Below are 50,691 nucleotides of genomic sequence, written 5' to 3' on the forward strand. Positions count from 1 at the left end.
AGTTATGCCCCCAATATTGCCAATCCTGAATAATGCCATCCAAGGGAATACCCAATTCACGATATTTACGAACAACGTCTACCACTTCCTCCTGGCTCTTATATCTTTCTTTACTTTGCCAGTAACCATAAGTCCATAAAGGAAACATCGGTGCTTGCCCGGTCAAGCTGCGTACTTGTGCTATTACACCATCGGCATCCTTCCCATACATGAAATAATAGTCTACACAATCACCTACTTCAGAACGAAAAGATGTTTCAACTTCGTTGTCCGTAAAAAGAGTCGGCGAATAGTTATCCCAAAACACACCATATCCTTTAGTGGACTGGAAGAAAGGTGACACATCTTCAACATTTCCCTGTATCAGATTTTTAGTCATGTTCCGCTGAATCATCTTTCCATTTTGCAATTGTCCCAAACCATAAATGGCTTCCTCCTTATCTAATATAAAAGGTTGATAAACCTGATAAGTTTTTGTCCCGGCATCATCGAAATCGATAAACTGCATACCGGATTTCTCTGCCAATAATGATTTGCCATCCTTTGAGAAATAAGAAACAATTCCCGTCCCGGTGTCCACACTGACACTTAGTTCACTGGTATTCAATACAATCTTATTATCTTGTATATCAGCTTTGAAACTCACCTTTTCAGGTTTGGCAATTACAGAAAGACTCTGTTTTTCATAGGCAACACCTTCCGGTGACTTTATTACTCTCGCCACAGCAGGCGCAAAGAATTGTACTTCTATATCCACTGCATTTACAGTGGTTTTGATACCGGACGATGTTTTCTGATAGTTCTGTGCGAATAAGATATTTGTGCTGAAGCATAAACATATACCCCAAAATAGATGATGTATTTTCATAATTATAGAATGATAAGGTTTCTAATTAATAACCAACAGATGTTGCATACAGCCCAATCATTGCTCCTGTAAAGCCACCAGCCTCATTAGTAGAAAGAATATCACCGGAAACGGTTCCTCCTAAATTTAGGAAACTCTTGCCATCAATCGAATAATTAAAACGATAATCATCTCCATTGGCTGTTACTTGCAGTGTCACAGGTTTCTCTGTTTCTATCTTCACCTCACCCAGGACACTCGCTTGTCCTTTTTCGGTTCTTTGCAGTATCAGGTAATAGTCTTTTCCCTTTTTAGTGATACCGAAAACATAGTGATATCTTTCATTCTGATAACATGTTATACCGGCAAAATCTTTCTCATTTTTCGGTTTGTACTCCATGGTTGCTGCCGCTGTAAATTGATTATGCTGCTGACGGTAGAACAAGGTAGAAGTAGGTTTCACTTCATTGATATTTGAGGTAAAAGGGATGATCCGCAACCCTTTATCGGTCATCTCAACGAATTCTTCACGAGGACCTCTAAGACCGATCCATCTAAAATCTAATGTCTTATCGGAGAAATCATCCTTAAAGACAAAGTTGCCACTAGGCAAATAACCGTTTTTCCCTGTTTGGTTCTCTACTCCCGAAGGCATCTTCAATGTAGGTTTCATAGGGATAAGCCCATTCTCGAAAACGGGAAATGTTCCGCTCCAGTCCACCGGAAGAATAAAAGTTTCGCGTCCGGTATTCACTCTGTTCTTCTCATTGGGGCGTATTCCTAAAAATACACCATAATATTTTCCGTCGGGTCCCTCCACTAAGTCTGCATGACCAGCCCAGTCTACTTTATCCGCCCGGTTTGCAGGAAAATAACGTTGAGTTAAAATAGGATTATTATTTGCCGGAAGATAAGGTCCTTTCGGATGATCACTTACAAAAATAACTTCGCTATGCCAGCCTCCGGTTCCTCCTTCCGCACACATTAAGTAATAACGTCCATCTTTCTTATAGATATGAGGAGCCTCAATCCATATCGGTTTTTCTTCTATATTGACGCCACCGTTTACAATGATCCGGTCCGTTCCCGGAACCACTTTATCATTTTCCACATCATAATCCCATATTTTTATGACACGGTGTCCCGAGTAACGCTCGTTTGCTTTAGCAGGAGCATCATTATGTACCACGTATGCCTTGCCATTATCATCAAAGAAAAGAGAAGGATCAATGCCTTCAAATTGAAGTTTGACCGGATCACTCCAGCCATTCTCCGGATTCTTTGTCTTTACCACCATATTTCCAAAGCCACCGGAAAATTGAGTCGTTATCATATAAAACGTATCATTATTGGGATTATATCTTATAGCAGGAGCATATACACCAGCACTAATACCGCAATCTTCAACCTTTAATTGTGACGTTCTGTCCAGCACATGACCGATTTGTTTCCAGTTGACCAGATCATTAGAATGGAAAATAGGCACCCCGGGAAACATAGCAAAAGATGAGCACACTAAATAATAATCATTCCCTTTCCGCGTTATACTCGGATCGGGATAGCAACCCTGCAAAATAGGATTATAGAACTCACCCGGCTTTAAAGGATTGTTTTGATAAATAGCATCCTCCCCCTGATAAATAAATTGCGTAAAGACAGGAGCATTTTTTGTTATTTTACCCTTGCCACTCACCTCCATATTAAAAAACAGCATAATAAATACGACAAGCCCCAAGGATTGCCAGCCCGACAAAATCAATTTTAATGTTCTCATATTATCACTTTTTATTTTCTATAATTTTCTGTTCCATAGTAGTGTTTGCAAATGTATCGATTCGGTTTTATCATATATGTACAATCATGATACAGGCATCTATATACAGGTTACATTTATCACAGACATGTAACATGATTCTTTTCTGATGTAACAAAAAGCCCCAAAACAGAAAAATGGTAAGATAAATAACTACATTACCTATTATTTCAGCACTTTTATCTTCCATCATATAAAATGCTGAATATCAAGAATTAGCAAATGCTCATTTTCCTTTAAAGGAAAGCCCCCGTTGGTTTAAAAGAAACGGGGGCTTGGTTTAAAAGAAACGACCCGTTCCTTTTAAAGGAACAAGGTCGTTCTTTCTTTATTCATTCAATAAATAAATCCGGATTGTCTATCTGTAAAAATAAACAAAATTCCAAAGCGGTATTACTGTACGTTCATTACAATCGTTTTCAACTTATTTCTATCAGAAGTTCCTCCATACAGTAATTCATAAGTACCTTCCAACGGACGCATCGTATTCGACTCTGCATCAAACCATTCAAAGTTCACACCGGTAAGAGGAATAGCTACTGATTCAGTTTTCCCTGCCGGAATATGAACGCGTTTGAAAGCACGCAAGGTATAACGGGGACCTTCCTTATCACCCGGACGTCTCAAATAAACCTGAACCACCTCTTCTCCATCACGTTGTCCGACATTACTTACCGGAATAGTCAATACTACATTTTCACCTTTGGCGATTGTATTCTTGCTCAATTTAGCTTCTCCATAAGTAAACGTAGTATAACTCAACCCATGACCGAATGGGAAAAGTGGTTGCTGTTGCATATATCGATAGGTACGCCCCTTCATGGAATAGTCTTCAAAGTCCGGCAATTGATTCACATTCTTATAGAAAGTGACCGGCAGGCGTCCACCGGGATTATACTCTCCCCAAAGAGCATCAACGATAGCTGTACCACCCGCCTGTCCCGGATACCATGCCTGCAGAATCGCTTCACAAGTAGTCGTTTCGGGCACTAGTCCGATAGCTGAACCGGAATAATTGATAAAGACAACCTTTTTACCAGCCTTCTTCAAAGCTTTCAACAGATTACGCTGAACGTCCGGAAGTTCAATATCCGTACGGTCACCACCCTTAAATCCGGGAACTTCTACCGGCATTTCCTCACCTTCCAGACTTGGAGAAATTCCACCAGCAAAAAGAATCACATCAGCATCCATTACTCTCTTCACTGCGAGGTTCAAGTCGATCCCGACCTCTTTGCCCAAATCAAAATCAAGTGTAGCCCTTTCATTCCGTTGTTTGAATAAAATCTCGATATGATACTCTTTTCCAGCCTTCGCCTGTAACGTATAGAGGTTCGTCGGATTCTTAACATATATTTTCCGAGCCACTTGCTCACCATTTATAATAAGAGTCACTTCACCATCCAGTTGGAAACGGAAAGCAACATCACCCGACTGCGAAGGACGAAAGACAGATTCATAACGAGCCGAGAAATTAGTTATTTCCACACCGGGCGCAAATGTAGTAGCCCCTGTTGTCGCAAAATGGAACGGAGTGGAAATCTGATCGGTAGCAACCACTTCCCCTTCACGATCACGATTATTCCAATATTCTGCCAAGAAACCGGGTTTACCATTTATGCTACATTCATCAAACAGGCTTTGGAGTGTCTTTCCATCCACACGGTCACAACCCGGTTCGTATATGATTTGTCCTTCCGGTAGTTTGGCACGGACAGCTTCCAATAAGGTAACCGTATGTGCCGGAATACCGTTATAATTTCCCCACTGCATCACGGAGTCATTGGCATTAGGTCCCATAACAGCTACTTTCAGATGGGTATTCAGAGGCAGGATGTTGTTTTTATTCTGCAAGAGCACCAATGATTCACGGGCCATACGCAAAGCCAATGCCTGATGTTCCTTACTATTCAACACAGAGGTTGGAATTTCCGACCAAGCCGGTTGTTCGTCCATTTCTCCCAGTTCAAAACGTGCCGTCAACAAACGTTTCAATGAAATATCTATTTCTTTTTCGTCAATCAAACCGGCTTTTACAGCATCCGCCAGTGATGCATATTCACTTCCACATTCAAGGTCTGTGCCTGCCCGCACAGCATCGGCCGAAGCGTGTTCCTTGTCCGGGTGAGTCCCATGCGTTCCCGGTCTATAGAAATCGGAGATCGCTCCACAGTCAGAGACTACAATGCCTTTGTATCCCCATTCATCCCGCAATATTTGCATCAACAGGCGATTACTGCCACAACAAGGCTCTCCCTCAAAACGATTATAGGCACACATCACTTCCTTTACATGCGCTTTCTGTACCAAATCTTTAAAAGCAGGCAGATAGGTTTCCCATAAATCCCGGGGATCTATATTCTCCGCATCAAAACTATGCCGGTTCCACTCCGGTCCTGAATGAACGGCAAAGTGCTTGGCACATGCGTGCAGCTTATCATACCTGGCATCTTCCGGTCCTTGCAAACCACGGACTACAGCCATTCCCATTTGTCCTGTCAGATAAGGGTCTTCACCATAAGTTTCCTGACCGCGTCCCCAACGAGGGTCACGGAATATATTGACATTCGGTGTCCAGAATGTTAATCCCTGATAGCGTTTCAGCACGCCGCTTTCACCGAAAATACGCGATTTTACGCGAGCCTCATCGGAAGTGGCATTGAACACTTCATATAATAATGAATCATTAAAAGAAGCTCCCATACCGATAGACTGGGGAAAAACAGTAGCCAATCCGGCACGTCCCACACCGTGCAACGCCTCATTCCACCACTCATATTCTTTAATTCCCAGTCGAGGGATAGCAGGTGACGCATTTTGCATTAATGATACTTTTTCTTCCAAAGTCAACCGGGGCAACAAATCCTCCGCCCGTTGTTCCGCCGTTAAAGAAGTGTCCTGGTAAGGCAGCAATTGCTTACATGCCGAAAACGATAACACCAAACAAACACCCATAATCGGTATCCAACCTCTTTTCATAATATTATACTTATTAGTTATGATTAATTTGGAAACAAAAATAGCCTATTTTCCAATAAAACAATGTTTCATTGGTTACAAATACATATTTGTGTGTTACATTGACGCATCACAGAACGAATAATCAAAAGAGTCCACATCTACATAACCGCCTACAGAACGTGTAGCATAGTTAAATATGGCAAACTTACTGCCCATAAACATACGGGTGTAGTCAAATTTCATCTTGACAGGCAGACCAACAGGTATCCATGCTTTCCCATCAAGACTATAAGAAAAACGAGCCTCATCCCGTCCATTGGTAAAGTCACCTTCCACACGCAAATAGATAAGCTCTTTGTTAAGAGGTATACGGGCTTGTTCGGTCATATCCACACGGCTAATGGCACGCTTCGTTTTCTCAAACACACTTTTCTGTTCACTCATCACAAGAGACAGTTTATTTCCGTTCTTTTCAATCGTAAGCACACCGCTGTCACCATTAAAAGCCGATAATCCTGCACGGTCACCATCTTTCATCCCTCCCAGAGAGAGACTGACAGTGCCCATACATTTCGGTCCTACCATACGTTGAGTCAACGTATTGGGAGCAACAAACAGGTTATCTACCACACGGGAGGTTTTCAAACGCAGAAATCCGGGACGGTCGGTAAGGCTCCATGCACGGTCGACCGGGTTATGATTCCACTGCCAATAGAGGGAAAGCCCGGAAGCGGAAAAATCATCCGAACCGCAGATACCATCCATTGACATATACGATAAAGTGGTATCATTCGGAATGTGCCCATCCTTGTCTCCCAGCATAGGCCAACCATCTTCCGTCCATGTACAAGGCATAAGACACGGCACACGCCCTACGCCACCACGATCCTGAAAAATCAGTCCGTACCATTCACCGTTTTTCCCGTCTACGATGCATCCCTGACCAACACCGCCATGCCCGTCGAACTCCGTTTCAAGAATGACACGCTTTTCGTAAGGTCCGGTAATCTTATCGGCACGATAGCATACTTCACGACGCAGACGGCCGGGAATACTCCAATCCATAGAAATCATCAGCAAGTAATATTTCCCATTATGCTTGATGACGGAACTACCTTCCAACAGACCTTGTTCGTCAGCATCCCGTTCAAATATTTGCTGATTGATGCCACCGGGAAGTACATCGGTCAAATCGGGTTTCAACTCCGTAAGCTGTCCTGTACTGTGAAAGAGATACACCCGCCCGTCATCATCAAACAGAAGCGAACCGTCATGAAAATGCGGGGGACGCGAAAGAAGTTTCCAGGGACCGGCCGGATCTGTCGCAGTATAAACAAACCCACGTCCGGGCGCGCCATTGGCTGTAAACCATACATAGAATTTACCGTCATGATAGCGGATAGATGATGCCCATTGTCCTTGCCCGTAAGCAGTGCCTTCGAGCAGATCATAACGGGGACCATCGTCAATGCGAGGAAATACGTAGCTGATAGTTTCCCAATGTTTCATGTCCGGCGAACGCATGATAGGTGCTCCCGGCATCAGATGCATAGTAGTGGAAACCATGTAAAAGTAATCACCTGCACGACATACCGACATATCGGGCACGTCAGCATAAAGAATAGGATTACGGTATTGTGCTCCGGCTGATAACGGGAAGAACAATGTAAAAAGAGTACACAGTAAAATAGTGTTGATTTTTGTTTTCAGCATAATCATCGTTTTTTTATTAACTGGCTACATTATCTATTATTTGAAAGCTAATTATTTAAAATATTCCTTGTTATCTTCCACATCACAAAAATAGAAAATGCAAACAGATATATTGCCCAAAGTATGCTACATGATTTCTTTGTGATGCTACATATCGAATGAAGAATGTTACATCTATATTTACTCATGTTACATCACCCTATCTCCCAAAGAGAGGAGACTGTATTCAGCCTCCTCTCACTTATTACATACCCGAAACAACAGGCATCAACAACTATTCTTATTACAAGAACTTATCAGAACTCAACCAGTATACGGAACACTTTTCCCGGATTAGCCGTCCATTCCTGCATAGCTTCCAAAGCTCCTTCCGGTTTTGCTATCTTCGAAATCAGTTCTTCCACCGGACAATTCCCTTCTTTCATATAATTAATAACCGCACGGAAATCTGCCGGCAACGCATTTCTGGAACCACGAATATCCAGTTCTTTCTGAACGAAATATTTCGTTTGGAAAGCTACTTCGCTTTTGGCATAACCGATGCAAACCACACGCCCCGTAAATCCGACTTCATCCACCGCCATCACATAAGTGACCGGACTGCCGACAGCTTCAATCACCACATCGGCACCGAAGCCCTCCGTTATCTGTTGCATCCGTTCGTGTACATTTTCTGTCTTGGAGTTAATCACATGAGAAGCACCTACCCTTTTCGCCAGTTCCAGTTTCTCGTCATCCAAGTCGACAGCAATGACCGTTGCCCCTCTCAAAGCAGCACGTACAATGGCACCGATACCAATCATACCGCAGCCAATAACCATCACAAACTCATTATCGATCACCTGCGCACGAGATACCGCATGGAATCCGACACTCATCGGCTCAATCAACGCACAATCGCGAGGAGAGATATTACCAGCCGGAATAATCTTCGTCCAAGGTAAAACTGCATATTCGCACATCACTCCATTGCGCTGTACCCCTAACGTTTCATTATGCTCACAGGCATTGACACGACCATTACGACAAGAAGCACATTTACCACAATTGGTGTATGGATTCAATGTCACGTTCATCCCTTTTTCGAAGCCAGCCGGAACATTCGGACCAATCTCCTCAATCACCGCTCCTACCTCATGTCCCGGGATTACCGGTAACTTCACCATTGGGTTACGTCCTAAAAAGGTATTCAGATCAGAGCCACAGAAACCCACATACTTGATTCTTACTAATACTTCACCGGCACCAACGGTCGGTTTTTCCAGTTCAACCACCTTCATTTCGGAGGGATTGACAATTTGAACTGCTTTCATTTGATATGTTTGATAATAAGTTTATTAATCGATTACTTTATAACCTTTCCAGCCGTAATATGCACAGAAGACAAAACAAATCATCGGCACACAATAGGCCATATAATAGATATGCTCATTGGCATGCATGAAATAAGCCGTCAACTGTGGCAGGCAGGCATTGCCGACAATAGCCATTACCAGAAATGCCGAACCGCTCTTTGTCTGATTCCCCAGTCCTTTTAACGCCAATGAGAACTGCGTGGGATACATTATAGACATAAAGAAAGAGATAGCCAACATTGCGTATAACCCGATCATACCTCCCCATATCATCACTGCCCCGCACAAAAGAATATTCATCAAGGCGTAAACCAGTAGCATATCCTGTGGACGGAATTTCACCATCAATCCGGTACCGATCCAACGCCCCAAAAGAAATGCAAGCATATACAATCCGAAGAAGGTAGTCGCTGTATCTTCCGGCAATCCGGCATAAGTGCAACAGTAAACCAGGAACAAACTGTTTATCGCCGTCTGTCCGCCGTTATAGAAGAATTGCGCAATCACTCCCCACCGCAAATGTGAGTGCTTCAATACACCGAAGTCTATCAGTTTTTCTTTCTGGCTACCCTCTTTCGTTTTACCCGAAGAAGTCGTTTTATCGGAAGAAGCCGTTTCTCCTTCGTCCCCAATCTTCGGCAATTTTGAAAAGATGAAGACAACAGCTATGGCAATCAACAATATAGCCAATATCAGATAAGGGAGTTTCATGGCATCCGTTTCCAATTGGATATAGGCCTGCCAGCCTCCCGGATAATCTACAGGAAGGGTCTCTCGCGTGTAATGAGTTCCGCTAAGGATGAGCTTACTCAAAAACATGGCAGCGATAAAAGCTCCGAGTCCATTGAAAGACTGCGCCAGATTCAATCGGCGGGGAGCTGTTTCGGGAGCTCCTAAAACCGTCACATACGGATTGGCAGCCGTCTCCAGAAAGCACATTCCCGTAGCGATAATAAAGAAGATACAGAGGTAAGCCCAATATTCTTTTAAAATGGCGGCAGGAAAGAAAAGCAGGCCTCCGATTGCTGCTAATACCAGTCCGAAAATAATTCCCGCCTTATAGCTGTAACGTTTCATAAACATCGCTATGGGGATGGGGAAAATAAAATAAGCCAACCAGTAGGCAGTCTCGGTAAAGGAGGCTTCAAAGGTATTCAGTTCACATGTCTTCATCAATTGCCGGATCATCGTGGGAAGCAGATTGCTGCTTATCGCCCACAGAAAGAAAAGGCAGAAAACTAACGCTAAAGGTATTGTATATGTATTCTTTTTCATGGTATAAATCTAGTTTTACGATAAAGATGTTTTCTCCATCATTCGGACATGTTCTTGATGTAAGGAAGTACGGGGAGATCCGTGAATCCATAGAAGTTTTGGGCATTTTCTCCCAAAAAGAGTCTTTTGTCCTCTTCCGTCAACTCGGAAGACTTCACCACAAAATCGTATGACATCTTGTAGGTGATCGCAGTAATGGTGCGCGGATAGTCCGATCCCCACATCAGTTTCTCCATGCCAACTAAATCCGCCGCTTCCCGAATGGCTTTCACTGCTCCTTTGAAAGGATAAAATTCATCATTGAAAAGCCAGGTGATTCCGCCGGATTCAATCATCACATTGGGATGACGTGCCAGGCGGATTTGTTCTTTCCAGTCTGGACGTGTCACCATTCCGAAGTGTCCGACAGCTATTTTTAGGCGGGGACATTCCTGAATAATCTCTTCCATTTCGGGAACCTGTGTTGCTCCGTCAGCCAAATCGATGGAAAGCATGACATTCTGTTCTTCCATCGAATGAAACATCTGCATCATTTCCTCATTATTCAGCATTACCCGTCCCTCTTTTAACAACAAGCGCTGGGCAGGGATTTTTATAGCCTTAAAACCTTTGGCTATAAGCTCTTTCGCCTGCTCCAAAAATCCAGGTTTGCGAAACTCACACATTCCGCAAACAAAGAAACGGTTGGGATAATGGGAAACGACTTCCGACAAATAATCATTCTGAATACCGTCAATAAACTCTTGAGTAATGACAGCCGCAGCCACTTGCGCATAGTCCATATTCGAAAGAAAAACTTCCGCGCTATTCACTCCGTCTACCATAAAGGGCGGAACCATTTGCCGGATTTCTCCCATAAATTCCGAACGGCCATTTTCCAAAGTCCGGATAGGCAATCCGTCCACAACAGTATCCTGTCGTAACCACAGATGGGCGTGCGCATCAATAATTGTATAGTCCATACGAATGACGCTGTTTTATGAGTTTGCCCAACTTACACGTTTCTGCTCTCCGATAATCTCCTGCACTTCCCGAACGAGTTCCCAGTCAATAGGTTCTTCGATGAAAGCGATGCTCTTTTTCACATTCTCCGGATTAGTTGTACTAAATAAAGTCGTTGCTATACGGGGATTGCTGACGGAGAACTGCATAGCCAGCTTCTCAATCGGATAATTCTTAGCTTTGCAATGTTCCATTGCTTTACGGCAAGCCTCTACCAAGGGTTTGGGAGCCGGATGCCAGGCAGGCACGCCACGTTCACTCAACAGCCCCATTGAAAGGGGAGAAGCATTAATTACGCCGATTTCTTTGGATTCGAAGTAGTCCAGGAAGTCTGCTAATTTATCATCACACAGACAATAATGGCAGAAGCTAAGCACAGATTCAATCGTACCGCTTGGTGAATGGTCAATTACCCATTTCAGGTTCTCGAGTTGCAAGTCGGTAATTCCAACGTGTCCTACCACTCCTTTTTCACGCAACTCAACCAAAGCAGGCAGAGTCTCATTAACTACCTGATTCAAATCGGCAAATTCAACATCGTGTACATTTATCAGATCGATAAAATCTATATTCAAACGTTCCATGCTCTCATACACACTTTCGGTAGCACGCTTTGCAGAGTAATCCCACAGATTTACTCCATCTTTTCCATAACGTCCCACTTTGGTAGAAAGGTAATAACGGTCGCGAGGAAGATCTTTAAGCGCCTTTCCTAAAACAGTTTCCGCTTTATAATGTCCGTAATAAGGAGACACATCGATAAAGTTCATTCCTGCCTCAACAGCGGTAAACACAGCCTGAATGCCTTCTTTTTCTTTCAAATCATGGAAAACTCCTCCTAAAGAAGAAGCTCCAAAACTAAGAGATGATACTTTCATCCCTGTCTTTCCGATTTCATGGTATTGCATACTTTTAGGTTTTAAATCATTTTGTATGCGACAAAAATAGGTCAGTAATAGTTTCAGTGCAGCAGAGAGCGGTCGAAAAACCAACGTAACGGTTTACGTAAAAAATATTGCTTCAGATGCTTTTAATTTTCCGGGAATGTGCTTTCTTTGTAAAAAGAATCTAAGTTGCAGACTTTCAAATGGAAAACCGGAAACATACTTCACTCAAAGATCTCGCCCAAGCACTGGGGGTATCAATTCCTACTGTATCCAGGGCACTAAAAGATAGTCCGGAAATCAGCCGTGAACTTTGTGCTAAAGCAAAGGCACTGGCTAAAGAGATGAACTACCGTCCCAATCCTTTTGCCATGAGCCTGCGGAAAAATGCGCCACGTATCATTGGAGTGGTAGTCCCGGATATTGTCACTCATTTCTTTGCATCAATTCTGAATGGAATAGAGAATATGGCTATTGCCAACGGGTATTTCGTGATTATCACGACCTCGCATGAGTCTTACGAGCACGAAAAAAGAAATATTGAGAATCTGGTCAATATGCGTGTGGAAGGTATCATCGCCTGTCTGTCTCAAGAAACAACCGATTTCTCCCACATCTCCACCTTGAAAGACATTAATATGCCACTTATCCTGTTCGACCGTGTTTGCCTGACCGACCAATTTTCATCGGTGATAGCAGACGGGGCACAATCCGCACAGATGGCTACACAACATCTCCTGGATAATGGAAGCGAGCGGGTAGCTTTTATCGGAGGAGCTAATCATCTGGATATTGTAAAGAGAAGAAAACATGGCTATCTGGAAGCCTTGCGTGAGAATCGTATTCCGATCGAAAAAGAGCTGGTAGTCTGCCGGAAGATTGATTATGAGGAAGGCAAGATTGCCACAGAAACTTTACTGTCACTTCCACAGCCTCCGGATGCTATTCTTGCCATGAATGACACATTGGCTTTCGCAGCAATGGAAGTCGTCAAAAACCATGGCCTCCGGATTCCGAATGATGTGGCAATCATCGGGTATACAGACGAGCAGCATGCTAATTATGTGGAACCGAAATTATCTGCTGTATCACATCAAACTTATAAAATGGGAGAAACTGCCTGCCAACTACTTATCGATCAGATAAAAGGAGATAAGACAATCAAGCAGGTAACGATTCCGACACATTTGCAGATTAGGGAGAGTAGTATAAAATACGATAAGAAAAAATAAAAACAAGACACGATTTATACCTAAAAAGAAAAAGTTATTTGACGTTCTATAAACAATCAAACAACTTTTTCTTAAATAACAATATATTTTTTAATCTTTTGACGGCTCCGACTTCTTCTGAATACTATCTGCATCAAGCAGTTGAATATCAAAAATCAAAGCTGAATAACCAGGAATGAGAGTTGTATTACTATTTCCGGTACTGCCATAACAATATTTCCAAGGTATATATATCAACCAACGTTCACCAACTTTCATATGAGGTATTGCTTCTTTCCAGCCTTCTATTACACTACCGGACAAATCGAATGACACTGGAGGGGTATCCGGTTGAGAGGCATTCGAATCTCCATCCACCGGATCAGCTCCCTCAAAACCATCGAAACGTTCACCCAATATATTCGTACCTTTATAGAAAGCCTTCACAACCGCTGTGGATGTCGGCTTCTCTCCGAGAACTTCCGTATGTACGCTATTCACAGTGATCGGAGTTTTCGTCTTATAATAAATATAATCATTGCCTTGTTCCACTTTAATCCGTAGTAACAGAGGGTCAGTTCCCGCTTCAAACACATTTGCCAAAGAATCAATAAATGATTCATTGCGTGAACGCCAATTATCATACTTGTCTACTGTTTCCGTTTCACTACAAGCAGTGAACGCCAAAGCCAGCAATACTAAGGAGAATAAATAGATCTTTTTACTCATTCGTTAAAGGTTTATTGTAAAGTTTTCAATAGAGAAGTGATGCTTACTCTGTCTGCAATAATGTTATTCAGTTCAGAGATAGCTACACGCTCTTGTTGCATGGTATCGCGATTACGCAATGTCACGCAGTTATCTTCTAATGTCTGATGATCGACTGTTACACAGTACGGAGTACCAATAGCATCCTGACGGCGATAACGCTTACCGATACTATCCTTTTCGTCATATTGGCAATGGAAGTGGAACTTCAGGCTGTCAATAACTTCACGGGCTTTTTCAGGCAGACCGTCTTTCTTCACCAACGGCATAACTGCCAGTTTCACCGGAGCCAAAGCAGCAGGCAATTTCAGAACCACACGGCTTTCACCATTCTCCAGTTGTTCTTCACAATAAGATGCGCTCATGATGCTAAGGAACATACGGTCAACACCGATAGAAGTTTCGATTACGTACGGAGTATAAGACTCGTTCAGTTCCGGATCGAAATATTTGATGCTCTTGCCGGAGAACTTCTCATGTTGAGACAAGTCGAAGTTAGTACGAGAGTGGATACCTTCCACTTCTTTGAATCCGAACGGCATCAGGAATTCAATATCAGTAGCGGCATTTGCGTAGTGAGCCAGTTTATCGTGATCGTGATAACGATAGCTTGCATCGCCGAAGCCAAGAGCTTTATGCCATTTCAGACGGATTTCTTTCCATTTCTTGAACCAGTCTAGTTCAGTTCCCGGTTTTACAAAGAACTGCATTTCCATCTGTTCGAACTCACGCATACGGAAGATGAACTGACGGGCAACGATCTCGTTACGGAAAGCCTTACCAATCTGTGCGATACCGAAAGGAACTTTCATACGCCCCGTCTTCTGTACATTGAGGTAGTTTACAAAAATACCCTGTGCAGTTTCCGGACGAAGATAAATCTTCATGGCTCCTTCGGAAGTAGAACCCATTTCAGTAGAGAACATCAGATTAAACTGACGAACTTCTGTCCAGTTCTTTGTACCGGAGATCGGGCATACGATTTCTTCATCAATAATGATCTGACGCAATTCTTCCAGATTACCGTCGTTCAGAGCTTTAGCAAAGCGAGTGTGAAGTGCGTCACGTTTTGCCTGATGCTCCAATACACGTCCGTTGGTAGAACGGAATTGAGCCTCATCAAAAGATTCGCCGAATCTCTTGGCAGCTTTCGCTACTTCTTTATTGATTTTATCGTCATACTTAGCCAGCTGATCTTCGATCAACACGTCAGCACGATAACGTTTCTTAGAGTCTTTATTGTCAATCAAAGGGTCATTGAATGCGTCTACGTGTCCGGAAGCCTTCCAGATAGTAGGATGCATAAAGATGGCAGAGTCGATACCGACAATGTTCTCGTGCAACAGCACCATGCTGTCCCACCAGTATTTCTTGATGTTATTTTTCAATTCAACGCCCATCTGACCGTAGTCATACACAGCGCCTAGTCCGTCGTAGATATCGCTCGAAGGGAATACGAAACCATACTCTTTGCAATGCGATACAAGCTTCTTAAAAACGTCTTCTTGTGCCATTTTCTTTTCTATATCTATTAATTTGAATTTGCTTTTTTCGTAAAAAGTGCCACAAAGATAGGGATTTATCTCATAAATAAGACAGGGAGGGTATTAATTTATCTTATTCCTGAACTTCTTCATCGATTTCCGGTGCCACCATACGGTCATATTCTTCCCGCTCCTGCTCCCGGTCCGCTTTCTTCATTTCTTTGGTCAGCATCTCTTCGGGCATATACAGATTAAAAGGAATACGCATGCATTTCATTTTTTTCACTTCCCGGCTAAATTCAGGACAAGCCACGAAATAGACACGTGAAACGGACACCTTTCCCGGAGTTACCTGTTCGGGGCGTTCAAATCCCGGACTGGTCAGTGACGTATGGAATGTGCCAAGTCCTTCGATAGTAACCGGCTGTCCGATAGACAACAGACTACGGATAGCATCAACCATTTCCGTCAATATACCATCTATCTGCCCGCGATGAAATCCACTCCGTTTTTCCATGTACTCGGCAAATTCTCTATTCCGAATCGGATCTATCAGTTTTTTGGGTACACCATACCATAATTCTTTTCTTTCTCCCGATGTTAAATCGGCTTTTTTTCTCACTACATAAGGCACTGCCATCGTTTATACTCCTTTCTTTTTTCGTTTATACTCGCGTTCTATCTGACACCCGGGTGTCAACACCATTGAGACCCGGGTGTCAAGCATACCAACACCCGGGTGTCAGTGCTCATGAGACCCGGGTGTCAGATAAGTGTTGGCTGCAACAAAATTAAGTCTTTATTGCGAGAGAACAAAGGAATTCTTCTATATTTGTGCATCACTACATTATACTAAAGAAAAACATAGAACTATGATTAAGATTCTTCTATTGATAGACTATTCAAGCGAATTTGACAGGAAACTGCTACGGGGACTTGTCCAATACTCCAAAGAAAACGGCCCCTGGCTCTTTTACCGGCTACCTTCTTATTATAGCGCAATGCATGGTGAACAAGGCATTTTGAAATGGGCGAAAGAATGGAAAGCCGACGCCATTATCGGTCAGTGGAATAATGATACGATCGATTTGCAGAAGGAGCTGAATATTCCGGTAGTACTACAAAACTATCATCACCGGAGCGTCACTTACTCTAATTTGACAGGCGACTATAAAGGAACGGGAAGAATGGCAGCCCAGTTTTTTGCCAAAAGAATGTTTCGCAATTTTGCTTATTTCGGTGTTAAAGGGGTGGTTTGGTCTGACGAACGTTGCGAAGGGTATCGGCAGGAAGTAAAACGTATCGGAGGCGAATTTTTCAGTTTCGAATCGGATAAACAAGAAGATGAAATACGAATGGAAGTCAGCCGGTGGTTACAGGAACTTCCCAAGCCTGTTGCCTTATTCTGTTGTGATGATGCACATGCCTTGTTCATTTCCGAAACTTGCAAAATGACGAATATACCGATTCCGGAGGATATTGCCTTATTAGGTGTGGACAACGACGAACTGATGTGTAACATTTCCGACCCTCCCATTTCATCCATAGAGCTCGAAGTAGAAAAGGGAGGATATTCTATCGGCAGACTGGTCCACCGACAAATAAAGAAAGAACATGAGGGTACTTTCAATATTGTTATCAACCCTATCCGTATCGAATTGCGACAATCTACGGAAAAGCACAATATCAAAGATCCCTACATACTGGAGGTTGTGAAGTACATAGAAACCCATTACAGTTCCGACCTGACCATAGAATCTCTGCTTGCAAATATTCCATTATCCCGCAGAAACTTTGAAGTGAAATTCAAAAATGCACTGAACACTTCCATATACCAGTATATTCTGAATTGCCGGTGTAATCATCTTGCAGACTTACTACTCACAACCGACCGACCATTAGCCGATTTAGCCATAGAAGTCGGCTTTAAGGATTACAATAATATCTCACGTGTCTTTAAAAAATACAAAGGATGCCCACCACTTGAATATCGCCAAAAGAAGACTAGCCAGAGATAACCTTTCGTTTTCTGAAGATTAGTTTTCGGATTTAGATTGAATAATATTCCAGTAATTCCGCACTTTTGCCAAGTAAACATCAAATATCTTGATATTATGAAACGAATCTTTCTAGCAACCGGACTATTATTTTTTATATTCCAACTATTATCAGCTCAAAAAACAATACGTATCTATCCAACCGATGATACTTACATACATGGTGGAAACAATAAAGCGAAGTATGACCGTGTGCAGGGATTAGATGATCCCTTACAACTGAAAAGTTATTATAATAAGGCAAAAGTATATCAATACACGACTTATCTCAAATTCGACCTAAGCAAAATGTCTGCAAATCCGGAATGGATACAAAGTATCAAATTGCATATATACGGAAAAAGTCATAGTAAACGAGAACATATCTTGAACGTTTCTTTAACGAATAGTACTTCATGGGCAGAAGACGACCTTTGTTACAACACACATAAGGAAACGGGGAAAAACAAATTTATTACAAATACAAGAGAAGTGCCGGCTGACGGGAAATGGATAACTTGGGATTTAACCGGAAAACTCCAAAGAGACAGTCATCTCAAAGGCAATCTTATCACATTGGAGATCTGTGACAGCACTAATATAAAAGATGAATCGGGAAAAGGTGATATTGTTGTTTTCAAATCGAAAGAAAACAACAAGACATATAGACCTTATCTTGAAATCACTCAACTAAACAAAGATCACATTTTATTATCCGATATAAACATTAATGGTTCTACGATTGAAAACTTCTCTCCTTATCAATTGAATTATACAGTAAAATTGAAAGCAGATGCGAAAGCAATACCTTCCGTAGAAGCCTGCCCGTTCGTAAAAAGCGCAAAAGTAAATATAGAAAGTTCCAATCAACAATCACCAAACGATAGAGAACAGACAACGATTATTTCCGTAAAAAATAAGGGAGAAAGCTTAAATTACAGTATTCATTTCATAAAAGCCCCTATTACTTCAACAACTACAATAAAACAGATTTCAATAGACGGAGAAAAAATAGAATTTTTCAAACCGGGGAAAAAAGAATACCGTTACTACTTACCTTATAATTACAAGCAACAAACGCCTCTAATTTCCATTACAAAAGAAAATCCTAATCAACAAGTTAAAATTACTCCTCCTCAATCCTTGACCGGCAAAAAGGAAGAAAGAACAAGCTATATACAAATAATAAGCGGAGATAGAAAAAACAGCAACACTTATAGAATAATCTATGAAATCCTCCCGCCACTGGATATTTTCATCTGTATAGGACAATCCAATATGTGTGGAAGAGGATATATGGATGAATCAAAAGGTGATTTAAAACCTGTGGACAATACCTTCCTGCTCACTCCCGCACTCAAATGGGAAATTGCATCAAACCCTTTCAACAAATATTCTTCTGTACGTAATGATATCAGCGTACAACAAATAAGCCCTTCGTATGGATTTGCTCATTATCTAAGTCGGCACATTCATTCCAAAATCGGCATGATCGTGAACGGAAGAGGGGGGACATCTATATCCGAATGGACAAAAGGTAGCGGCATCGGACTTTATGAGGCTGCTATCGAGCGTGCGAAAGAAGCACAAAAATGGGGAAGAATAAAGGCAATATTATGGCATCAGGGAGAAGGAGACGACAGGTCAATCTCTCCTGATGAAGACTGGAGTAATCCTTCCAAATATCCATGCAGACTTCGAGAAATGATTACTAATTTCCGAAAAGATCTCAACGAGCCTAATCTTTGGTTCATTGCAGGAGAACTCGGGCACTGGAGAATAGATTCCAAGACTCAACATTCCCGTTCACAAAACTTCAACAATATGATTCGTCAGATCAATAAACATATACCATACACAGATTACGTCAAGGCTGATGAACTTGTATCCAGAGGAGATCTTTCCGATTCCCACTTCAGCAGAGAAAGCTGTATTACATTAGGAGAACGATATGCACAAAAAGTACTCCAATACATATACAATAAAGAAAAGATTGCAATATATGGTAACAAGTTCAATACTCTTACCTTTAAAAATGAATTAGCCGCTAATAACATTGAGCCTTCATTTCTGACAAGAGCCGAACTAAATACACTTTCCATAGATAAGGGGGCTTTGCTGTTATTATCCGGAGAAACTCCACTCCCACCTGAAAGCCGAATAGCCATTAATCGCTATTTATCAAACGGCGGCAATATTATCTTAGTTGGCGACAAAGGATTCGATTATACCCCACAAGCTACCGATGAAGTCCCTTTAATTAAGTTCTCCGATCGATCTTCTTATCAAATAAGTCGTGAAAAGAAGGATTTTAAGGCCGGTTCTTTGGAGAAAGCAATCATCAACATCATCACATTACCTAATGGAAAAGAAGCTTTAGAATTATCTACGACAAGAAAAGCCATGCATAGTACAATGATAAAGATACCCGTTCAAGATAAAGCCAAGCCGGAACTCTCACTTTTAACATTCAATGCGAAAGGTTCTCCATATATGGATTTACTAGCGATAGAAATAGTTGACAATGCAGAAAAAAGATGGTACAACTTTATCAAACTAACCAATACATGGGATAAATATACTATTTCATTCGCAGATTTTGTACCTGAAGATTATAACAACCCCAATGAGGCTTATAGATTATTGCGGCCTGAAAATATCAGAACAATATCCCTCGGTGTGAATTTATTAACTGTATGGCGCGAGAAAGAAATGCATTGGGCAGTCAGCAGCTTATCCTTAGCCAAAAACAAAAAAGATATTTATGCTCCTACCTCCGCCTTGAAACCCATGGAAATTCCGTTTAAAGAAAATAACATTTGTTTCCCTACCTGGCTATTCGATCCATTTTGGGGAGAACGAAATAATTTTCAACCTTATCCCGGCAGTAAGATGGGAACTGACGTCAGTTCCAAATATGATACAAAAAAGAAACGCGAAAGTCGTATTATTCCAATTCATTCCCATTTTTCCTCTCCCAAAGCTGAGCAACCGATTGCTAATCTTGAGTTATATGCCGGAGGAGAATATAAAGGTTCGGCGGTGGCAACATTCAATCTTCCGCCAGCAACAGTCCTCAAGAACCAAGAAAGCCGGAAGGCCCTTTCCAACATGGCAAACTATCTCCTGAAGAAACCTAGAATCATCGCAACCAAACTAAATACCTGTACAACAACCCAAGGTACATTTCCACAATTACGTGTTACCATCAAGAACCCCTTACACCAAACAATGACCGGTACACTACATATTGAGATTGCCGGAAAATTATTATGCAAAGAGAGTAATATCATAATTACTCCCCTGAGAACCAAAGAATACGACATCGTTCTTCCTGAAATACCGGAAGATTTTCCTTTTCAGCATTTCAATTGGCAAATAACGCTAACAACTGATGAGGGAGGAATAACAGATACTTTCTGTGATTCGGTTGACGTAGAAAAAGCAATGCTTTATGCGTTCAAACATCTGATACGCAACCAACAATTTTACCCGGACGGGCGTATCAGTCATCATTATTTCGGAGATGCTTACGGAGTAAGAGCCATGTCTGCCTATCTGCATTTCTTACAAAAAGAGAAACATTGTGGCGCACAAAGCAATAATACTTTACCAATCGTAACTTCTGAAGAAATAGAAAATTGCGTCTTTCGGTTTTATGACATGTTAGCTGACAGACAATCCGAAGACGGCAAACTCCCCATGGGATATTTGGAACATTCAGGCGGATATAATGTTGCAGATGGTGGACAAATAGCCCTTGCTATCGCACAATCCTTACGCTACATAACAGATCCTGTACGAAAAGGAAGATATCAGAGGTTGTGTTCACGCTTCTTTAATTGGGCGGAAACTTTTTATATAGACAGTATACGTTCTGCTTCATTGAGAGAAAGTCACCCCCAGGAGTTTGCAAAAGGGCATGCTAACGAAGGAATGTACGGATTGGGCGAATATGGGAAAAAGAAAATACAAACAGGACCATCCTGGGTAGGAGCAGATATTCTAGCTTTTCAACTCTGCATGGGAATCTTACAGAAAGACTCTACTCAAATGCAATACCAAGCAATTGCAAAACGCAATGCCAATTATTATGTCAAAGCAACATACCCTGCCTCGGGCTACTACCAAGCAGAAGCCTTGTTCTGGGTACGCCTTGCACTACACGATGATAACCTGAATAAAATTATAGATGACAACCTGAGGCGGACTTTCCTCCCGCCTTTATTAAAAGGACGTGAGAATGAGATGTACTTACGAGGAGGACGTTGTACTTTAAATGCCTTACCACTAATATACTATAGAGAATACATCCAAGATTCACCGGAATTACGGGCTGTTTTATTGAAATATATCTGGGCATTCGGTTCCGAAAGTTCATTCAGTTCCATGAAACGTTTATCAGAAGCTTATCCTAAGGCCGTACACGGAGAGTCTTTGGCTGTCTCCAAATATGCAGCATTAAGTGCTCTTTGGGCCATGGAGTTATTAGTGCCAGGTTCTACTATTTTGCAAGAAATGAGGAATTCCCAGAATATCTTTAGCGTAAAATGAGGATTGATTTGCGTATTTCCACTAACTAAAGAGCACTAAATCCTTTACTTTTGTTGTGAGCTTACGTAAAAGATATAAAGCACTTAAATCGTTTAATTCAAATTTACTGTATGAAAAACAAAATCCTTCTATTACTAATTGGAATCACCGCCTGTTCCATGAGCCTGTTTGCACAAGATAGAAAAGTGTCCGGCATCGTAAAAGGGAAAAGTGACCAAGAGCTGATCATCGGAGCAAATGTCCTTATTAAAGGAACAAAGCGGGGAACTGTAACCAACGTTAATGGAAAATTCGCTATTTACGTTGGACAATCCGACAAAGAACTTGAAATAAGTTATGTCGGAATGAAAAGGAAGATAGTCAAACTGGAAGCAAATAAAACCAGTTATATGATTGAATTAGAAGAAGATTATAATTCACTGGATGACGTTGTGGTCATAGGTTACGGAACTCAAGCCAAGCGAGATATTATTGGCTCGATCACGACTATCTCTTCTAAAGATTTGGACTCTAATTCCGGTGGGAATATCAATACAGCTTTACAAGGAAAGATTCCGGGCATGCAAATTGTGTCAACTTCCGGTGAACCCGGAGCCGGCTCATCGATTAAAATTCGCGGTGCGTCTTCCATTAACGGAGGTAGTGAACCACTGTATATTGTAGATGGCGTACCTATTGAAAGCGAGAATATTTCTTCCATCGACGGTGATGCGACGTTTAGTCCCATAGCCGGTATCAACCCAAGCGACATTGAATCTATCGAAGTGCTGAAAGATGCGTCTTCAGCAGCTATTTACGGTTCACGTGCCGCCAATGGCATTGTTATGATCACCACCAAAGGTGGAAACAAGTTTGAAAAGTCAAAGCCTATTGTCACTGTCAGCCATACGTCAAGCGTCGTCTCCATTTCACGCAAGCTGGATGCAATGAACGCCGAGCAATTTCGTACAGCATATAAAGAAGCACGCGCAAACAATAACCAGGTTGCCGAACAAGGTTGGATTGTCAATCCATTCCATCCCTACTACAATCGCACGACAGATTGGCAAGACGTAATATTCCGGACAGCATACCAAACCCGTAACGATGTAAGTGTACGCGGTGGTAGTGACAGTTTCTCTTATGGAGTATCAGCCGGATATCGAGATCTTAAACCAGTAGTTATTAATACGAAATACAACCAAATTAATCTGAGAGCCAATTTCCTTTACAAGGTAGGGAAACGTATCACTGCAGGAACTAAAGTTTCTTTCAGTAACATGGATTATACCCGTATCCTCTCTTCAGGAAGCAACAATTACAGTGCATTAAGAGCCGCCTTGTTCACTAATCCTTGTTTCTCTCCATACGATCCTCTAACCGGTGAAGTGGTAGACTGGCTAGGAGTAAAAGAACAACGTAACCCACTGGCTGTAGCGACCAAAGTTCCTATACACTTTAAACGCAGGTGGTTGACAATGAACCAATATATACAGATAAATCTAACGAAAGGTCTTAACCTAAGAGTCAGTGTATCCGGAGATATCAGCAAAACCAATCAAGACAGTTTCATGCCTAAGGAATTCGATTCCAATACACCAGCTCGCGATAATGGCAAGTTCCGGCAGAGCGAAAGCCAAAGTTTTTTAAACGAAAACACACTGTCATATAACGGAAAAATCAAATCTCATCATTTAAATGTAGTACTCGGACAATCATTCCAACAAGACAGAACAGAAGCAATCGTTTTAAACGGAAACGGCTATATTGACAAATCTGTTATAACCATTCAAAATGCCTCTACTTACACCAACATATCTAGAAGCGAATCAGAAAGGGCACTACTCTCTTTCTTCGGGCGTGTCAGTTATGACTGGAAAGGACGTTACCTCGCGTCAGCCACTCTTCGAAGCGACGGTTCCTCCCGTTTCGGAAAGAACAAACGATTCGGGACATTTCCATCAGCCTCTATCGGGTGGCGCTTTTCCGACGAGAAATTTATGAACTTTGCGAAAAAGATATTACGTGATGCTAAGTTCAGAGCCAGCGTCGGTGTAACAGGTAATCAGACAATTTCGAATTACGCCTCATTGGGTTCTTACACAGCCTCATCCAACAAATATGACGGAAATGTAGAAATTTTGTATAACGCAATGCCCAACGATATTATCGGATGGGAAAAAACAACTCAATATAATATTGGCTTGGATCTTTCATTCTTCAATGGACGTGTAGTATTCAACGCCGACGCGTATCTAAAGAAAACGAATGATTTATTATTTGACTTTCCCGTCCCCAATTACACAGGTTTCTCCTCCGTTCCAAGAAACTACGGAAGTGTAGAAAATAAAGGATTGGAATTTCTGCTTGAAACGGTCAACCTTACCGGTAAATTTAAATGGAAAACGTCATTCAATATTTCCATGAACCGGAATAAAATCACCGAACTTCCCAACAATGAAGATATCATCATAGGAGACTTCTCACTAGGAAGAGTTGGCGAACCAATGGGAGTATTCTATGCTCACAAAGCACTTGGTGTCTACTCCAAAGATGAAGATAACGTTTATATACTGCCCAACGGACAAAAAGACCAGGTACGAAAAGGAGCCTCTACAGGTGCCCCATTTAAAGGCGGTGACATGATTTGGGAGGATATTGATGGAAACGGAGTTATTGACGACAATGACCGCGTCATCATCGGTGATCCCAATCCTAAGTTTATTGGCGGTATGTCTAATACATTCTCCTACAAAGGAGTTTCACTCAATATCATGATGCAATGGTCATACGGAAATAAAATAATGAACGAGTTGAGACGCACCCGTAATGCCATGAGAACAACTAGCAATCTAGGACAAGACGCATTAGCACGTTGGAAAGCACAAGGCGACATTACAAACTTCCCGATGATTCGCTATCAAGACAAAATGGAAAACTTCCGTCCTTCTTCTTTTAACATGGAAGACGGCTCTTTCCTACGCATCAAAGAAATCACATTAAGCTACAATATTCCTCCTAAATGGTGCAAGAAAGTATTCTTGAAATCAGCCAATGTATACATATCCGGCACAAACCTCCTCACATGGAGCAAGTATAGCGGATACGACCCGGAGGTAAACACTTCGACATCACCATTTATCCAAGGAGTTGATAACGGTGCTTTCCCTAAGAGCCGTTCTTATAATCTTGGTGTCAATTTCACATTCTAATCATCCGTAAATACCATCAAATATGAAAATGCTATCTATTTTAATATGCTTTATAGGCACTTGCTTTTCCAGCTGTTCTCTTTTGGAGTTGGAGCCGACTACTTCCTGGACAGCAGAAAACACACCTAAAGAAGAGTCACACTTATACGGAATCTTATACGGAGGATACAATACACTCCAGTCGGATTTGAGTATCAATTTCCTAGCCTATGGCGAAATGAGGGGTGATGCATTTTACAACAACGCATTTAACGTGAATGCTGATAAAGTAGTGAACAATTCACTTGATAATAATATATTTTGGGCTTCATGGTATAATTACTATCGTGTTATCAAACAAGCAAATGCTGTCATTAAGTTTACTCCACAAGTACTTGAAGCAGGCGGCATAAGTGCAGAAAAAGCCGATGATGTAATGGGACAAGCTTATTGCCTACGAGCGTTCACCTATTTCTGGATTATCCGCATTTGGGGAGATGCTCCATTGGTAACAGCACCTTATTTAGACTCCAACGATAGTTTTGACCTCCCCAAAGCTGCTGTTGCCGACATTGTCGAACAAATTCACAGTGATTTAGAAAATGCATCTAACATGATTGATAAAAATTCGACTTCACGAACGACGTTCACCCAAACAGCAGCTTATGCCATCAATGCTCACGTATATGCATGGGAACATAAATATGAAGAAACAATCAATATGGCTGACAAAGTATTGACTAATACCAATTATACTTTAGCGAACTTATACGACGAAAAATATACCGGTACGACAGACGATGTCAAAAACAAAAATTTCAAAGCATTGGTACAAGCCAGCGAATATGCACAAATCTTTAATACCGGACGCAGTAAAGAATCGATTTTTGAATTGGCAAGCAATGTTGCCGATGGAGATGACCAAAAGAATCTAACAACTTATCTAGCCGGCTCATGGCCTATCTTACGCCCTCGCCCTAGATTCGGAAAAGCCATTGACGCTGAAGGAAGCACTTGGAGATCAGCTGCAATACAAGAAGTAGCCGGTAGTAAATACAAAGTCACCAAATTTACAATTGGCTTTGACTACACTGCTGACAGCCGTAACATTGTCATGCTTCGCTTGGCAGACATCATCCTGTTGAAAGCAGAGGCTATTGCCAATCAGGAAGATACAGATGAAAATCGTAAAGCAACAATGAAACTAGTAAACCAAATAAGGAAAAGAGCCGGAGGAAGTGATTACGAGATTCCCGAAGAACAGTTTCTCAATCGCGAAGAATATGACCAGGAAGGAATAAAAGAAATCGTTCTCAACGAACGTAAATATGAATTAGCTTACGAGGGCCATCGCTGGTTTGACCTAATCCGCACAGGCAAAGTATTTGAAGCCGTTAAAAATAGAGGAAACGATATCGGAGAAGACGAATCTCCTGTCATCGAATTGAGTCCTAAAGCACTAGTATGGCCGATTCATTTAGAGGAACTACGTCGCAGCAAGCTAATCGAGCAGAACGAGTATTACAAATAATTTTATCATTTAAAATATGAAAATATGAAATCGACTCATTACATACTATCAATTATAGTACTACTTTTCTCCGGTTGTAATTTAATAACCGATTATAAACTAGACACCAATCCCGATTATCTAAAAGAGGTATCTTTGATACAGTACCTTGAAGAAGGGAAAGAAAGTACACTGACAATGTATTTAGAAGCAATTAAATACGCAGGTCTGGAGGAACAAATTTCAACAGGAAACCGAACACGCATCATTCCTACTAATGATGCTATAAAAAGTGTATTATCAAGTGCCGGAGTAGAACAAATCAATCAACTTTCCAAGGGGGTCATCCGCAATCTATTTTCTTACCTGACTTTTGACGGTACTTATCGTTCTATCGATATGGAAACTGACCAAAGCGTAAAAGGAATAAGTGATTCCGGAGAACCTATTTTCTTAACTCGTAAAGAAGGAGCAAGTGACAAATTCCTACTCTATGTAAACGATAGTAAAGAAATCGACGGACAATCTATCGCTGTCATCCGGCAAGATTATCTTTTCAAGGATGGTGTAGCACATGTCGTAGGTCAATTGCCCCTATATATTAAAAAAGTAAAAGAGACAGACCCGATTCCGGATGATGTCGACCACTCGCAAGCTCCTACTTATAATTTACCTGTGACCGAAGATGCCAATGTATATCATGGCGCTGCCAATACTAACTACAACGGTTCTAATAGATTGAACTATCTTTGTAACCGCGCCTCTCGTTACAGATATACCTTTTTCAAGTTTGCATTATCAGAGGTGGATTTTATAGATAATCTTTTCTCCGCCAAGCTATGTTTTAATGTAAAAAGAATAGTTGGTTCATTCATTCCTTCATGCGCCGTTTATGCAACGTCAAATGAATGGACAGAAAAAACACTTACTTATAATAATCGTCCGGAGTTCGGACTAGAGGTCTCTATTTTCGATTTGTCAACGGCCTGGAATGAAACCGACATCACACAATACATTCAAAATGCATATAATAATTCTGAGACTGAAGTTTCTTTTGGATTAAAAGTGTTGAACGGCGAAGCAATCAGTACTTCTCAAGTAGAGATATATCCGCGAGAGACCTCTTCTACTAATTTGAATAATAGTCCTAATGCTGCCTATATCAAATTACAGGGTGCCATCGACAGTGAGCTCCAGCTAGATCATAATCAACAGATAAAGGGCAGCGCCGGCAGTATCATTACACTGACCAAAGTGCATCTGCAAATGTCTGCCGGCCCCAACGCACAGTATACATACAATGATAATAATATTATTTTTATTATAGAACACTTACCCGCCAATGGCACACTTGTACGCAACGGACTTCCTATGACCAAGTCGGCTCGATTCACACAAGCGGAACTGGCTGCCGGTATAGTAAAATACATCCATAACGGTCAAGGTACAACAGATACATTTATACTCAAAGTACAAGACTATACCGGTGGAGTATACACAGAACGAATACCTATGCAAATCACTATTCAATAATAAAGTAATCATTACATTTATAAAAATAGAAACAGAATGCCAAACTCTTGTAAACAAAAGCAATATTTCATATCGCTGACGATCCTAGCCGGAATGTTTTTTATATTCGGATTTGTATCATGGGTGAACTCCATCCTGATTCCTTATTTCCGTATCGCTTGCGAACTAACCCATTTCGAATCCTACTTCGTGGCTTTTGCTTTTTATATAGCCTATTTTGTCATGGCTATTCCTTCAGGAATCCTCCTGAAGAAAGTAGGTTTCAAACGAGGAATCATGTATGGTTTTATGTTGACGGCATTAGGAGCTTTTCTTTTTGTTCCGGCTGCTTTAGTTCGACAATTTGAAATATTCCTGATCGGCCTATTTTCTATTGGAACAGGCTTGGCTATTTTACAAACTGCCGCCAACCCCTATGTAACGATCATCGGTCCTATTGAGAGTGCCGCCCGACGAATCAGCATCATGGGAATATGCAACAAGTTTGCCGGGATTATTTCTCCACTCATTTTCGCAGCTTTAATTTTAAAAGCAGACGACAGTGAACTTTTCAGCCTCATAGAATCTGGTACATTGGATGCAATAACTAAAAGTGCCATGCTTGACGAGTTGATACAACGTGTCATTGTACCTTATGCCATACTAGGGGGACTATTAGTATTAGCAGGAATCGGAATCCGCTATTCCATATTGCCGGAGATTAATACAGATGAACAAAATGCAACCGACGAGAAAGAGAACGGGCATAACTCTAAAAAAAGTATTTTCGATTTTCCTTATCTTATACTAGGAGCTTTAGCTATTTTCTTCCATGTAGGGACACAGGTAATTGCTATAGATACCATCATCAATTACGCCAATTCAATGGGAATAGACTTGCTTGAAGCAAAAGTATTCCCCTCATATACATTAGCTTGTACTATGATTGGTTATGTATTAGGCATCCTTATAATTCCTAAATATGTCTCACAGACAAAGGCATTGATTATATGCACCATATTAGGACTGTTACTTTCATTCGGAGTTGTATTCGCTGATTTTAACGTCACTCTATTCGGACATCAAGCAAATATCTCCATCTTCCTGCTTTGTGCACTCGGCTTCCCGAATGCTTTAATTTATGCTGGGATTTGGCCTTTATCTATCCACGGGCTGGGCAAGTTCACCAAGACAGGTTCTTCACTACTAATTATGGGACTTTGCGGAAATGCCATTTTACCATTGATATACGGTTATTTTGCTGAAGTATATGATCTGCGCATTGGCTACTGGATATTAATTCCGTGTTACCTTTATCTGATATTCTTTGCAACCAAAGGCCATAAAATCAATTCCTGGAAACGAAACTATTGATAAAAAAACATACTTCATACAATGAAAAGACTTATTATTACCAACGGAAAAATCATTTTACCTACAAGCATAGAAACTGATAAGATACTGATATGTATAAATCAGAAAATCAGGCAAATTGTAGCGAGTAATGAATTCACGCCTCAACCCGATGACCAAATAATAGATGCTGCCGGTAATTACGTAGCACCAGGATTCATCGATATGCACATTCATGGCGGTGGCGGCCACGATTTCATGGATGGCACCGTAGAGGCATTTCTAGGCATAGCAGAAACTCATGCGAAATATGGAACCACTTCCATGGTTCCCACTACACTGACATGCTCTGACACTGAATTAATGAATATGTTTGCTACCTACCGGAAAGCTAAAGTCCTCAACACAAAAGGAGCAAAGTTCATCGGTTTACATTTAGAAGGACCTTACTTCTCCCCCAAACAAAGCGGAGCACAAGATCCTATATACTTGAAGAAGCCACAACCGGAAGAATATAACGCTATTCTAGAATCTTCGGAAGATATTATACGCTGGAGTGTCGCTCCCGAATTGGAGGGGGCCATTAAGATGGGACATGTTTTACAAGAGCACCACATACTGCCTTCCATTGCCCATACCGATGCAATCTATGAAGAAGTAACACAAGCATATAAAGCCGGTTATACGCATATAACCCATTTATATTCAGCTATGTCATCTGTCACACGCAGAAATGCCTTTCGCTATGCAGGAGTAGTAGAAGCTGCATACCTAATTGATGATATGACAGTGGAAATCATAGCCGACGGTATCCATCTCCCTAAACCATTACTGCAATTTGTTTATAAATTTAAAGGAGCTGACAAGATAGCTCTCTGTACTGACGCCATGCGGGGAGCAGGTATGCCTGACGGAGAATCCATATTAGGAAGTCTGGCTAACGGACAAAAAGTAATCATCGAAGACGGAGTAGCCAAAATGCCTGACCGTTCTGCATTTGCAGGAAGTGTAGCTACTACTAACCGTTTGGTCAGAACAATGGTACAACTGGCCAACGTCAGTCTCATCAATGCCATTCGTATGATGACACTTACTCCTGCCCGCATCCTCCATATCGACAAGTCAAAAGGTTCACTGGAATCCGGGAAAGATGCGGACATCGTTATTTTCGATAATCAAATTAATATCATTCACACAATATCAGAAGGCCATGTTATCTATAGTAAATGAAACTGAAACTAAAGTATTTCAACAAAATCAATTAACTGTCAAAATCTTCCCAACCGTCCAGCAAATGGGAAAAGCCGCCGCTCAAGAAGTAGCTGACAGAATATGCAATTTATTGGAAGGAAAAGCTGAAATCAATATGATATTTGCCGCAGCTCCTTCACAAGAAGAATTTCTACATCACTTGATCAGCGATCAGCGAATTAACTGGAACAGAATCAATGCTTTTCACATGGACGAATATATTGGACTGTTGCCTGATGCGCCGCAAAGTTTCGGAAACTTCCTCCGAATACGTATTTTTGATAAGGTACCTTTCAAGAATGTCTATTATTTAAACGGGCATGCTACTGATCTGGAAGAGGAATGTACACGATACACAAGCTTATTGTCACAATTCCCCACTGATATTGTCTGTTTAGGAATCGGTGAAAACGGACACATTGCTTTCAACGACCCTGATGTTGCCAATTTCAACGATCCCAAACTTATAAAGATAGTAAAACTTGATCATGTGTGCCGCCAGCAACAAGTCAATGAAAAATGTTTTGAGACACTTGAACAGGTGCCTACGGAAGCTTTAACTCTTACTATACCGGCATTATTAAAAGCCAAATGGATGTTTTGCATCGTGCCTTTCAAGAATAAGTCCCAAGCTGTCTATCGCACAATCCACGGAGATATTTCTGAAAAATGTCCGGCCAGTATATTGCGGAGAAAAGAAAAATCTTCGTTATATTTGGACACGGAAAGTGCACAGTTACTCAATTTATAACTTCTAATATTTTAATTGAAAAGAATTATGAAAAAAAAACTATGTCTACTTCTTATTTTATCAAGTTTCGTTTTGAATATTCATGCACAAAAATCTATACGAATAGGAATTATCGGTCTAGATACTTCCCATTCGGTAGCCTTTACAGATTTAATTAATGGAGATAAAAACAATGCTTTTGCCAAAGGCTTTAGAATCGTTGCGGCCTATCCGTATGGTTCAAAAACTATTGAATCCAGCGCTAAACGTATTCCAGGTTATATCAAGAAAGTAGAACAACAAGGAGTAGAGATTGTATCTTCAATCAGTGAGTTATTGGATAAAGTAGATTGTGTACTTTTAGAAACAAATGATGGCAGGCTTCATCTCGAACAAGCTATCGAAGTCTTCAAATCAGGAAAAATCTGCTATATTGATAAACCGATCGGCTCAACATTAGGCGAAGCCATTGCTATCTTCGAGATGGCAGAAAAATATAAGGTCCCTATTTTTTCTTCTTCAGCATTAAGATACTCTCCACAAAATCAGAAATTAAAAAACGGAGAATTTGGAGATATTATAGGAGCCGACTGCTACTCTCCGCATAAAGTGGAACCTACACATCCGGATTTCGGTTTTTACGGAATACATGGAATAGAGACTCTATATACGATTATGGGAACCGGCTGTGAATCAGTTAACCGAATGTCTTCAGAAAATGCAGATATTGTGGTCGGACGTTGGAAAGATGGACGAATCGGAACTTTCAGAGGAATAAAAAAAGGACCTGCCATTTATGGAGGAACAGCGTTCGGCACCAAAAAGGCTATTGAAGTAGGAGGTTATCAAGGATATAAAGTACTTCTTGAACAAATTTTGTATTTTTTCCAAACAGGAATCTCTCCTATCTCCAGAGAAGAAACAATTGAAATATTCACTTTCATGAAAGCATCCAATATGAGTAAAGAAGAGAATGGAAGAATTGTCACATTGGAAGAAGCTTACCAAAAAGGATGGAAAGACGCCCGGAAATTAATCAAAACCTATAATAAATAAGAAAATGAAATTTATATATAAAGGAATCGGGCTTATATCAGTCTTATTTATAGTTGCTTCATGTTCTTTCTCCAAGAAACAGATTATGAATAAGGCGGAAGCCAATGATTCATGTAAAATAGAAATAGTCGTTCTTGATCCAGGACATTTCCATGCCAGTCTGCTTCAGAAAGATGCATTAGCTGTTATTAATGATACTATCCGGATATACGCTCCCGAAGGAATAGGCGTCAATCAATATTTAGAAAGTATTGACTCTTACAACCATCGAGCAGAATCTCCCACCACATGGAAGAAACAGGTATATACAGGCAAAGACTATCTCCAGAAAATGCTTTCAGATCCTAAAGGTGATGTCGTAATTCTGGCTGGAAATAATCAGAAGAAGACACGATATATTATAGAATCTATCAAAGCCGGATATAATATTCTTGCAGATAAGCCACTGGCTATTAACTCACAGGACTTCCAATTATTGACAGAGGCTTATCAGCTAGCACAACAAAAGGGACTCCTTTTATATGATTTGATGACGGAGCGATATGATATTCTCAACATCATAGAAAAGGAACTCTTACATCAAACAGAATTATTTGGAGAATTACAAAAAGGCTCACCGGACAACCCTTCTGTAATAATGGAAAGCGTACATCATTTCTTTAAAAAGGTTTCCGGTAAACCGCTGGTTCGTCCTGCATGGTACTATGATATAGCACAACAAGGAGAAGGAATTGCAGATGTAACAACACATTTGATAGATCTTATCAACTGGCAATGTTTTCCAGATGAAGCAATTCATTATCAATCGGATGTCAAAGTACTTTCGGCCAAACACTGGCCAACCCCAATCACATTGGCAGAGTTCAGCCAATCGACGCAAACAGACTCTTTCCCTATTTATCTGAAACAATACATAAAAAATGATGTATTGGAAGTTATGGCAAACGGAAGTCTCGACTACACCGTCAAAGGAATTTGTATGGGAATGAAAGTCACATGGAATTATATGCCACCAGTTCATGGAGGAGATACGTTTACTTCTATCAAAAAAGGTAGCAAAGCAACTTTAAAAATCGTTCAAAATGAGAAGAATGGTTTTGTGAAAGAATTGTATATTCAGAAAAAGCCAAACATTGACAGCCATACTTTTGAGACTCAATTGCAAAAGACGATAGAACAACTTCAAGAAAGCTACCCGTTCTTATCCGTCAAAAATAAAAGTAACGGGATTTATCTTATTGATATACCACAGGAATACAGACTAAGACATGAAGAACAGTTCAGTAAAGTAGCAAAAGCTTTCCTGCATTATATACATAACAAAAATATCCCGGAATGGGAAAACGAAAATACATTAACCAAATATTACATTACTACAACTGCTGTAGAAATGGCAAAAAAAGAAAATAAATAAGACAATAGGTGTTAGAGACAAGATGTAAATATTATAAAGATGAAGCCATGTTTCATGGCTTCATTCCTCATATCATGGGGACACGATTCGATATCTTGCTTATTCATTCTGACGCAGAACGTTTAAACGGACTTTGGACTCATATCATCAATGAGCTGGAGCGTTTGGATAAGATATTGAACCGTTTTGATCCTCACAGTGAGGTTTTCGGAATTAATAAACATGCTTTGCAAAGTTATATTCAAATTAGCAAAGAACTGGAGAAAATTTTGCAACTTTGCCAATATTATTATGAAAACACCTTTCATCTATTTGACATTACATTAAAAGATTTCTCCAAAATACAAATTCACGATCATCAACGCATTTCCTTTATGTCTCCTGATATTTCACTCGATTTCGGAGGCTTTGCCAAAGGGTATGCTTTGAAGAAAATCAAAAGACTCATAGAGCAAGAGGATGTCAATCATGCGTTTGTCAATTTCGGGAATAGCTCAATTCTGGGCATGGGACACCACCCTTATGGAGACAGTTGGAAAGTGAGTTTTCTGAATCCTTATAATCAGTCTCTTTTAAATGAATTCGATCTTGAAAATACAACATTATCCACCTCCGGTAATACGATACATTATACCGGACACATTATGAATCCGATTACGGGTTTATTTAATGAACAACGAAAAGCAAGCTCTATCATATCTACAGATCCGTTAGAAGCTGAAATTCTAAGTACCGTATGGATGATTGCGAATAAAGAAGAGCAACTACTACTCACAGAGAATTTTAAAAATATACAAGCAACCATATATGACTTATAATATGAAAGAACATAAAGAAAAAGGAGTTGACTTAGGACTCAGACAATTTATAAAAAGTCTGGGATATGTTGCCGGAGGAACCGCTTTATTAGCGACCACTCCCTGGCTTACTTCCTGTACCCCTGAAAAGCTAAAAGAGATCAATCATGAAAAAGCACGAATCGCTTTAATTGGCACAGGTTCCAGAGGGCAATACCACATCCATAACCTCAAGGAAATACCTCATGCACAAATTGTAGCCGTGTGTGACAATTATGCTCCCAATCTTCAGCAAGCATTGGAGCTTTGCCCGGATGCCAAGTCCTATACAGACTACCGTAAGCTGCTGGAATCGAAAGACATTGATGGAGTCATCATATCCACACCACTAAACTGGCACGCACCTATTGTGTTGGACGCATTAGCTGCCGGCAAACATGTCTTCTGTGAAAAAGCAATGGCACGCACCCTTGACGAGTGCAAGGCTATCTATGACACTTACAACCAGTCTGAAAAAGTACTCTACTTTTGTATGCAACGAATGTATGACGAGAAGTATATCAAAGGGATGCAAATGATTCATTCCGGACTGATCGGAGATGTGGTAGGAATGCGCTGTCATTGGTTCAGAAATGCAGACTGGCGTCGTCCTGTTCCTTCACCGGAATTGGAGCGCAAAATCAATTGGAGATTATATAAAGCCAGTTCGGGCGGACTAATGACCGAACTGGCTTGTCACCAATTGGAAGTATGTAACTGGGCCGCAAAAAGAATGCCGGTAAGTATCATGGGAATGGGTGATATTGTTTACTGGAAAGACGGTCGTGAAGTATACGATAGTGTAAATGTGACTTATCGATATTCCGACGGAACCAAGATTGCCTACGAATCATTAATCGCCAACAAGTTCAACGGAATGGAAGACCAAATTCTGGGAAGTAAAGGTACGATGGATATGGCTAAAGGCATTTATTACCTGGAAGAAGACCATTCTACTTCGGGCATCCGCCAACTGATTGACCAGGTAAAAGACAAAGCTTTTGCCGCCATACCAACGGCAGGCCCCAGCTGGCGACCAGAAACGAAAATGGAATATACACCACATTTTATCATTGACGGAGAGACTCACATAAACAGTGGTTTAAGTATGATTGGAGCAGATAAAGACGGATCGGATATCATTCTATCCTCCTTCTGCCAATCATGTATCACTGGTGAGAAAGCACAGAATGTAGTAGAAGAGGCTTACTGTTCTACGGTCCTTTGCTTACTTGGAAATCAGGCAATGGATGAACAACGCCATATCCTCTTCCCCGACGAATATAAAATACCCTATATGAAATTCTAAGCCATGAAAGATATTATTATCACATCAAAAAAGCTGAAACAAGAAAGGAATATCTATCTTCTAAGTTTCCTGCTTGCATTTATCATCAATGTAATTGCAATCATTATCTATTCCCGCCCATGGATTGAAATAATATCCCAAATCGGGTATGTCATCGTGATTAGTTTTTTCATCTATCTTATATTATGGATTCCCCGAGGAATCCTGATATTCTTGAGTCACCTTTTCCGAAGAAAAAAATAAGAGATTTACGTTTTTTGAAGGAGAATTGACGGAAAAGCTCATTCACATATTCTAATAACAACCTAATTTTGGAGAAAAATAGATACTATGACAACAAGAAGAGATTTTATCAAAAAAACAGTAGCAGGTACAGCTGCACTTTCATTAGGAAGCATACTTCCAGGATTCGGTTCAAGCCGTTATCAAGATATTCTGGGAGCTAACGAAAAAATACGTATCGGAGTCATTGGAGTGAATTCGAGAGGTAAGGCCCTAGCGCAAGGATTTGCCAAACTTCCAGATTGTGAAGTAACTTACATTTGTGATGTAGACTCAAGAGCATTAGAAAAATGTCAGGCTGCTATCCACAAAATTACCGGACGTACTCCCAAAGGAGAAAAAGACATTCGTAAGATGTTAGAGTCTAACGATTTTGAAGCAGTGGTGATTGCCACCCCTGACCATTGGCATGCCAAAGCAGCCATTATGGCTATGCAGGCCGGAAAGCATGTTTATCTGGAAAAACCGACCAGTCATAATCCGGCAGAAAATGAAATGTTGGTTCGAGCCGCTTTGAAATATAACCGGATTGTTCAAGTGGGTAACCAACGCCGTTCCTTTCCCAATGTAATTAAAGCTATGGAAGAAATAAAATCCGGTTCTATCGGAAAAGTGAGATATGCCAAATCTTGGTATGTCAATAATCGCCCTTCCATTGGAACAGGGAAAGTTGTTCCTGTACCTGATTATCTGGATTGGGATTTATGGCAAGGTCCTGCCCCACGTGTTGCTGATTTCAAAGATAATTTCATCCATTATAACTGGCATTGGTTCTGGAATTGGGGAACAGGTGAAGCGCTCAACAATGGAACTCACTTTATTGATATACTCCGCTGGGGATTGGGTGTAGATTATCCTACAAAGGTTGATTCTATCGGAGGTCGGTATCGTTTTCAAGACGACTGGCAAACTCCTGACACACAACTCATCACCTTCCAATTTGGCGACGAAGCATCTTTTTCATGGGAAGGACGTAGTTGTAATACGACGCCGGTAGACGGATATGGAGTAGGAACCGCATTTTATGGAGAAACCGGAACTCTCTTCATTGGCGGTGGCAATGAATATAAAATTACAGATATAAAAGGTAAAACGATTAAAGAGGTAAAAAGTGATTTAAAATTTGAGACCGGCAATCTGTTGAATCCATCCGAAAAGCTGGATGCCTTCCACTTCCGAAACTGGTTTGATGCCATTCGTAAAGGAACAAAGCTAAATTCCGGAATTGTAGATGCCTGTATCAGTACCCAGTTAGTACAATTAGGTAACATTGCCCAACGTGTCAGACATTCATTACAGATTGATCCGGGAAGCGGACGAATTCTCAACGATTTGGAAGCCAATAAACTTTGGGGAAGAGAGTACGAAAAAGGTTGGGAAATACGGGTTTAAATCAACTTCTCATTAAATTATCAGAGATATGTCATGTATACGACATATCTCTTTCTACTATAAAATCCACCCATTATCATCACACTTCCTTCTCTTCATCTAAAGAAACCACCCTACAAAAAGAGCAAAGAAGCTCCCTAATTGTTCCTTAAAAGTACGGAGAGCCAGTTCTATATGTTTCTCGACAGTACGAATGGAAATACCAAGTTTATCTGCAATCTCCTGATTAGTCAGAGATTTAAAGCGACTAAGGCAAAACACACTCCGGCGTTTAGGTGGCATCGTGTTAATCACACTTTGTACTGCCTCTCGCAATTCACGATAGTCTGTAGTCGGTTCATCTATACTTGAAGGTCGCTCCAATGTCATCATGTCTTCCGTTAACACTACATGAGTATTGTATTTGGCCCGAAGATAATTAAAGACTTCACGTTTGGAGAGTACATAAATATAGTTTTTGATTGACATTGTTTCGTCCAGCGCCTCACGGTGTATCCAGATTTTCATAAACACATTCTGAATAATATCTTCCGCTGCCCCTGCATCTTTCAGCATACCTTTGGCAAAAGCAAAAAAAGTAGGATAATAACGATGAAACAAGGTTTCATAGCTCCCCATGTCCCCTTCTCTCAACCGCTGTAACAACAGTTGCTCTTCAGTAGCAGAAGATAAATCAGTTTTATTCATCGTTTTTTCTAAAAAAGATTCTAGTCAACAAAGCTATAAATAATATAGAAGATATACCAAGCCGTATTTAAAATCACATCATATTGTAATATGTAAGGGAGAAATAAACAGGGAGTAGCATACTTCTGGTGACAAAATTATGAAATTAATATGAAAAATTCAAGTCTTATTGAAAATAGTGATGATTTTAAAAAAAAGTTCAAATCCGATTACGTACCCCCGTTAGATGATGTGTTCTTCAATAAGCAGTATTTACAAACAGTTGTTACTCAATGCTTTGTAAACAATAAGTCTGAAATATGGTCATAATATTTAAAGGAACATTCTAAAACGAGAAGATTTAACGCTTTTATTATTTCTTAACCTATTAAGAGCCTCTATATAGGCATTTTCTTCTTTTCAAATCAATTTGATTTCGACATTCTACTTCTATTTAGCCAACTTTTTAAGCCTTCAAAAAGGTTATATTTTGTTGTGTCACTATTTGCATTTCTTGTTACCTTCTTATTCCAATGTGCACATGAGAAAGAGATAAAGCAAAAGAAAGTATATCCCCAATCTAATATTTTAGAGGGAGTGCAGTCTGCCGCTTGCCCAATTTATATTTGCAAAATGAGAGTTCCCGAAATTAAAACAAAAAAGTGTGTCATCCTTTTTTGAATTAAGGTTAGTTATTCTCGTTTCTCTTTATTCTGTAACCTACTATTTCGTCGGTCGTTTGTCTCCGTTGCCCGATGCAACACTAAGCCATGCCGATGAATGGGAAAAGGTTTTAGGGCTGTTTACTCTCCGAAGGAGGAAGAAACAGCCCTAAACGGTACGCCGCTTGACCTTTTCCCATTCCACAGAGGCAGGCTATCTTTGCATCTGACATAAGGAGTTAAATGTCTATATGGGTGATAATATAGAATTTCGTCTTTCAGGGAAGAAATAAATCCTTATCTCCATAAAGGCTCTTGTTCCCAATTGCAAGGAAAACCTAACAAACGAGTGTTTACTGAAGGATATTTTGCTAAAAGTTGCTTGAAATCAGCAATAAAAGTGTTGTCAGATGTAATGGAGTTGAGCCAATATGCCACGTAGCACAACTGTGGATATAGAGTCTGCTCTCGAAATGAAAAATTTGCAATCCATGTATTAGGCATACGTTCCGGCATTTTGGGCTTCACTGGAAAAACCCGGTTTGACAGTCTTGAATGATGAGCGCAGCAACTACGAAGTACAGCAAGACATTCCAGCCAACTTCGCAAGAACTTGTGATGATTCAAACCAAACTCTCTTGCTACAGCATGTTTTGCACTGGCATCCGAAAAATTAGAATAAAGTTTGGAAAGTGTACCCATTGAGATTACTTCCAATGTTTTCCACACAGGAGGCAGTTCTGGTTCACTATATTTGCGAAAATGCTCAATAATGAAATCATCATGAGAACGTGATACCTCTTTACGGATGACAGCTAAATTTGCAGCAAAACGTACTTCATTGGTCGAATAGCTTTCATCCATAAACCAAAATGCGCCAAATTCAAGAGCAAAGTGCTTGATTATTTTTGTGCGTACAGAAACTTCAATTGTTTGAATGGCAGTAAACAATAAAGCCCGAAGCTCCTTATCAAAAGAATATAATTTTACTATATCAGAAAAGCAACTGCCTGCTCTAAATTGGTGTGTAAAATGATCTATTTCAAAGTGTTTCCAATAACCTGCAAGACGAAAATAGCTGATGGTATCCAAAACATCAATGGCCTGTTTTATATCATCAATATGCAAACCCCTCTCTTTGAGAATTTCAATTTGCTGTTCAGTGGTTATGGCTTGATTCGTATATCTGACTCCCATAGATAAAAAAAATGTCCCGCTGGGTACGCTAATCTTACGGGAAGCGGGCGGGATTTGTTACTGCAAAAATAAAGCATAATTTTTAATCTTGCAAGCACAAGCAAAAAAAAGAACAGTTTTTTTATTATATCTTCTTCTATTTCAAACATAATCACTATTTTTGTGCGTGGATTGAGGCAACTCTTTCCAAGACATATTAGATTTAGAAAGAAGCGTTATGCTTATCTTGTAAATTGAAAACGTAGGAAATTTTCAAAAGAGATACAAGGGATAGCATAGTGGTTCTCACGCTATAGCGTGGGCTGCTATTACCATATCTGTATCTCAGGTTTCCTACGACCTTCAATTTAGAGTGTGGCATTTGCAGTTCCACGCTTCGTGGTTTAATTAAGTAGGCTCTGTGGGACTGCAAGAGTCCTGTTGTATATGATGAACAGATATGTAACTCAGCAAAGTATCTGTATGCTGAAAGAGTTGTTCGTTTGCAGAGACCATGCTAAATGGCTCGTTTTTCTTATCTTTAGTTTTTTCCTTTGTACGCAATCCTTTGCTGATTATTACCGGGTGACTGCCCCCAATGGTCTTAATGTACGGGCTTCTGCCAACAAGAACGGAGAGGTATTAGGGCAACTTTCCCAAGATAATGTGATTGATGTTATTTCCATTGAAAACGGATGGGCTAATTTCAATTATAACGGCTGGCAAGGTTATGTCAGTGCATCCTATCTGGAAGCCGTAACGGATACTGGCGCAACAGGCGCTTCTGCCAAAGAAGAATCATGGGATTTGACTTCCTGGCTGTTCGATTCCGAAGGTGAGTCTGTTTGGTTTACAGCACTGAAATGGATTTTGGTTATAGGTATAGCCATTTACCTTATTAAGATTCTCCTGCAATTCGTAGCATTGATGCTCTTTGTTGGATTGATAGTGGGTGGTATTGGATTAGTTATAGGATTTATTCTTGATTGGCTTGGATGGATAGAATCTGATACGATGTGGAATATGGCTCAATGGGGATTCAGAATAGGCAACGGAATAGGTCTTGTCATGGGCGTTTTGGGCTTTAAAGACTTGCACAAGGGTGCAACAGAATCCTGGAGCAGTTCATCGTCAAGCAGTTCAGGAGGCTTGAAAACAGTAAGTTTTACCGAATCCGGTACTGTGTATAATCTTACACAAGATTCTCCTTATAGCGAGTGCGACTACACCGATCAATTTGGCGGTAAATGGGGACGTGACAGTTCCGGATTTTACCGAAAATGAATCGGCAAGATGAATTTTGTATAACGTATTGACAACTAAATAATAAAACCGTATGAAAAAGTATTTTATTTTAAGCAGTATATTATCGACGCTGCTAATCGGGGACTGTTTGGCTGCACAAATAGCAGATGAATCAAGAGCAATAGGAAACTCACCTGTGCTGGCTGAAGTTTTTCAAAACAAGCGGGAGGTGGCTCCGGAATTTCCCGGAGGAATCAACGCATTGGTGAAATTTATTTCGGATAATCTGAAGTATCCGACTGTTTGTAAGGAACTGAAAATACAAGGCAAAGTGATGGTTAAATTTACAGTCAAGAGCGACGGTTCAATCGGAAATGTCCGAATTACCAAGTCGGTCGATACAAACCTGGATAAAGAGGCTGTTCGATTGGTCAAGTCCATGCCTCGCTGGACTCCCGGCACACAGGACGGTAAACCTGTGAATGTGGAATTTACGTTACCTATCACTTTTAAATTATAGCAGTATGAAAACTGACAAGGGAATATTGTCCACATACCGCATCGTACTGGTATTGGGTGTTTGGAGTCTGGTGATGACTTCATGCGGAAATGAGAACAAATCCATTTCTGAGCCGCTGTCTTTGGATGAGCGGAATGAATTGATAAAGAAAGATATTGAATACGGTATGGTCTTCTCCATGCTTGACGCATTGGAAAAACGTCATTCCCCACTGACTGCTTCTGAAAAAGCCACTATGGATGATTTAAGTTACAAGCGTCTGAAAGACTTTCTTTCTGTGTGTTTAAATACTACGGAATTGGATAAGCAAGAAGAACGATATGGAGCAGAATGGGAAAGAAAATATGGCTCTGTCAACGCAAAGGTTGATTCAATAGATCATCATTGGCAACATTTTTTAGAAGATTATCAGACCGACAACTACCTGAAAATTGAGCTGGTTGATATTTTGGACAAGTCAAATGTTTTTCTGGGGTATGTCAAAGTGCGGTTACGCCTGATACCTTTAAAAGGGAAAGTAGATAAGGTCGAGGCATACTACGGACTTCAAGGCAGTATGATGGGACGTAATCAGTTGACAGTGGACAAACCGTTCTCTTCCCCTATCGAAGTGGACAATTCGATGAGTTTCAATTATGCTTTTGATATTAAAGCATCCAAAGTGAATGACCTGCCAATAAAAGAATTACTTGATGAATATGGTCTTAAAACCAACATTACCCAATTGACGGTAAATGGACATAAGATAGACTATATAGATGGATATAACCAGGTCCCTGATTGTGTGCGTGAGATGTGGAAATACCGCATGAAATACGAAAATGAATGGGAAGGGTCTTACTCCAAGGAGTCCAGTTACAATCGCATTGCCAAGGAACTGATTAACCCTTCCATGCCTGCTAAAGATGATTATGTAAAAGACTGTATCAGGAAAGATGCTTATAATGAGGATGAACTGGCAGCCACATTTTATTACGAAATCATGATTTAGGCATTTCTTTGAATTATAACTTTAAACATATATACTGATGAAACGATTATCTATTTTCTTGTGTTTGATTACCTTAGCGGTAGTCTTTATGGGACATAAAGTCCTTGCACAAACAAGTTTTTCTATTCCTCCTAAGAGCTATCCGGTCAATGTTCCGTTTAAATGCGATGCCGGTGTGGACCGGTATTGGCATGTGACTAGTATCATTTGTACAGGACAGGCAAATGGAGGTTATAAGTTTCAGATAAAAGGTATGGCTCAGAAAACCAGCAGGAGCCAACCGATAGACCTGTTTTACCTAATGCCGGGCAACCGGATAAAAACGGCTGGAACCTATTATTTTCCTCGTATTGAAGAAGGGAAGCCGTTCAGCTTTGAGGTTGTTTCGGCTTTTTCCGGCTATGCTCCAGCCCAGTTCAATGGATTTTTTATTTCTAGTGAGGTACTGCAAAGACTTTTACAGCAAGAACTGAGAGAGCCGAAAGAAGCAGGTAAAAATGCTTCCGAAAGAAGATTTGGCATGCCAAAGGCCACATCGAACGAAGAACCACAGCAGAAGCCTGTACAGCCAAAAGTCAGCCCTAACAAAATATATAAGAGTAGTGAGGTGGACCAGAAACCTGAATATCCCGGTGGAGCCGGGGCTTTACAGTCCGATATTGCCCGAAGTATCCGCTATCCTATGGTGTGCAAACAGCAAAAGATTCAAGGCAACGTGCTTGTTTCTTTTATAGTGGAGAAAGACGGTTCGGTTTCAGATGTGACGGCAGTGAAAAAGGTTCATGCCAATCTTAACACCGAGGCTATACGAGTGGTGAAATCCTTGAAGAAATGGACACCCGGCACCAAAGATGGACAGCCTGTACGGGTGCAATCGGCAGTTTATGTTACTTTTAGTCTATAAACCCAGAAAGCCAACCTATGAAAACATTACAATTCATTCAATCTATCAGTCTGTCCTGCTTGCTGGCCATAGGAGCGGCAAGCTGTAACAGCAGCGAAAACAGTCAGCCTTATACGCCTTTGCAGGTGTATTTCGAACCAATCAGAATGGATATGAATGTAGAACATCTGATGCCTTATTTCGTAAACTATCCTACGGATTGGGCAAAGATGGGACTGCGTAATTATCCGAAGTTGATAACCTACGAATACCATGATGCAGCATGGGGCGTAACAAGTAGCTCGCAATACGAGTTTTTGCCAAACGGTCGTTTGGCTGAGCAGCGGCGTACTTCCTTCAATGTAGGAGCAACCGGATTTGACGTGATTTCGTATGAATACGACAATCATTCTAACCTAATTCAAATCAAATCAGTAGATGACGGGCGTTACAAACGCCGAAAAAAAGATGACGGTTTTACCTACAATAGTATCGGCCGGCTAATACGTCGTGACAAGAACGGACGGGGACATTACGATACGGCTACTTTTTTGTATGCTTATCATGCCAATGGAGCTTTGCAGTCCATCCTGCCTGAAAATAAGGATGGTACGGTCAACGAAGCTGGTGTAACGATTCATAAAATGCAGTTCGATTCACTTGCTCACTTGGAGTCCTTCGAGACTCCCAATACCTCAAATATGTTTCTAAAAGGCATCAACAGTTACAAACTGGGACAATCGGTGACAAGCTATGCTTACGCAGGGCATCTCTGCACGCAAGCTGTAGAAAACATTCCTGTTAAATTTGATCAAGGTACGGAAACATTGACTTGCACCAGCAATTTTACTTATAATTCGCACGGCGATTTGGCTACCTGGACTTATAATGGAGGTGTATATAAGAACAAAGGAAATAGCTGGAGAGTGGATGATATGAAGTTTACCATTTCCTATGAATATGTGTATGATGAGAAAGGGAACTGGACGCAAGCCACCGTTACTTTCCCTGCTAACATAGATGATATTCCAGCCTTGCGTACCTATTATAAAGCTTTTAAAAACGGATTTACTTCTAATCAAGACCGTTCTTCTGCGGTCAAGCCGGGCGAAACTCCCAGCCTGACAATCTCGCGAAGCATTGATTATTGGGATGAAAAGACGGTGGCTTCCGAAAAAGAAAATAAGAAAAATAAAGAATCTGCCGTAATGGGTCATTTGCGCTATAAAGGTACGGATATTTACGGTTTGTTCGGCAAGGTAAAATCGGTGAAAATCCATGAGGAATCATACGAATTCGACCAGGTCGGCAACCTTGTTGCTATGCAGGATGAATTTGGCGACAGAGCAACCTATCAATACGTTACAGCCGCTTCCTACAAGGTCGAGGGTTGGGAAGATCATTTGGTAAGCATTGAATCCAAAGACGGTCTTCGGACAGATATTTGTCCGGATGCAAATACCAATGCAGAACTTGATCAAATTTACACGTTTGATAAAAGCAATAGAATCACCAGTCATAAGTTTTCTTCGCATATGGCTTACATTACCCGGATATACACTTATGTGGGTGACAGCAAATACCCGGCAACAATGGTACAAAAACATCCGGAGGATGGAACAGCCACATATCGTTATACTTATACCAAATTCGATAAGCACAAGAACTGGACAGAAAGGAAAGTCTGCTGCACTATCGAATATGACGACTATGACGAAAACATGAACTATATCGGCAAAAAGCAAACATTCCCCAAAGAATACATTGAGAATAGAACCGTTGAATATTGGTAAACGTACATTGACTTAGGGTTAACACTATTCCTTATCTAAGATTAGTAATACAACAGTTTATGCTCCTTATCTGACAAGAGAATCTGTTATCTACGTTATTGGCTAATGGATTCTCTTGTTTTTTAGGTCTGATTAGAATTACAAGGTAAAGTAAAGAACTAAATATGAACACCAGGTAGCGATTTGATGTTTTTAAGCATGGTAATCAGAAAAATATGAATCAAGATGATTACGTTTCTGTCCTTTTTATTACTTTTGAAAATACATCAATCAATTTGACCTTATGGATAAGACGGTGAAAGAAATTACTTTGGACTATGCTATAGAAATTGCAAGTCTTACAGAAATCAATAGTGAGCCACTCTATGATGAAATAACCTGTCAAAAATGGAGTGCTCATTACTTCTATGATGAAAGACGTTACCGGAATATTATTATTGATGTCGTTGAGCTTCCGCATAGCAATGCACCAGAAGTTCTCCCGACGTATAAACTATTCAATCAGCTCAACTCCATATTCCGGCATTTGCATTTATGTATTGACAATTATGGCTACCTTTCTTCTGTTGTCAATATAAAAGAAATCCAAGATAAATGGGAAAATGTAAGAAATGGACTTCTTTCTGAATACGAAGGAATCAAGCAGGTCAAAAAAATGATAGAAAAACTGGATTACGCTTATTATGCCTGTGAAGGTACGCTAATGCAATCTCTTCTACACCTCATATTTTTGGTTCGCTATAGAGAAGAAAACAAATTCGAGATAGAACTTCCTTCCGTTTTAAACGAGGGAGAACTTATAGATATTGACTTGCAGAAAACGGTTTCAGAAAGAGACAGGCAACATTATTGCGGCAAAGGATATGTTCATCATCAGTCTGCGATGAAGAAAGCCTACGACAAACAAATCAAACCCTTGACACAAAGTGAATTTGACTATGATTTTACCATTGACATAGAATACATATTCAATTCTGAACACAGAGTTCAGAAAATAGAGGCTTGTATAAAGGAGCAGTCAAGCGACAGATTCGTTCACAAAAAGACTGTAACTTTCAGTTTAATTCCAAAAGAATAGATTATGGCACGTAAATTTTTAATCGACGGTAACTGGCTTATTTGTTCGGAAGGGACTTGTATGCAGCGTATGCTGGTAAAGAGCCAAAAAACGGTTTATGCACATGGAAAACTTGTGGCAACCATGAATGACCGGATGGATAACAATTTCTATTGTTTGAAGATGGTTTCCGCAGGAGCTATGGTAGGTGCTATTGTTGGAGCTGCCGCTGCTGCCGGAGCTGTTTTTACGGGAGGAGCTGCCATAGGGGGTATTATAGCTGCTGTAGGGACAAGTGCCCTGACCGGTTCTATTAGCGGAAAGCTACTCTCATTGATGCCATGTATATGCGCCTGTCTGACCAAGCCGGGCAAATGGACAAGCGTAAAGAACAGTGTGTTAATCCAAAACCAAATGGCTCTGATGCCTGATGCCAAACTGAATTGTCTTTTGGGCGGCATGGTATCTATTGTTCTGCCTAAGATTCAATTAGCAATCGACTGTCTAATGATTAGTGATTTCTGTTATAAAAAAAAGGATAGTAATGCTGAATTACCCGAGGGATGGAAAGAAGCTACAGAGGATATAAAAATAGAAGAAGGTTGTTGGGAAAATGAATCCGGATTTAAGGCGAGTCTGTATTACAATGAAAAAGAAAACCTTTATATACTGGCTTTTGCAGGCACTGAGAATTTAAAGGATTGGATTACTGATATTCGGCAAGGAATTGGATTGGATGATAAAAAAAGAGGACAATATCGTAAAGCGATAGAATTAGCCGATAAGGTACAAGAGTATGCAGGACAAAAGAATTTGATTATTACGGGACATTCTTTAGGAGGTGGGCTTGCTTCTATTGCTTCTGTTGCTACAGGATGCAATGCTTATACCTTTAATGCAGCAGGACTTCATCCTAAAACATTGAAAGATCAAGAACTGAGTCCAAATAGCATGGGGCAAATACAGGCATATTACTCAACAGACGACCCTTTAAATATGATACAAAATAACCGAAGTATTTTAGGTCCTCTATTAGTAAGTAGTGGCAATGCCTTTCTTGCCTATTTAGGTAGTGGGCTGATGTTAGGTGATAATTTGCCACAAGTAGCAGGAGAAAAAATTGGGCTTGAAACCAATTCCAATATAATTGATGGTCATTTTCTAAAAGAATCTAATCTGTTGAATACCCTTAAGAGCGAAAAGGAAAACAATCCTGATGTGTTAGTGGTTACAAGTGACTTTTAAACAAAGATTTATGAAATCCTTGATAATATATTGTATTTTCTTTATGTTTACAAGTTGTAATATGAACAAGTCTAAATATATGCCGGAAAAATATTTTTCAAGAGGCGCAGAATTATCTATGGCAGAAAATATCTACTATGGAAATAAAAGTGAGATAAAAGAAATGGTTAACAATGGTAGAGTTGATATAAATACCCCCGGGAAATATGGATTTACCTACCTTATGTATGCCATATATATACAAAAGTATGATATGGCAAAACTCTTACTAAAATTAGGGGCAGACCCCAATCTTTTATCCTTTGTAAATCATCCGGTTAAAGGGAATAACCCCGATTATATTCAACGAGAAGAGGGTACATTTAGGTTAATGCCGCTTTCCTTTGTTTGTGGTCATCCTGATTGGGATATAAAATATATAAAGTTGTTAATAGAGTACGGTGCTGATGTAAACGCTACTATCCCATTTACCCCGATTCACGAACTTATTGTTGGTGGAGCAGGCGATATGGAGCGAATCAAATATTTGATGAAGCATGGTTTAGATTTAAATGTCCCCGATAATTTAGGAGATACACCTATCATTACAGCAGCTATTGTTAGAGACCTTGATTTGGTCGAGTATTTTTTGGACTATGGAGCAAACCCTAAGCAAATAAATAAAGATGGAGTTAGTTTGGGCTATAAATTACAGCAACAAATAGAACGTAAATTAGGAACTCCAGAGTATTTAACACATGCGGAAGAAATAATAGAACGTTTGAAAAAAATGGGCATTAAATTTCCAGTAACTAAAAGCAAAAGGGTTGAAGAAGATAGTACATCCATTTCAAACGATAACAATATGAATCAAGGTAAAACAGACGAAAACAAAACAGAATGGAAGTGGATGTAAATCACGAAATATAACCTCCACTTATATACAACATAAGAGTGGTAATCTCATAAAAGAGAACCAGAGTGCCCCTAAGAAAGAGCAATTTGGTTCTCTTTTTGTTGGCAAAGGGAGGAACTATAAGTTAATGTTACCTTCTCATTGAGCGTCCCAATTTTTGTTGCTGGTCATAATTTCCCTCCACCACATTACTAACCTCCCGTCTGGCTTTGATTTGCTCCCGGTTATCAAACCCGCCCTTTTGCTTGGCTGTAAAATACAGGAAATCACCTGCCGCCCGGTGTGATTGTCTGTCCTCCCCGAACAGATTAAGGGCACCCTTGATGTCCGCTACCTGCTCCGTATCAAAACGTGGCTTGTAATAATCCCTTGCCAAACGGATAATACCGTGTACCGCCTTACGAAAAATCTCGCTTGTCTTGAGCAAAAGGAAGCCGAGACTCTCAATAATCAGATTCTGCCATGCAATCCGGTTTTTAAGTTTCATAGTTTCCTCTGAATGCACGGCATCCCTGCGGCTTAATTCAGACTGATGTTCAGATTTCAACTTCATCAATTCACGGTGGTGGCTGTTCTGCATGGTCCGGATTGTGCCTTGTAACTGCCCGATGGTTTCCTCATGTGTGGAAATCTCATGACGCAAATCCTCTATTTCGCCTTTTAGAGCCTTTGACCTGCCTGTAGCCCAGCCGACAGCGGCATTGAGCAGTTCACTGCCTTTCTCCTTATTCAGCCTGGAACGTTTCTCGCTGATAGCTCTGTCAAGCTCTTCATTCTGCCGTTCCTTTTGAATAGCTATTTCATTTAGGGTGTTGGTGATTATTTCAGCCTCGTGCATCTTTTGGTTGGCTTTTTCCAGTTGATGCTCCCGATACTGCCTCGTAGCGTCAAGACGCTTCATCTCCTCTTTCTGCTTCTCAATGATGAAGTCATTACGCTCCAGATGTTTCTTTCCCGTAACGGCTTTTGATTGTCCCCGCTCCATTGAGAGAATATCGGATGCCAGGTTTTGCATCGTTGTCATATCGTCATCATTGAGTTTTATGCTCTTGCCTGTATCGTGGTTCATCCAGTCGAATACAATGTGCGCATGGTAATTCGGCTTGAACCATCTGTCACCCACCTTGAAACTCTCCCTATCCTCCGGCGATGGTTGTCCGGACAGCCAATGTCCCTCGTCCTTGTGCAGATAAATCTGGAGCGGTGTGATACCCCAGCGTCTTTGGCACTCATTACCAAATTCACGCACGTCCGCCAGTGTCGTGTCCGGTCGGATGAGCATCACTCCTTCACGTATGGGAGAGCATCCTGCCACCTTGATGATTTTGCCGTTCTTGCCTTTACGCTCACGTTCTTTCTCCTGCATGGCACGGCCGGTCTTCTCCTTTACCATCCGCTTTATGTTGTCGTAGTGCTTTTGCAGATCGGGGCTGCCGAAGTTCCGGTTTACCCACTGCTCGTTACCGGCGGAGAGTTCGGGAACGATATAAATTCTGGACTTGGCAATATTGCGCATGTACTCGCGTGTCCTCCGGTTATGAGGCATGCTGGAAGCAACATTGCAAGGCTTGATATGTATGCTTGATTTTGTAGCCATTTTCTTGAAAATTGATTGGGGTTGTTGAATAATGTTGATTGCTTCTGTCCGCTTATAACCGCATGGGGTTCTTAGGGGTGTTACCCATAAGCGGAGTTTCCAAAGAGAGGGTCACTCTTTGGTCAGGTTGCATAGGGCTGACAGCCCTTACCGGGTTCTCAGGGCAGCGTCCTGAGTGGGACGGGGCAACGCCCAGCCCCTCGGGAGAGCCCACAACTACGAAAGCGGAGCGTGTAGTTATAG

Annotated in this window: 37 protein-coding genes and 1 pseudogene (1 of these 38 running past the window's edge); 23 read left to right on the top strand and 15 right to left on the bottom strand. The window is 40.7% G+C overall.

Features of this window, described 5'->3' with window-relative positions; all coding sequences use genetic code 11:
* The 8 genes and pseudogenes from DXA54_RS07685 to DXA54_RS07720 all read right to left on the bottom strand — a co-directional run.
* A pseudogene (locus DXA54_RS07685) lies at nt 1–868 on the bottom strand (TIM-barrel domain-containing protein) (it extends 1,576 nt beyond the left edge of the window).
* Between the two features lie 25 nt (nt 869–893).
* Nucleotides 894–2,621, bottom strand: a complete 1,728-nt coding sequence (locus DXA54_RS07690; RefSeq protein ID WP_008649491.1) for a glycoside hydrolase family 43 protein — start codon at nt 2,619–2,621, stop codon at nt 894–896.
* Between the two features lie 432 nt (nt 2,622–3,053).
* The gene (gene xyl3A / locus DXA54_RS07695; protein ID WP_008649489.1) at nt 3,054–5,639 is read right to left on the bottom strand and encodes a xylan 1,4-beta-xylosidase; all 2,586 of its coding nucleotides are present in this window, start codon (nt 5,637–5,639) and stop codon (nt 3,054–3,056) included.
* A 96-nt stretch (nt 5,640–5,735) separates the two neighbouring features.
* Nucleotides 5,736–7,334, bottom strand: coding sequence for a glycoside hydrolase 43 family protein (locus DXA54_RS07700; protein WP_120079156.1), 1,599 nt, complete (start codon nt 7,332–7,334; stop codon nt 5,736–5,738).
* A 296-nt stretch (nt 7,335–7,630) separates the two neighbouring features.
* On the bottom strand, nt 7,631–8,647 hold the full coding sequence (locus tag DXA54_RS07705; protein WP_120079157.1) for a zinc-binding alcohol dehydrogenase family protein: 1,017 nt from the start codon (nt 8,645–8,647) through the stop codon (nt 7,631–7,633).
* A gap of 24 nt (nt 8,648–8,671) precedes the next feature.
* Nucleotides 8,672–9,964, bottom strand: a complete 1,293-nt coding sequence (gene fucP / locus DXA54_RS07710; protein ID WP_004314063.1) for an L-fucose:H+ symporter permease — start codon at nt 9,962–9,964, stop codon at nt 8,672–8,674.
* Nucleotides 9,965–10,002: 38 nt separating this feature from the next.
* Nucleotides 10,003–10,926, bottom strand: coding sequence for an amidohydrolase family protein (locus tag DXA54_RS07715; RefSeq protein ID WP_120079158.1), 924 nt, complete (start codon nt 10,924–10,926; stop codon nt 10,003–10,005).
* 15 nt (nt 10,927–10,941) lie between these two features.
* The gene (locus DXA54_RS07720) at nt 10,942–11,874 is read right to left on the bottom strand and encodes an aldo/keto reductase (RefSeq protein ID WP_120079159.1); all 933 of its coding nucleotides are present in this window, start codon (nt 11,872–11,874) and stop codon (nt 10,942–10,944) included.
* A 179-nt stretch (nt 11,875–12,053) separates the two neighbouring features.
* On the opposite strand from DXA54_RS07720, the gene DXA54_RS07725 reads away from it, so the two are divergent.
* Nucleotides 12,054–13,082 carry a LacI family DNA-binding transcriptional regulator gene (locus DXA54_RS07725; RefSeq protein WP_120079160.1) on the top strand — a complete coding sequence of 343 codons (1,029 nt, stop codon included), beginning with the start codon at nt 12,054–12,056 and terminating at the stop codon, nt 13,080–13,082.
* 90 nt (nt 13,083–13,172) lie between these two features.
* On the opposite strand, the gene DXA54_RS07730 is transcribed toward DXA54_RS07725, so the two are convergent.
* The 3 genes from DXA54_RS07730 to DXA54_RS07740 all read right to left on the bottom strand — a co-directional run bounded on the left by DXA54_RS07730 (nt 13,173) and on the right by DXA54_RS07740 (nt 15,953).
* A complete protein-coding gene (locus tag DXA54_RS07730; RefSeq protein WP_004324510.1) occupies nt 13,173–13,790 on the bottom strand; it encodes an FKBP-type peptidyl-prolyl cis-trans isomerase in 618 nt (205 codons plus the stop codon).
* Nucleotides 13,791–13,801: 11 nt separating this feature from the next.
* On the bottom strand, nt 13,802–15,343 hold the full coding sequence (locus tag DXA54_RS07735; protein ID WP_004299629.1) for a glycine--tRNA ligase: 1,542 nt from the start codon (nt 15,341–15,343) through the stop codon (nt 13,802–13,804).
* A gap of 103 nt (nt 15,344–15,446) precedes the next feature.
* The gene (locus DXA54_RS07740) at nt 15,447–15,953 is read right to left on the bottom strand and encodes an HU family DNA-binding protein (RefSeq protein ID WP_004299627.1); all 507 of its coding nucleotides are present in this window, start codon (nt 15,951–15,953) and stop codon (nt 15,447–15,449) included.
* A 232-nt stretch (nt 15,954–16,185) separates the two neighbouring features.
* Here DXA54_RS07740 and DXA54_RS07745 point away from each other — a divergent pair, with 232 nt between their 5' ends.
* The 14 genes from DXA54_RS07745 to DXA54_RS07810 all read left to right on the top strand — a co-directional run bounded on the left by DXA54_RS07745 (nt 16,186) and on the right by DXA54_RS07810 (nt 37,718).
* Nucleotides 16,186–17,331 (top strand): xylose operon transcription regulator XylR, encoded by a 1,146-nt coding sequence (locus DXA54_RS07745; protein WP_055235191.1) that lies wholly within the window; start codon nt 16,186–16,188, stop codon nt 17,329–17,331.
* 96 nt (nt 17,332–17,427) lie between these two features.
* Nucleotides 17,428–21,903, top strand: a complete 4,476-nt coding sequence (locus tag DXA54_RS07750; RefSeq protein WP_055235189.1) for a sialate O-acetylesterase — start codon at nt 17,428–17,430, stop codon at nt 21,901–21,903.
* Nucleotides 21,904–22,013: 110 nt separating this feature from the next.
* Nucleotides 22,014–25,094 (top strand): SusC/RagA family TonB-linked outer membrane protein, encoded by a 3,081-nt coding sequence (locus tag DXA54_RS07755; RefSeq protein WP_118418509.1) that lies wholly within the window; start codon nt 22,014–22,016, stop codon nt 25,092–25,094.
* A 22-nt stretch (nt 25,095–25,116) separates the two neighbouring features.
* Nucleotides 25,117–26,604, top strand: coding sequence for a RagB/SusD family nutrient uptake outer membrane protein (locus tag DXA54_RS07760; protein WP_055235185.1), 1,488 nt, complete (start codon nt 25,117–25,119; stop codon nt 26,602–26,604).
* Between the two features lie 24 nt (nt 26,605–26,628).
* Nucleotides 26,629–28,116, top strand: a complete 1,488-nt coding sequence (locus tag DXA54_RS07765; RefSeq protein ID WP_118418508.1) for a DNRLRE domain-containing protein — start codon at nt 26,629–26,631, stop codon at nt 28,114–28,116.
* 36 nt (nt 28,117–28,152) lie between these two features.
* Entirely contained in the window at nt 28,153–29,469 is a 1,317-nt protein-coding gene (locus DXA54_RS07770) for a sugar MFS transporter (RefSeq protein ID WP_055235181.1), read from the top strand.
* Nucleotides 29,470–29,490: 21 nt separating this feature from the next.
* Nucleotides 29,491–30,678: an N-acetylglucosamine-6-phosphate deacetylase gene (nagA, locus tag DXA54_RS07775; RefSeq protein WP_055235178.1), complete on the top strand. Its 1,188-nt coding sequence runs from the start codon at nt 29,491–29,493 to the stop codon at nt 30,676–30,678.
* A complete protein-coding gene (locus DXA54_RS07780; protein WP_055235176.1) occupies nt 30,659–31,450 on the top strand; it encodes a glucosamine-6-phosphate deaminase in 792 nt (263 codons plus the stop codon). Before nagA ends, DXA54_RS07780 begins: the two co-directional genes overlap by 20 nt.
* 27 nt (nt 31,451–31,477) lie before the next feature.
* Nucleotides 31,478–32,485, top strand: a complete 1,008-nt coding sequence (locus tag DXA54_RS07785; protein WP_120079161.1) for a Gfo/Idh/MocA family protein — start codon at nt 31,478–31,480, stop codon at nt 32,483–32,485.
* A gap of 4 nt (nt 32,486–32,489) precedes the next feature.
* Nucleotides 32,490–33,899, top strand: a complete 1,410-nt coding sequence (locus DXA54_RS07790) for a putative oxidoreductase C-terminal domain-containing protein (RefSeq protein WP_118418506.1) — start codon at nt 32,490–32,492, stop codon at nt 33,897–33,899.
* A gap of 47 nt (nt 33,900–33,946) precedes the next feature.
* Nucleotides 33,947–34,717, top strand: coding sequence for an FAD:protein FMN transferase (locus tag DXA54_RS07795; RefSeq protein ID WP_055235278.1), 771 nt, complete (start codon nt 33,947–33,949; stop codon nt 34,715–34,717).
* A 1-nt stretch (nt 34,718) separates the two neighbouring features.
* Nucleotides 34,719–36,044, top strand: coding sequence for a Gfo/Idh/MocA family protein (locus DXA54_RS07800; RefSeq protein ID WP_120079168.1), 1,326 nt, complete (start codon nt 34,719–34,721; stop codon nt 36,042–36,044).
* Nucleotides 36,045–36,047: 3 nt separating this feature from the next.
* Nucleotides 36,048–36,287 (top strand): hypothetical protein, encoded by a 240-nt coding sequence (locus DXA54_RS28495; RefSeq protein ID WP_004322279.1) that lies wholly within the window; start codon nt 36,048–36,050, stop codon nt 36,285–36,287.
* An 87-nt stretch (nt 36,288–36,374) separates the two neighbouring features.
* Nucleotides 36,375–37,718 carry a Gfo/Idh/MocA family oxidoreductase gene (locus DXA54_RS07810; protein ID WP_120079162.1) on the top strand — a complete coding sequence of 448 codons (1,344 nt, stop codon included), beginning with the start codon at nt 36,375–36,377 and terminating at the stop codon, nt 37,716–37,718.
* A gap of 99 nt (nt 37,719–37,817) precedes the next feature.
* Here DXA54_RS07810 and DXA54_RS07815 read toward each other — a convergent pair whose 3' ends face one another.
* Both DXA54_RS07815 and DXA54_RS07820 read right to left on the bottom strand, forming a co-directional pair.
* Complete coding sequence (locus DXA54_RS07815; protein ID WP_008998019.1) at nt 37,818–38,405, bottom strand: RNA polymerase sigma-70 factor; 588 nt, start codon at nt 38,403–38,405, stop codon at nt 37,818–37,820.
* Nucleotides 38,406–39,343: 938 nt separating this feature from the next.
* Entirely contained in the window at nt 39,344–40,243 is a 900-nt protein-coding gene (locus DXA54_RS07820) for an Abi family protein (RefSeq protein ID WP_120079163.1), read from the bottom strand.
* 426 nt (nt 40,244–40,669) lie between these two features.
* Between DXA54_RS07820 and DXA54_RS07830 the strand changes: the two genes are divergently transcribed.
* The 8 genes from DXA54_RS07830 to DXA54_RS07865 all read left to right on the top strand — a co-directional run bounded on the left by DXA54_RS07830 (nt 40,670) and on the right by DXA54_RS07865 (nt 48,851).
* The gene (locus DXA54_RS07830; protein ID WP_117892624.1) at nt 40,670–41,506 is read left to right on the top strand and encodes an SH3 domain-containing protein; all 837 of its coding nucleotides are present in this window, start codon (nt 40,670–40,672) and stop codon (nt 41,504–41,506) included.
* A 52-nt stretch (nt 41,507–41,558) separates the two neighbouring features.
* On the top strand, nt 41,559–41,987 hold the full coding sequence (locus DXA54_RS07835; RefSeq protein WP_117892627.1) for an energy transducer TonB: 429 nt from the start codon (nt 41,559–41,561) through the stop codon (nt 41,985–41,987).
* 4 nt (nt 41,988–41,991) lie between these two features.
* Entirely contained in the window at nt 41,992–42,978 is a 987-nt protein-coding gene (locus tag DXA54_RS07840; protein ID WP_117892630.1) for a hypothetical protein, read from the top strand.
* 37 nt (nt 42,979–43,015) lie between these two features.
* Complete coding sequence (locus DXA54_RS07845; protein ID WP_117892633.1) at nt 43,016–43,882, top strand: energy transducer TonB; 867 nt, start codon at nt 43,016–43,018, stop codon at nt 43,880–43,882.
* Between the two features lie 17 nt (nt 43,883–43,899).
* Complete coding sequence (locus DXA54_RS07850) at nt 43,900–45,654, top strand: hypothetical protein (RefSeq protein ID WP_117892636.1); 1,755 nt, start codon at nt 43,900–43,902, stop codon at nt 45,652–45,654.
* A 295-nt stretch (nt 45,655–45,949) separates the two neighbouring features.
* A complete protein-coding gene (locus DXA54_RS07855; protein ID WP_133304687.1) occupies nt 45,950–46,732 on the top strand; it encodes a hypothetical protein in 783 nt (260 codons plus the stop codon).
* Between the two features lie 3 nt (nt 46,733–46,735).
* On the top strand, nt 46,736–47,956 hold the full coding sequence (locus DXA54_RS07860) for a PAAR-like protein (protein WP_117892639.1): 1,221 nt from the start codon (nt 46,736–46,738) through the stop codon (nt 47,954–47,956).
* A 61-nt stretch (nt 47,957–48,017) separates the two neighbouring features.
* Nucleotides 48,018–48,851: an ankyrin repeat domain-containing protein gene (locus DXA54_RS07865; protein WP_158595295.1), complete on the top strand. Its 834-nt coding sequence runs from the start codon at nt 48,018–48,020 to the stop codon at nt 48,849–48,851.
* Nucleotides 48,852–48,981: 130 nt separating this feature from the next.
* On the opposite strand, the gene DXA54_RS07870 is transcribed toward DXA54_RS07865, so the two are convergent.
* Both DXA54_RS07870 and DXA54_RS28385 read right to left on the bottom strand, forming a co-directional pair.
* Nucleotides 48,982–50,448, bottom strand: a complete 1,467-nt coding sequence (locus DXA54_RS07870) for a mobilization protein (RefSeq protein ID WP_117892645.1) — start codon at nt 50,446–50,448, stop codon at nt 48,982–48,984.
* A 52-nt stretch (nt 50,449–50,500) separates the two neighbouring features.
* Nucleotides 50,501–50,691, bottom strand: a 191-nt coding sequence (locus DXA54_RS28385; RefSeq protein WP_207903495.1) for a hypothetical protein, incomplete at its 5' end; no start/stop codon positions are given.

Origin of the sequence: Bacteroides sp. OF03-11BH (genome assembly GCF_003604005.1) — a bacterium.
Taxonomy (GTDB): domain Bacteria; phylum Bacteroidota; class Bacteroidia; order Bacteroidales; family Bacteroidaceae; genus Bacteroides; species Bacteroides ovatus.

Coding starts and splice junctions, on each gene's coding strand:
- DXA54_RS07755 (WP_118418509.1), top strand. CDS start 22,014: ATGAAAAACAAAATCCTTCTATTACTAATTGGAATCACCGCCTGTTCC.
- fucP (WP_004314063.1), bottom strand. CDS start 9,964: ATGAAAAAGAATACATATACAATACCTTTAGCGTTAGTTTTCTGCCTT.
- DXA54_RS07865 (WP_158595295.1), top strand. CDS start 48,018: ATGAACAAGTCTAAATATATGCCGGAAAAATATTTTTCAAGAGGCGCA.
- DXA54_RS07820 (WP_120079163.1), bottom strand. CDS start 40,243: ATGGGAGTCAGATATACGAATCAAGCCATAACCACTGAACAGCAAATT.
- DXA54_RS07770 (WP_055235181.1), top strand. CDS start 28,153: ATGCCAAACTCTTGTAAACAAAAGCAATATTTCATATCGCTGACGATC.
- DXA54_RS07830 (WP_117892624.1), top strand. CDS start 40,670: ATGATGAACAGATATGTAACTCAGCAAAGTATCTGTATGCTGAAAGAG.
- DXA54_RS07870 (WP_117892645.1), bottom strand. CDS start 50,448: ATGGCTACAAAATCAAGCATACATATCAAGCCTTGCAATGTTGCTTCC.
- DXA54_RS07690 (WP_008649491.1), bottom strand. CDS start 2,621: ATGAGAACATTAAAATTGATTTTGTCGGGCTGGCAATCCTTGGGGCTT.
- xyl3A (WP_008649489.1), bottom strand. CDS start 5,639: ATGAAAAGAGGTTGGATACCGATTATGGGTGTTTGTTTGGTGTTATCG.
- DXA54_RS07740 (WP_004299627.1), bottom strand. CDS start 15,953: ATGGCAGTGCCTTATGTAGTGAGAAAAAAAGCCGATTTAACATCGGGA.
- DXA54_RS07785 (WP_120079161.1), top strand. CDS start 31,478: ATGAAAAAAAAACTATGTCTACTTCTTATTTTATCAAGTTTCGTTTTG.
- DXA54_RS07815 (WP_008998019.1), bottom strand. CDS start 38,405: ATGAATAAAACTGATTTATCTTCTGCTACTGAAGAGCAACTGTTGTTA.
- DXA54_RS07715 (WP_120079158.1), bottom strand. CDS start 10,926: ATGGACTATACAATTATTGATGCGCACGCCCATCTGTGGTTACGACAG.
- DXA54_RS07790 (WP_118418506.1), top strand. CDS start 32,490: ATGAAATTTATATATAAAGGAATCGGGCTTATATCAGTCTTATTTATA.
- DXA54_RS07720 (WP_120079159.1), bottom strand. CDS start 11,874: ATGCAATACCATGAAATCGGAAAGACAGGGATGAAAGTATCATCTCTT.
- DXA54_RS07835 (WP_117892627.1), top strand. CDS start 41,559: ATGAAAAAGTATTTTATTTTAAGCAGTATATTATCGACGCTGCTAATC.
- DXA54_RS07860 (WP_117892639.1), top strand. CDS start 46,736: ATGGCACGTAAATTTTTAATCGACGGTAACTGGCTTATTTGTTCGGAA.
- DXA54_RS07840 (WP_117892630.1), top strand. CDS start 41,992: ATGAAAACTGACAAGGGAATATTGTCCACATACCGCATCGTACTGGTA.
- nagA (WP_055235178.1), top strand. CDS start 29,491: ATGAAAAGACTTATTATTACCAACGGAAAAATCATTTTACCTACAAGC.
- DXA54_RS07735 (WP_004299629.1), bottom strand. CDS start 15,343: ATGGCACAAGAAGACGTTTTTAAGAAGCTTGTATCGCATTGCAAAGAG.
- DXA54_RS07800 (WP_120079168.1), top strand. CDS start 34,719: ATGAAAGAACATAAAGAAAAAGGAGTTGACTTAGGACTCAGACAATTT.
- DXA54_RS07705 (WP_120079157.1), bottom strand. CDS start 8,647: ATGAAAGCAGTTCAAATTGTCAATCCCTCCGAAATGAAGGTGGTTGAA.
- DXA54_RS07730 (WP_004324510.1), bottom strand. CDS start 13,790: ATGAGTAAAAAGATCTATTTATTCTCCTTAGTATTGCTGGCTTTGGCG.
- DXA54_RS07760 (WP_055235185.1), top strand. CDS start 25,117: ATGAAAATGCTATCTATTTTAATATGCTTTATAGGCACTTGCTTTTCC.
- DXA54_RS07810 (WP_120079162.1), top strand. CDS start 36,375: ATGACAACAAGAAGAGATTTTATCAAAAAAACAGTAGCAGGTACAGCT.
- DXA54_RS07765 (WP_118418508.1), top strand. CDS start 26,629: ATGAAATCGACTCATTACATACTATCAATTATAGTACTACTTTTCTCC.
- DXA54_RS07745 (WP_055235191.1), top strand. CDS start 16,186: ATGATTAAGATTCTTCTATTGATAGACTATTCAAGCGAATTTGACAGG.
- DXA54_RS07700 (WP_120079156.1), bottom strand. CDS start 7,334: ATGCTGAAAACAAAAATCAACACTATTTTACTGTGTACTCTTTTTACA.
- DXA54_RS07795 (WP_055235278.1), top strand. CDS start 33,947: ATGTTTCATGGCTTCATTCCTCATATCATGGGGACACGATTCGATATC.
- DXA54_RS07750 (WP_055235189.1), top strand. CDS start 17,428: ATGAAACGAATCTTTCTAGCAACCGGACTATTATTTTTTATATTCCAA.
- DXA54_RS07845 (WP_117892633.1), top strand. CDS start 43,016: ATGAAACGATTATCTATTTTCTTGTGTTTGATTACCTTAGCGGTAGTC.
- DXA54_RS28495 (WP_004322279.1), top strand. CDS start 36,048: ATGAAAGATATTATTATCACATCAAAAAAGCTGAAACAAGAAAGGAAT.
- DXA54_RS07850 (WP_117892636.1), top strand. CDS start 43,900: ATGAAAACATTACAATTCATTCAATCTATCAGTCTGTCCTGCTTGCTG.
- DXA54_RS07780 (WP_055235176.1), top strand. CDS start 30,659: ATGTTATCTATAGTAAATGAAACTGAAACTAAAGTATTTCAACAAAAT.
- DXA54_RS07725 (WP_120079160.1), top strand. CDS start 12,054: ATGGAAAACCGGAAACATACTTCACTCAAAGATCTCGCCCAAGCACTG.